Origin of the sequence: Levilactobacillus koreensis JCM 16448, from assembly GCF_001435525.1 — a bacterium.
Lineage (GTDB): Bacteria > Bacillota > Bacilli > Lactobacillales > Lactobacillaceae > Levilactobacillus > Levilactobacillus koreensis.
In genome coordinates this window covers 1-50,318 of record NZ_AZDP01000110.1, presented here as the reverse complement: position 1 = coordinate 50,318, position 50,318 = coordinate 1, and the positions used below count along the sequence as shown (strand labels likewise).

Annotated in this window: 41 protein-coding genes; 6 read left to right on the top strand and 35 right to left on the bottom strand. The window is 51.7% G+C overall.

The features are described from left to right. Positions 1–260: 260 nt before the first annotated feature. The 27 genes from FC99_RS10225 to trpS all read right to left on the bottom strand — a co-directional run bounded on the left by FC99_RS10225 (position 261) and on the right by trpS (position 32,716). Complete coding sequence (locus FC99_RS10225; RefSeq protein WP_048732640.1) at positions 261–623, bottom strand: DUF3899 domain-containing protein; 363 nt, start codon at positions 621–623, stop codon at positions 261–263. 339 nt (positions 624–962) lie between these two features. Further along, a complete protein-coding gene (locus FC99_RS10220) occupies positions 963–1,943 on the bottom strand; it encodes a ribose-phosphate diphosphokinase (protein WP_048732642.1) in 981 nt (326 codons plus the stop codon). 83 nt (positions 1,944–2,026) lie between these two features. Next, positions 2,027–3,406, bottom strand: a complete 1,380-nt coding sequence (gene glmU, locus FC99_RS10215) for a bifunctional UDP-N-acetylglucosamine diphosphorylase/glucosamine-1-phosphate N-acetyltransferase GlmU (RefSeq protein WP_048732644.1) — start codon at positions 3,404–3,406, stop codon at positions 2,027–2,029. 20 nt (positions 3,407–3,426) lie between these two features. After that, positions 3,427–4,257: a pur operon repressor gene (gene purR / locus FC99_RS10210; protein ID WP_082153175.1), complete on the bottom strand. Its 831-nt coding sequence runs from the start codon at positions 4,255–4,257 to the stop codon at positions 3,427–3,429. Positions 4,258–5,029: 772 nt separating this feature from the next. After that, positions 5,030–5,827, bottom strand: a complete 798-nt coding sequence (locus tag FC99_RS10205; RefSeq protein WP_048732646.1) for a metal ABC transporter permease — start codon at positions 5,825–5,827, stop codon at positions 5,030–5,032. Then, a complete protein-coding gene (locus FC99_RS10200) occupies positions 5,820–6,518 on the bottom strand; it encodes a metal ABC transporter ATP-binding protein (RefSeq protein WP_048732647.1) in 699 nt (232 codons plus the stop codon). The genes FC99_RS10205 and FC99_RS10200 overlap by 8 nt, the downstream gene beginning before the upstream one ends. Before the next feature lie 2 nt (positions 6,519–6,520). After that, positions 6,521–7,417 carry a metal ABC transporter solute-binding protein, Zn/Mn family gene (locus FC99_RS10195; RefSeq protein WP_048732649.1) on the bottom strand — a complete coding sequence of 299 codons (897 nt, stop codon included), beginning with the start codon at positions 7,415–7,417 and terminating at the stop codon, positions 6,521–6,523. A gap of 184 nt (positions 7,418–7,601) precedes the next feature. Further along, positions 7,602–8,537, bottom strand: a complete 936-nt coding sequence (locus FC99_RS10190) for an alpha/beta hydrolase (RefSeq protein ID WP_048732651.1) — start codon at positions 8,535–8,537, stop codon at positions 7,602–7,604. Between the two features lie 290 nt (positions 8,538–8,827). After that, entirely contained in the window at positions 8,828–9,004 is a 177-nt protein-coding gene (locus FC99_RS10185; RefSeq protein WP_156166887.1) for a hypothetical protein, read from the bottom strand. A gap of 181 nt (positions 9,005–9,185) precedes the next feature. Beyond that, on the bottom strand, positions 9,186–10,109 hold the full coding sequence (locus FC99_RS10180) for an ROK family protein (RefSeq protein WP_235805909.1): 924 nt from the start codon (positions 10,107–10,109) through the stop codon (positions 9,186–9,188). Further along, a complete protein-coding gene (locus FC99_RS10175) occupies positions 10,090–11,562 on the bottom strand; it encodes a 6-phospho-beta-glucosidase (RefSeq protein ID WP_048732654.1) in 1,473 nt (490 codons plus the stop codon). Before FC99_RS10175 ends, FC99_RS10180 begins: the two co-directional genes overlap by 20 nt. 968 nt (positions 11,563–12,530) lie before the next feature. Further along, positions 12,531–13,688: an ROK family transcriptional regulator gene (locus tag FC99_RS10170; RefSeq protein ID WP_048732655.1), complete on the bottom strand. Its 1,158-nt coding sequence runs from the start codon at positions 13,686–13,688 to the stop codon at positions 12,531–12,533. A 22-nt stretch (positions 13,689–13,710) separates the two neighbouring features. Continuing rightward, the gene (locus FC99_RS10165) at positions 13,711–15,126 is read right to left on the bottom strand and encodes an MFS transporter (RefSeq protein WP_056986545.1); all 1,416 of its coding nucleotides are present in this window, start codon (positions 15,124–15,126) and stop codon (positions 13,711–13,713) included. A gap of 1,015 nt (positions 15,127–16,141) precedes the next feature. Further along, positions 16,142–16,723, bottom strand: a complete 582-nt coding sequence (locus tag FC99_RS10160; protein WP_048732659.1) for a uracil-DNA glycosylase family protein — start codon at positions 16,721–16,723, stop codon at positions 16,142–16,144. Positions 16,724–16,748: 25 nt separating this feature from the next. Further along, positions 16,749–17,603: a 4-(cytidine 5'-diphospho)-2-C-methyl-D-erythritol kinase gene (ispE, locus tag FC99_RS10155; RefSeq protein ID WP_048732660.1), complete on the bottom strand. Its 855-nt coding sequence runs from the start codon at positions 17,601–17,603 to the stop codon at positions 16,749–16,751. Between the two features lie 1,087 nt (positions 17,604–18,690). Further along, the gene (locus FC99_RS10145) at positions 18,691–18,927 is read right to left on the bottom strand and encodes a Veg family protein (protein WP_011667243.1); all 237 of its coding nucleotides are present in this window, start codon (positions 18,925–18,927) and stop codon (positions 18,691–18,693) included. Positions 18,928–19,026: 99 nt separating this feature from the next. Continuing rightward, positions 19,027–19,917: a 16S rRNA (adenine(1518)-N(6)/adenine(1519)-N(6))-dimethyltransferase RsmA gene (gene rsmA / locus FC99_RS10140; RefSeq protein WP_048732665.1), complete on the bottom strand. Its 891-nt coding sequence runs from the start codon at positions 19,915–19,917 to the stop codon at positions 19,027–19,029. Then, on the bottom strand, positions 19,910–20,479 hold the full coding sequence (gene rnmV / locus FC99_RS10135; protein WP_048732667.1) for a ribonuclease M5: 570 nt from the start codon (positions 20,477–20,479) through the stop codon (positions 19,910–19,912). The genes rsmA and rnmV overlap by 8 nt, the downstream gene beginning before the upstream one ends. Then, positions 20,466–21,245, bottom strand: a complete 780-nt coding sequence (locus FC99_RS10130; protein ID WP_048732669.1) for a TatD family hydrolase — start codon at positions 21,243–21,245, stop codon at positions 20,466–20,468. The genes rnmV and FC99_RS10130 overlap by 14 nt, the downstream gene beginning before the upstream one ends. A gap of 734 nt (positions 21,246–21,979) precedes the next feature. Further along, positions 21,980–24,016, bottom strand: coding sequence for a methionine--tRNA ligase (gene metG, locus FC99_RS10125; RefSeq protein WP_048732670.1), 2,037 nt, complete (start codon positions 24,014–24,016; stop codon positions 21,980–21,982). Between the two features lie 589 nt (positions 24,017–24,605). After that, complete coding sequence (locus FC99_RS10115) at positions 24,606–25,451, bottom strand: DUF72 domain-containing protein (protein ID WP_048732673.1); 846 nt, start codon at positions 25,449–25,451, stop codon at positions 24,606–24,608. A gap of 838 nt (positions 25,452–26,289) precedes the next feature. Next, positions 26,290–26,616 carry a hypothetical protein gene (locus FC99_RS10110; RefSeq protein ID WP_048732675.1) on the bottom strand — a complete coding sequence of 109 codons (327 nt, stop codon included), beginning with the start codon at positions 26,614–26,616 and terminating at the stop codon, positions 26,290–26,292. A 5-nt stretch (positions 26,617–26,621) separates the two neighbouring features. After that, on the bottom strand, positions 26,622–27,326 hold the full coding sequence (locus FC99_RS10105; protein ID WP_048732677.1) for an NAD-dependent protein deacylase: 705 nt from the start codon (positions 27,324–27,326) through the stop codon (positions 26,622–26,624). Positions 27,327–27,347: 21 nt separating this feature from the next. Further along, complete coding sequence (locus FC99_RS10100) at positions 27,348–28,313, bottom strand: hypothetical protein (protein ID WP_048732680.1); 966 nt, start codon at positions 28,311–28,313, stop codon at positions 27,348–27,350. Between the two features lie 14 nt (positions 28,314–28,327). Beyond that, positions 28,328–29,584 carry a hydroxymethylglutaryl-CoA reductase, degradative gene (locus FC99_RS10095; RefSeq protein WP_048732683.1) on the bottom strand — a complete coding sequence of 419 codons (1,257 nt, stop codon included), beginning with the start codon at positions 29,582–29,584 and terminating at the stop codon, positions 28,328–28,330. Between the two features lie 1,171 nt (positions 29,585–30,755). Then, the gene (locus tag FC99_RS10090; RefSeq protein ID WP_048732686.1) at positions 30,756–31,676 is read right to left on the bottom strand and encodes a Ppx/GppA family phosphatase; all 921 of its coding nucleotides are present in this window, start codon (positions 31,674–31,676) and stop codon (positions 30,756–30,758) included. Between the two features lie 20 nt (positions 31,677–31,696). After that, entirely contained in the window at positions 31,697–32,716 is a 1,020-nt protein-coding gene (gene trpS / locus FC99_RS10085; protein ID WP_048732688.1) for a tryptophan--tRNA ligase, read from the bottom strand. A gap of 869 nt (positions 32,717–33,585) precedes the next feature. Here trpS and helD point away from each other — a divergent pair. Then, positions 33,586–35,892, top strand: coding sequence for an RNA polymerase recycling motor HelD (helD, locus tag FC99_RS10080; protein ID WP_048732690.1), 2,307 nt, complete (start codon positions 33,586–33,588; stop codon positions 35,890–35,892). Between the two features lie 337 nt (positions 35,893–36,229). Here helD and FC99_RS10075 read toward each other — a convergent pair whose 3' ends face one another. Then, on the bottom strand, positions 36,230–36,757 hold the full coding sequence (locus tag FC99_RS10075; RefSeq protein ID WP_048732693.1) for a GNAT family N-acetyltransferase: 528 nt from the start codon (positions 36,755–36,757) through the stop codon (positions 36,230–36,232). 95 nt (positions 36,758–36,852) lie between these two features. After that, on the bottom strand, positions 36,853–37,314 hold the full coding sequence (locus FC99_RS10070; RefSeq protein WP_048732694.1) for a hypothetical protein: 462 nt from the start codon (positions 37,312–37,314) through the stop codon (positions 36,853–36,855). 176 nt (positions 37,315–37,490) lie between these two features. Here FC99_RS10070 and FC99_RS10065 point away from each other — a divergent pair, with 176 nt between their 5' ends. Further along, positions 37,491–37,808 (top strand): hypothetical protein, encoded by a 318-nt coding sequence (locus tag FC99_RS10065; protein WP_048732696.1) that lies wholly within the window; start codon positions 37,491–37,493, stop codon positions 37,806–37,808. 144 nt (positions 37,809–37,952) lie between these two features. On the opposite strand, the gene FC99_RS10060 is transcribed toward FC99_RS10065, so the two are convergent. From FC99_RS10060 to FC99_RS10035, 6 genes are all read right to left on the bottom strand, one after another. Continuing rightward, positions 37,953–40,118 carry an amidase family protein gene (locus FC99_RS10060; protein WP_082153176.1) on the bottom strand — a complete coding sequence of 722 codons (2,166 nt, stop codon included), beginning with the start codon at positions 40,116–40,118 and terminating at the stop codon, positions 37,953–37,955. Between the two features lie 457 nt (positions 40,119–40,575). Continuing rightward, positions 40,576–42,207 carry an ATP-binding cassette domain-containing protein gene (locus FC99_RS10055; protein WP_156166888.1) on the bottom strand — a complete coding sequence of 544 codons (1,632 nt, stop codon included), beginning with the start codon at positions 42,205–42,207 and terminating at the stop codon, positions 40,576–40,578. Positions 42,208–42,361: 154 nt separating this feature from the next. Beyond that, the gene (locus tag FC99_RS10050; protein ID WP_048732699.1) at positions 42,362–43,534 is read right to left on the bottom strand and encodes a cation:proton antiporter; all 1,173 of its coding nucleotides are present in this window, start codon (positions 43,532–43,534) and stop codon (positions 42,362–42,364) included. 373 nt (positions 43,535–43,907) lie between these two features. Next, a complete protein-coding gene (locus FC99_RS10045) occupies positions 43,908–44,105 on the bottom strand; it encodes a hypothetical protein (RefSeq protein ID WP_048732701.1) in 198 nt (65 codons plus the stop codon). Positions 44,106–44,595: 490 nt separating this feature from the next. Beyond that, entirely contained in the window at positions 44,596–45,930 is a 1,335-nt protein-coding gene (locus FC99_RS10040) for a dihydrolipoyl dehydrogenase family protein (RefSeq protein WP_048732703.1), read from the bottom strand. A gap of 99 nt (positions 45,931–46,029) precedes the next feature. Beyond that, complete coding sequence (locus FC99_RS10035; RefSeq protein WP_048732705.1) at positions 46,030–47,370, bottom strand: MFS transporter; 1,341 nt, start codon at positions 47,368–47,370, stop codon at positions 46,030–46,032. A gap of 105 nt (positions 47,371–47,475) precedes the next feature. Here FC99_RS10035 and FC99_RS10030 point away from each other — a divergent pair, with 105 nt between their 5' ends. From FC99_RS10030 to FC99_RS10015, 4 genes are all read left to right on the top strand, one after another. Further along, complete coding sequence (locus tag FC99_RS10030; RefSeq protein WP_048732707.1) at positions 47,476–48,363, top strand: helix-turn-helix domain-containing protein; 888 nt, start codon at positions 47,476–47,478, stop codon at positions 48,361–48,363. Between the two features lie 237 nt (positions 48,364–48,600). After that, positions 48,601–49,047 (top strand): DUF3290 domain-containing protein, encoded by a 447-nt coding sequence (locus FC99_RS10025; RefSeq protein WP_048732708.1) that lies wholly within the window; start codon positions 48,601–48,603, stop codon positions 49,045–49,047. A 5-nt stretch (positions 49,048–49,052) separates the two neighbouring features. Then, a complete protein-coding gene (locus tag FC99_RS10020) occupies positions 49,053–49,691 on the top strand; it encodes a DUF421 domain-containing protein (protein ID WP_048732709.1) in 639 nt (212 codons plus the stop codon). Between the two features lie 68 nt (positions 49,692–49,759). Then, positions 49,760–50,308, top strand: a complete 549-nt coding sequence (locus FC99_RS10015; RefSeq protein WP_048732711.1) for an NUDIX hydrolase — start codon at positions 49,760–49,762, stop codon at positions 50,306–50,308. Positions 50,309–50,318: the final 10 nt, after the last annotated feature.

Here is a 50,318-nt window from a genome sequence, read left to right as displayed (position 1 = left end):
AGGCTTGAGATGTAGGAACAGTCAAAACATTCTAGTCCTTTTATGAATGAATTGGGATATAGTTAATTCCGGAAAGTACATCCAAATATTTTTTGGTTATCAATTTTTTCAATCTCAATTGATACTTAACATCTTACATGAGCTATTGTAATAGTAACAGCAACTCTCCCCACAATCGTTTTACGGTCCATTCCGGTTAAGCCAGTTAACAAAAAAGGATACCCCCCACTTCGCCAGCGGAAAATATCCTCAAGTCAGTTTTAAAGTGTGAACACAATTCCCAAAACCAGATAGCACACCCCAGAAATCAACCCAAATCGAGCCGGTGCATTAACCACGATTGGCGCGTTTTTGGCACTCGCCACGTGATGGACTTCGACCTTTTCCCCCGGCATGAGATCTTCCTTATCTGCCCGGTTGTGTCGCCGGAAGAGGTGCCGCCACCCCGTAAATAAATGTCCTTTTAACAGAACACAGATGGCACCAAACACAATGAGGGCCAGACCGACTAAAAATAAAATATTGCCGATCACCATCAGCGGCTGTCCCAGCAGCTTCATCACCAAAGCCACCAGTAATCCTGCCGCTACGGTTCCCGTTGCCCATCTCTGCCAACTATTCATCCAATCACTCCTAATACTCACTAAGAAAAAATTCGCCCATTACACTTGGCTCTACTCATGCTATATCTATACAGACTTTAATCGCCAATAACCTACTACACAGTAATAGTCAGCTACTTTCTCGATAGCAATATTGACCATCTACTCATTAACCACAATCGCATCAATGGCCGGATTAATTAACCAATTATACGACATCGGTAGGATATTTCAACGTTTCTCACAGCCGCCGAAATTTCTGACGGCCACAGCGCAATCAGCTCATCCTAACCTTCCTTCGTAATTAGGGTAAGAAAAAACTTGAGCCAACGCAAAGCGCTACTCAAGTTTTTGTCATTTTTATTGTTCGTGACTCCGGAAACGGTTCTTAAACAATGGGCTGACTGGCCGGTTTTCGTTGATTCGCTTGATGGCTTGACCAATCAGCGGACCAACCGAAATTTGTTCGATCTTGTCAATTTGCTTGTCGGCCGTTAATTGAATTGAATCCGTCACAACTAATTTCTTAATTGGAGAATTCTTGATCCGTTCAATTGCCGGACCGGACAGAACTGGGTGGGTACAGCTAGCGTAGACTTCCTTGGCGCCGGCTTCCATCAAAGCCTTGGACCCCAAGGTAATCGTCCCAGCGGTATCAATCATATCATCGATCATGATGCAACGTTTACCCTTGACATCCCCGATGATGTTCATGATTTCCGCCACGTTCGCCCGTGGTCGCCGCTTGTCGATAATGGCAATTGGGGCCTTGAGGAATTCGGCCAACGCCCGGGCCCGCGTCACACCACCATGGTCAGGTGAAACGACGACCGCGTCTTCGGCTAAGCCGTTGCTTAAGAAGTAGTCCGCCAGTAACGGTGCGCCCATCAAATGGTCGACCGGTACATCGAAGAATCCTTGAATCTGCGCAGCATGTAAGTCCAACGCCACGACCCGCGTTACGCCGGCCGTTTGGAGCATGTTTGCGACTAATTTAGCCGTAATTGGTTCCCGTGACCGGGCTTTACGATCTTGACGCGCGTAGCCATAGTACGGAATGACCACGTTAATGGTGGCCGCACTTGCCCGCCGTAAAGCATCGATCATGATCAGCAGTTCCATCAAGTTATCGTTGACGGGCGCTGAAGTTGACTGAATCACATAGACGTGACTGCCCCGGACACTTTGTTCAATGTTGATCCGGATTTCGCCGTCACTAAAACGGTCCACCGAAGTCTTCCCTAATTCGACACCAACCTCGTTAGCAATCTTTTGCGCCAACGGTTTGTTGGAGTTTAACGCAAAAATCTTTAATTTAGGGTCAAAATATTGCGTAGCCATAATTTCCTCCAATAGCAACTAGTCTGCCTGAATTTACTACAACAATTTTATGCTATCGGGCCCGGAAACACAAGACCTTCAGCTTAATCTTCACCACGATATGGTAGTTTCTGATAGTAATTAGGCTTGTTCGTTTGCCGTTGCCGAGCAATTGCCATGTCGTATTTGTTGACAGCGTCGGTAATTGTTGACCCCGCCGCGATGAAACTGTGGTCAGCCACATCCAAGGGAGCGACCAAGTTTGAGTTTGAACCGATAAAGGCATCGTCGCCCACAACCGTCTCGTGCTTGTTCTTGCCGTCGTAGTTGACGAAGACAACCCCACAACCGACGTTGATATTCTTGCCGAGCTTAGCGTTACCCACGTAGGTCAAGTGGCCAACCTTCGTGCCTTCACCGATTGTCGCCTTCTTCACTTCGACAAAGTTGCCGAGGTGCACCTTAGGCCCGATGTGTGATTCTGGACGCAAATGGCTGTTGGGACCAATGTTGCTGCCAGTGGCCATGTCGGAGTCTTCTAGCAGAGAAGACGTGACGGTCACGTGATCGGCCAACTTGGCGTTCCGCAATTCGGAGTGCGCGCCAATGTAGCAATCTTCACCGATGACCGTGTCGCCCTTTAACAGAACGCCGGGTTCGATGATGGTGTCGGCACCGATCTTGACGCCGGCATCGATGTAAGTCGTTTCCGGATCAATCAACGTGACCCCATCTTGCATGTGCTGACGGTTGATTCGTTCGCACATGATCTTCGTGGCGGCGGATAAGGCCACCCGGTCGTTAACCCCCATGGATTCATCGAAATTAGCCATTTGGTAAGCCGCTACGATGTCCCCTTGGCGCTTCAAAATTTCAATGACGTCGGTCAGGTAGTATTCGCCCTGCGCGTTGTCGTTGGACGTTTCGTGAAGGGCCTTAAACAACTTCTGGTTGTCAAAGACGTAAACACCAGTGTTGATTTCGTGAATTTCTTGTTCTTCGGAGTTAGCGTCCTTTTGTTCAACGATTTTTTCAACGATACCGATATTGTTGCGGACGATGCGGCCATAGCCGGTTGGGTCCGGGGCAATCGAGGTTAAGATCGTTGCGGCGGCGTGCTTGGCTTCGTGATAGGCAAAGAGGTCTTCGAACGTTTCGGCACGGAACAATGGCGTGTCCCCACTAACGATTAAAGTCGTTCCTTGTTCATCCTTTAAGATGGGTTCCGTCTGTAAAACGGCGTGGCCCGTCCCCAGTTGCTTGGCTTGCAGGGCGTATTGTGTCCGGTCACCAAGTGTGGTCTTCACGTCGTCGGCACCGTAGCCCACGACCGTCACGATCTTATCCATGCTGGTTTGCTCAACCTGCGTCAACACATGGTCGACCATGGCCTTGCCACAAACCTGATGCAATACTTTGTACAACTTTGACTTCATCCGGGTGCCCTTGCCGGCTGCGAGGATAATGGTATTTCTAGTCGTCATTTCCAAATATACTCCTAGCTTTATTTAGTTTCGTCACCAAAGATCTGCGTGAGGTAGTTCCCCGGTGTCACACGAATCTGTTCATCCGCCGTCTGAATCTTCAGTAACGACGTGTACTTGCTAACGGTCCGTTGACCGGCAAAATCACCTTCAGCGAACACCGCCACACCAGCCAATTGCGAATCAAACTCGTCGACTAATGAGCGCAGGCCCCCAACGGTCCCGCCGCCCTTCATGTAATCATCGACGATCAGGACCCGTGAATTAGGCTTCACACTGCGCTTCGACAGGGCCATGCGTTCAATACGCTTGGTCGAGCCAGAGACGTAGTTCACACTCACGGTCGAGCCTTCGGTGATCTGTGAATCGTGACGAACGATGACAAATGGCACATTTAGGTAGTTGGCCACGCTTTGAGCCAACGGAATTCCCTTGGTTGCCACGGTCACGACCACGTCGACATTTTGGTTCAGATACTGGGTCGCCAGAATCCGCCCGATTTGCCGTAAAGCGGCTGGTCGGCCAAGGATATCTGACATGTACACGTAGCCCCCTGGGAGGTAACGGTCGGCTTCAGATAATTCTGAAATCATTTCACTGACGAATTGTTCGGCTTCTTCCCGTAAAATATACGGAATGAACCGCGCACCGCCAGCAGCACCAGGAACCGTCTCCAGAAGACCGGTTCCCCGAGCTTGGAAGGTTCGCTTCAAGATGGTCAGGTCTTCACTGATGGAAGACTTGGCCGACTCATATCTAGCTGCAAAAAAGGTCAATGACACCAATTGATGCGGCCGTTCCAATAAATACCGGGTCATGTCCACTAACCGGTCACTTCTTCTGACTTTCAACTTCTTCACCTCAACTATTTCTTTAGAGTTAATTGTAAAGCTAATTTTAGCATAATTGTTCGGGTTTTTCGTGATATTTTCGTGAGAAATGGAAAAACTCACGGAACTTGATTTTCTGAAAGCGGATGAAACCCGTTAACACCGGCTATCACCTTGGTTTATTACAATTTTGGGGATGTGAGGGGATTGGCCCACTGCCAGCGACTAGAAACGCCTGCCACCTCGGCGGACTGTGACCGTTTCGCCTCCTACCAGTGCCCGCACCCTTCACACTTCAATCCAACCTTACTCCGGTCTGTCACGTCAGTTCAAGCAATGACCATCGAAAATCAATATTTACTGGTTTCCCCTACAGTGCTTTCAATTTTCCACGCAACCCGCGTAAACGTGAATTCCGAACGGTCGTGAGCGAGAGTTTTCGGCGCATAGAAAACTCCCAGCTCATGAGATGCACTTTGAGCTGGGAGTTATTAGATTATTTTTAAATTGGTCGGACTATATGATTATGCTGACAAGCTCTGAGCATCAACTAAACAATGCTAAACGCTTAGCAACCTTACCAGCAATCACCATTGCTGCCATAGATTCACCGTGTAAGCCGAGAGGCCGGCAAATATGGGCTCAGGCGCGTCGTTCTGCTTGGTCGGCGTTTCATGCCGGCTTAACAGAAAACCAATCTTGAAGACTCGGCACTTGCGAGGCTTCAAGTTGCGTTCGCACCGTTCCAGCCCATATCTGTCGGCCGGTAAGGCGAAGACCTCGTCCATGTTGCCTATTCAGCCGTTTGAAGTTTCTGCCAGCCGAGGGCGATGAAGTAGAAGATGGCTTCAATGGCCGCGATGAAGAAGGAGACCGGATAGTTCGTCACGTAACTCAGCGTTAACCCGCTCCAAACCCCAATCAAGGCTAGCACGATGGCCAAAACCATCATACCGCCGACCGTGTGGGCAAAGTATTTCGCCGTCGCTGCGGGTAACGTCAAGAGGATGAAGATCAGTAATGACCCCACGATTTGCGCCGCTACACTCACACTCAACGCCAACAGGACTAAGAAGGTCACGGATAACGTGTTGGTCCACAGCCCTTTGACCCGTGCCCCGGTGTGATCAAACGAATCGAATTTCAAGAACCGATAGATCACGAACACGACTAGCAATACCAGCAAGGACAGCCACAGCATCTGTTGCACATCACCGGCACTGATACCGATGACACTCCCAAACAGGATGCTGGTGGCATAGCTTGCATTCTTATTGGCCAATGACAGGAATAGAATCCCCATCCCAATAAAGAGTGCGGAAATGGCACTGGTAGCCGCTTCTCGGCGTTCACTGCGGGCACTTAGCTGGCCCACGATGACCGAACTGACGACCGTAAACAGGAGCATCCCGTTCAACGGTGCCCATCCGGCAAAGACCCCAAAGGCCGCACCGGAAAATCCAATTTCGGAGAGTGTATGCGTCAAGAAGGACATATTTCTGGCAATCACGAAGACACCCATGATGCCACAGATAATGGCAATGATGGTTCCGGCCGCGAAGGCGTTGCGCATAAATTCATAACTAAACATTTTCGCCCTCCCAAACCTTTTCCTGCGTGAGACCACTGATGGGTCCCTGTTCCGCGCCATTTGGCGTCAACATCAAATACTGCGAGCTGTATTTACGAGCCATCGGAATATCATGCGTCACAAATAACACGGTCAAGTGTAGCGACTCATTCAGCTCGATAACGAGATCCAAAAGTTCCGTCTTGGTCACGGGGTCCAAACTGGCCGTCGATTCATCGAGAATCAACAGGTTCGGCGCTTCCACCAACGCTTGGGCGAGGTAGGCCTTCTGCTTTTCCCCACCAGATGCCTGCCCGATCGGTCGATTGGCAATGGCTTCCAGTCCGGTCCGCTGCAAAATCGTCTGGACCTTTTCCCGTTCCTTCCGCGATAACCACGGCCACTTCCAGCCGGTCAGATTCAACCCGACAAAGTCCCGAATGGTTAGGGGATAGTCCGCGTCAATATTCCGAAATTGTGGCACGTAGCCGATCTTGACCTCATTGGTAGCAGGTAGGTAAGCGACTTGACCGTGGGTGGGCCGCAACTGATGCAACACGGTCCGCATCAATGTCGTCTTCCCGACCCCGTTCTTACCGACGATACTCCAGAATTCGCCCTGCCGAATCGTCAGGTTGAGGTCGCTAAAGACTGGATGATTCGGGAAGGTGACCCCGAGATGTTCCAATTTTAAAATGGGTGCTGCCGTCATAGTTACTTCTCCTTCTGCTGGATCCGTTGGACTTGTTCATACTGCTTCAACATCCACGTCCGGTAGTCTTGGTTGGCCGGCATAGTCTCGGTCACCTTGACGACGGGAATGCCGTATTTTTTGGCCAAACGAACCATATTCGTCACGTTTTTACTGGTATTTTGCGTATTCTCCACAAAAAATGCCACGCGGTGATGCTTTAGTTGGGACTGTAATTGGGTAATATCAGCCGGCGTCGGGTCACTATCCTCTTCAATCGACTGGGCAAAGTGCCCGTCGCTGATGCGGTAGCCCATCGCCGTCAGGGCCAGATCAAAAACCGGCTCACTGACGGCTACCCGTTGCCCGCGACCATTTTTGGCCAATTGTTTGGCTAAGCGTGGCAAGGCCGTCAGCTGCTTTTCATAAGCTGCGCCTCGCTCGCGATAGGCCTTGGCGTGGGCCGGGTCAAGCTTACTGAACTGAGTCACCAAGTGGCGGGTAACTTTGATCATCACATTCGGGTCCGACCACAGATGGGGATTGTCCCCGGTCTGCTTGCCCATTAGCTTACCGATATTAAGCGTCTTGGTCCCGGAGTCCCGATTGGCCTGAACAACGCGGTCCATCCAGCTGTCATACCCCAGCCCGTTTTCAATCACGACATCGGCCGTCGCCACCTGTTTGGCCGTCTTGACGTCTGGCTCGTAGCTCTCGGCGTCGATGCTAGGACTATTGATGACCGTGGTCACCGTCCCCTGCTGGCCTAAAATGGTCCGCGCCGCTTCACCATAAAAGTCTAGCGTGGCGACCACATTGATCTTACCGGACCGGTTCGGCGTCGTTGTCTGACACCCGGCCAGTATTAAAATTGCCGCTAAACTCATGATTAACGTTAAAACCCGTGACCATTTCCGCATGTTCTTCCACCTTTTATGTAAATGATAATGATTACCATTTAGTATTCTACCAGAAATTGAAAGCTTGTCAACAAGTCTCAAATCTGTCCAGACGAAAAAAGTGAGAACCCACGTGGGGCCCTTACCTTTTAGGCAAATCTTTCAATTCTTTTAAGTTCGAAGTTGGTTATTCGTCAACCATAACTCAGTCTTCCACGTAAGGCTTTAAGAAGCCCGCGACCATCTGATCGTAACGTTCGGGATCTAGCTTCCGGGTCTCGATATGACCTGCGACCGGATCGCGATACTTTTGCTTGGGCCCAGCCGCCGCTTGATAGAGAATGTTGAGATTGGTGACTGGCACCGTCTCATCATTAGCACCTTGAATCAGGAGTAATGGCAAATGCGTCTTCCGCAATTGCGCGGCAATGTCACCGTCCGCCAAACGGTAGCCGGCTAAGCGGGAATACTGATCGGCAATTGGCAGTGTTGGGGTCGCTGGCACATGGTACTTGTGATGCAAGCGGAACCGGGCTTCGGCCATGACGGAGGCATATCCGGAATCAGCAATTATGGCTTTTACGTTGCTAGGAAGCTCTTCTCCAGCAGTCGCCATCACCGTCGCAGCCCCCATGGAAATTCCGAGCAGAACAATCTGACTGTCCTCACCACATCTATTGATGACCTGCTGGATCCAGCCCTGATAGTCAATGCGGTCCGGCCAGCCATAACCGATGGTACAGCCCTCGCTCTCACCATGTGCCCGGGCATCTGGCATTAAGACATCGTAGCCCCAGTCGTGAAAGGTCCGCGCCCAAGGAATCATTTGCTCACGGGCATGGCCCAAGCCGTGCGCTAAAATGACGACCTTCGTCGTTGGGTGGTCGGCAGCTAGAAAACTTGACCGTAAGATGAGACCGTCTAAGCTCGTCTGGGTCCACTCGGCTGGATGTTGCCGCAGATACCAAGCATTATCCGCCGGCGCATTTTCCGCAATTGCCCGGAGCTTTGATTTCCGCCGTCCCCGTGAGAAGGACTTCGTGATTGCCTGATAGACAACCGCTGACCCACCTAAAACGCCAACTGCACTAGCCACGGTCGCAACCGCCGCACCAGTGACCCACTTTTGCCAAGTCTTCATCTGCACTACCCCATTTCGTTTTTGTTTGCTACCTTAACTGTACCCAAATTCTGCGGGGAGTGCCACTATTTACGTCGAGTTTACCGCGTCATTTAACTGGTTGCGTTACATTATGTCTTATCCTTATTTCCTGGGGAATAACTTGGAGCCGGATTAGTTTGAATTTTCAGCAAGTGTATCCTAATTTCAGAAAAAAACATCTTAATCGTACCATGACGTTCATCTCATTTCTGATTGATTATTGCCATTATAGGTTAACTTGCTAACCCTAACGACGCTTAACCATCAGTTCATTCTGCATCCGTCCGAGCCACCTGTTCAGTTGATGCCGACGAACATTGCCGGTGTGCTTTTTCCGTCTGACCATATAGCAGCTGAAGTAACTCCAACTGCGTTCGCTTCGTTTTCAATGCCGCGTTCAACTCAGCTGCTAGTCCCGTATCTAGGCGTTGTTGTTCTCTTTCCACGACCCTCACCTCTGGTAACAGAATGCCGGAATCCAACTCGGAATACAACCGAAGCGCCTTATAAATTTCGTTATACAAATATTGCTGTAAAAGGGCTATCCATCACGTTCATCTTCTGTCCAAAAAGGACCTCACCAGCCAACATTCAGCCAGTAAGGTCCTCAAAACAGTCACAGCTTAATTACCGTACTTCCATCCGCACAGCCCCTGCTGCCGGTTCATCCCCGTTCTCCACGTAGAATTGCCGGACAGCACCAATTAGATTGGCGTCATTCAAGAAACGACAGGCCCGCACGTCGGCCGTCAACGCAGCCTTGTGTTGGTGCATCAGGTGTTGAATCCGCTGTTGCAGGTCGGCCACGAATCCCGGTCGCGCCGAGATGCCGCCGCCAATCAACAGGCGTTGCGGATTCAGGCTGACGTAGAGGTTGAACGTCCCAATGCTCAGCCAATTCAGCATCTCACCCACACACTGCTGGGCAATGGTGTCGCCGTTATTGGCGAGGTCAAACACGTCCTGTGCCGTAAACGCCGTGGACAACTCTTTCAGTCGTTGGTAGCGCGCCGCCATTTTGACCGGACTTGCCAGCTGACTAAACGTCTCGCCGGCTGGGTTCATGACCATGTAGCCGAATTCGCCGGTGAAATTATCCTGACCGGCCATCAGCTGCCCGTTAATCGTCATGGCACCGCCAATGCCCGTTCCAATAATCATATAGATGGCATCGTCGACGTCCTTGGCATTGCCCCACCAAGCCTCAGCTAATGCCGCACAGTTGGCGTCGTTTTGAATGCTGACGGGGACGCCTAGTGCCGTGCGCAACGTGGCCTTGATGGGAAATTCGTTCAGATAATCCACGGCACTGGTCCCGGAGATTTTCCCCACGACCGTGTCGACACCCCCGGGCAGGCTAACTGCGACGCCCGCGAACGGCAAGGCCAGCTCACGTTTGACCGCAATCAGCTTATCCAACAGTTCCGGCCACGTTTTCGGCGTATTGAACCGGTTTTTGTGCGTCAAATTTTCTGCCGCCCAGACGCCATACTTTACGGTTGTCCCGCCAATATCAATGGCGAGGATCGGTTCAGGCTTTTGCGTCATCATGCTCACCATCCAATGAAAGGTCCTCGCCGTTGGTAGCGATCACGCGCTGGTACCAGTAGAAGGAATCCTTCCGGTAACGCGCTAAACTACCGCTACCATCGTCGTTGCGGTCAACGTAAATGAACCCGTAGCGCTTCGACAGCTGACCGGTGCTGGCGGACACAATATCAATGGCACTCCACGGTGTGTAGCCCATGACCGGCACGCCGTCTTCCTCCATGGCCAACTTCATTTGGACAATGTGGTCACGCAGGTAGTCGATCCGGTATTGGTCGTGGACTTCATGGTCGGCGGTCAATTTGTCGATGGCCCCGATCCCGTTTTCCACGATAAATAGTGGTAAGTGGTAACGGTCATTCATCCAGTTCAGCCCGTAACGTAGGCCTTCTGGGTCGACTTGCCACCCCCAGTCGGATTGCGGTACGTATTTATTCGTGACCAGGTCGCGGCTCTCGTTGTAGGAGAACTGCTTGTCTTCGTGGTCGCTGGCCTGCGTCGCAAAAGACATGTAGTAGCTGAAGCCCAGGTAGTCGACGGTCCCGCGCTTCAGGTTGGCCAGGTCGGCCTTGGTGATGTCCAAGTCGTACCCCTTAGCGTCAAAATACTGCGTCAACCAGGTCGGATAAGTCCCCTCACACTGGACGTCGGAGAACCAGAACCGGGCTTGCATGGCCCGTTGCGCCTTCAACACGTCACTCGGCTTGTCGGTTGCTGGATAAACCGGCGAGAAGGCCACCATAGCCCCCACTTGGAAATCAGGATTGATCTGGTGAGCGATCTGAACAGCCAGCGAACTAGCCACGACCTCGTAGTGACCGGCTTGATACATGACTTCTTCGGCGTTTTCACCCGGCTTCACCTGAATTCCGGAGTTGGTAAACAACGTGAAGGCCCGATCGTAGTTACTCTGGTTGTTAATCTCGTTAAACGTTAACCAGTACTTGACCTTGTCTTGGTAGCGTTCGAAGACGGCCTTGGCAAAACGCGTAAAGAAGGTAATCGTCTTACGGCTACGGAATCCACCATATTTCGTCACCAAGTGGTAAGGCATTTCAAAGTGGGAGAGCGTGACCACGGGTTCGATGTTGTACTTCAGGCATTCATCGAATAAGCGGTCGTAAAACTTCAGTCCCTCTTCGTTGGGCTCAATCTCATCACCCTGCGGAAAGATTCGTGACCAGGCAATCGACGTCCGAAAGCTCTTAAAGCCCATTTCGGCAAAGAGCTTCACGTCTGCTGGGTATTGGTGGTAGAAATCCACGGCGTCATGGTTCGGGTAAAATTCGCCCGCCTGCACGCCGTCCGTGATTTTCCGCTCGTCGTGACTCCCCGCGGCGGTCATGACATCGGCAACACTAAGGCCTTTGCCACCAACGTTGTAGGCGCCTTCAACTTGGTGCGCAGCAACGGCACCGCCCCATAAAAAGTTCTTCGGTAATCCATGTTTAGTCAATTCAATTTCCTCCTAAAAATAATCCGATTAAATTTTTCGCCTGCGGCTGCCAGGCGCCACGCTATGGGGACCGCCTATAGCCAAAGAGCGGTCTGTAGGCTCGGCCTGAAGCCTCACAAAACGAGTCTTCAAGCCGTCCCGTGCTGTAAGTCGACATAAAACGTCGACCAACACCACTGTCACAGCGTTCTGTCTGGCCTCCTCCGGCTTAAACTTGTTCATTGTTTAGCAGACTTCACCTGTTAACCTACACTCATAGTTATCAGATATGACGGTAACTTTATTTCTAACATTTGTGACGTCTGTCGCCTTCTGGCTATGTTCGTCATAAATGTTCAACTGAAATTACACGCTAAACCATCTAACATTTCCAATTACGCTACAAGATTGTCGCCAATTCGCCGACCGGCAACCATTATTTATCAGCCGAAACCATCTCAAGCCGGAGAGTTTCAGGCAGAGCGCTGTGTCGGTGGTGTTAGCTAGCGTCCTTCGCTAGGTTACACCACGAGACGGTTCGAAGACTCGCTTTTCGAGGCTTCAAACCGAGACCGAAGACCGCCCTTTGACTTCAGTCGGTCCCAACAGCGTGGCGCCTGTTACTCGCAGGCAATCTGATGATATCAGCATAACGCCTACAAGAAGTCCCCACAGATTAATAAACAATCAATTAACAGTAAAGTGATTGATGAGTCTCTAGCCGGAGGATGGCAGGTTCGGAGCCTGTGTCGGGGTGTTTGGTCGGGTTCTTTCCGGCCTTACACCCGGGCCGTCCTTGAGACATCGCGATTTTGGCGGGGGCTCAAGGCGCCTCTGAAGACCGCTTTTTGGCTTCAGAGGTTTGCCCCACAGACGGAGTACCTGCCAGCCGCAGGCGATCCAGACTCCGCAATCCCATTTCCTGATAAAAATACGATACCGGCCGACCCAATTGCGAGCCATCCTGTATCGTATTTTCGTGAAGCCTGTTAGTGATGAAAGATCAGTCGCGTTCCGTTCATGTTCAGCACCCGGTGAATGGCAAGGGACGCCCCACCCAATAAGGTGGCATACTTCACGTCCTTTGACATGACTAGGGGTGGCACCAACGGCATGAACCCCAATTTCATCTGAATATTCTTTAAAATTTCGGGCAACCGGTCAATGAGTGGTGAGTTGAAGAACACCATCTGCGGATCATACGCAGAAATCAGGTTACTCGTGACCAAAGCCAGGTAGTAACAGAAATCTTCGAGCAGGCCCATAATCGCTTCGTCCTCGGCTTGATAGTCGCTGACTAATTGATTCAGGTCATAGTCTTTGGCCTTCTTCAGCACCCGCGCCTTTTCTAGCAAAGCGGTCTGTGACCACTCCGCATCGAAACTGGCGAGCTTCGAGAGCGGCCGGTGATGATCACGCGACTCCTGGATGATGGTCTGCCCGATTTCTCCGGCCTGACCGTAATTACCCGTATAGAGCTGCGTGTTGAGGATAATCCCCGCACCAACACCCTCATGAATGCTGACAGACACAATGTGCTCGAGTTCCTGCTTACTAAAGTCTTGTTCGAAGACCGCCGACAGGTTCGCTTCATTTTCCATCACAATGGGCACCTGGTACCGGTCGTGGAAATAACCGACAATATCAAAGTCTGCATAATCCACGAACGGTGACGTGATGACCTTGTTATGGTAAACGACCCCGAAGATGGCGATGGAGATTGCCTGCAACCCGTTGACCACATCAAACTGTGGCAACTGATTGATCAGCCCTTCCATTTTAGCCACGACATCTTCAACCGACTGATTATCAATGGGACTTGTGCTATACGCTAATGCTCGGCCATCCATCTGGGTGACTAGCAATTCCACGACGTCGCCAGAAATACTGAAGTTGATCACATAGCCATAAGTCGCGTTGAATGCCGCTAACTCCGGCCGGCGACCACCAGTACTGGTCCCCCGTGCCTCGCCAAGACTGGTCACTAATTTCCGGTCGATGAAGGACCCGATAATATCGGAGACCGTCACCTTATTTAATCCCAAAAGTTTTGAGACCGCATTTCTAGAAATCGGACCATGATTGACGATGGCTTGAAGCACTGAACGCTCGTTGTGAATCCGCATAACGTCCTTATTAATAATCATCCGCGTCACTCACTTTTTCCGATTAGTCTTTGTTGGAGTCATCAGCGTCTTCAGCATTTTCACGTGCATGCTTTTCAGCCAAGTCGCCTTGCATCTGCTTTTCGATGCCGTCAACGTGGTAGAACATCAGCGCGATACCTGAAAGCGCAAAGCCCAACAGTGGAACCCAAATGTAGTTCAATTCGATACCGTGTAAGGCACCTGCAGATTGTGTATGGTTGGCAACGTAACCAGTCCCAGTCAAAATCCAACCGGTGATCACACCACCAATCCCCATCCCTAATTTAGCACTAAAACTAGAGAAGGAGGTCACGATTCCTTCGGCACGGACACCGTTCTTCCATTCACCGTAATCAACGGCGTCGGCAAGCATAACGGCGATCAAGCCAGAAACGAACCCAGTACCCATGTACCCAACGACAGTCGCAAAGATAATCATTGGAACACTGAGGTTATTAGCACCTAAGCTCAAGAGTAATTGACCAACAACGGCCAAGATCATCCCACCGAGCATGGTGTTCCGCTTACCTAACCACTTAGAGGTAGCTGGCGTTAAGACAACGGCAACCAAGGAGACGATTTGTAAACTCAGAACAAATGAAGCTAACGTTGCATCGTGCATGTTGTACTTGAAGAAGTAAACAGTAACTTGTGAACGCGTTTGCATCCCCATCCAGTAAATGAAGTTGATGAAGATGATGATTGCCCATGGCCAGTTACGCTTCAAAGCTTTCAAAGATTCCTTAATTGGAATAGATTGACGAGAGCTCTTAGTTTGTACCCGTTCATGCGTGTACTTGAAGACAAAGTAGAAAATAATAACAACGATAACGGCAACGATCAAAGCCCAGATGAACCAGCCACGTGCGCTAGTCGTTGAACCGTGACCGAAGAAGGCAACCATGGTCAACGTGATACCAGTAATAATAGTGGCACCGGCAGTTCCCATGAATTGACGAATGGTCGACAACGTAACCCGTTCTTGTGGGTTACTAGTCAATGATGGCAAAATAGAAGTAATTGGAATGTTAACGGCTGAATACAGCACATCGACCCCAATATAAGTAATGTAAGCCCAAACTAACTTACCCGTTAAACTCATGCTTGGCGTGGTGAAGACCAGCACACAGAACACGGCAAACGGAATTGAGAACCATAACCAGTACGGCCGACTCTTCCCCCACTTAGTATGTGTGTGGTCAATCATGATACCCCAGAATGGACCATCAAAGGCATCCACGACCCGGGCAGCCAGGAACAGTGTCCCAACGGCAGCAGCACTGAGACCAAAAGTATCAGTGTAGAAAATCATTAAGTACGTCCCAACCATTTGGAAGGACAAGTTGCAAGCGAAATCGCTAAAACTATAAGCGATTCGTTCATTCCAAGGAACCATATTTTTCGTGGTTACCTCAGATTTGGCAGCGTTTTCACTCATATGAAGCACCTCTTAGAAGTAAGTGTATGACGGTGATAAAAAATTCAATTTCCAATGCAAATCATACTGTAACCGCTTCCAATTGTCAATAGCTATTTTTGAACAATCTACCTATATCAAGCGTTAACTGAAAATTCATAGAAATATTTATATGAAAGCGTTGACAATTAATAGTCACTCGGCTACACTGTTGGTGACGATTAAAAAATTCAATTTCCGAAACTTCTTGTCACAGTTGTTGTTTGTTAGAACTACCGAATCGACGCGGCCATGAAGCCCCGTCTCAGTTGTTTTATGCTCGGTTTCGCTCCGAGTAGTGTTGGCGTCCAGCCCACGTCGACCAAATCAAAGCGAGTTGGTTGTTTACATATTTATTTTTTGACTTTAATTTGGGGTCCACCAGTGAGATTGGTCGCTGGTGGACCCCTTTTTTGGTGGGTCGAGATTGATTTAGAGTGTCCGCCTGCGGCTGCCAGGGATTACGCCTGCTGTGGGGAACGCCTCCAGTCAAAGAGCGGACTTCCAGCTCGCCTCAAAGCCACGAAGAACACGTGTCTCCGAGGTCGTCCCACGATGTAAGCCGAGAAAGTACCTCGACTAACATCGTCGACACGGCTGGCTTCATCCCTGGCCTCCTCCGGCTACGATTGAGCATTCTGGCAACAAGTGGTTGGCGCGTGCTAACTACTTCTCTAGCCGATAACCATGACAATCGGCTTGCTCTTCAACATTTTTTGCGGTGAACGAGTCTTTGACCCTAAACTTCTTACTACAACCGGCACTTAGCGCGGCTCATCGGCCAAAACTCCAACCATCTTTACACATCTACTAACCAAACCAAGCCACCGATTATTAACAGCTAAGGAAAGTTCAGTTACCGAAGTGACTATTTGAAGCGATTTACGACAGGAATTGACTAAAAAAGCGGTCTCCTCGGCCCCACTTGCTCGTGAGGAACGGGTAGATCGCTCTTTTCTAATTATTGCATTAAACAAAGTAACTTTGCTAAGTTCGCTTAGCCCATGATCTCATGAACCCGCTGCTGGAGCTCCGGGACCACTGACTCGACGAACCACGGGTGCTGGTGTTGCCAACCATAATTTAACGGCGATGGATGAACCAACGGAAAATATTCTGGTAAGTAATCCGCGTAGTGCTCGACCGTCGCTGTTAACGTCTTTTCGTGATGGGTCAGGTAGGCCTTCTGTGCGTACTGGCCGATCAATAACGTCAACTTGATGTTGGGCATCAGCTCAAGTAACGGCGCGTGCCATTTTTCGGCGAAGCCTTTCCGCGGTGGCAGGTCCCCACCGTGCTCGTGCTTACCAGGATAATAGAAGTCCAACGGTAACACGGCCAGCTTGCCTGAGTGATAAAATTGATCCTTGGTCACGCCCATCCAGTCTCTGAGCCGATTTCCACTGGCATCATCCCAAAACGTCATGGACGCCTGGGCCTGTCGACTGGGCGCCTGACTGACCAATAGAATCTCCGCATCCGCCGCCACGTGATACAGCGGTAAAATACCCTGTGCTGTAAAATCAGCGTTTTGCGGATCATCCTGAATTGCTTGAAAAATATCGTCTGCTTTCGTCATCACTGCCATCCTCACTTGACCCATTTTACGGTAACGGCCGTACCAAATAAACTTCCCGGCAGAAGCCTTTCATCCCATTAAAGACCCGTTGGGCGCGTGACTGTTTGCCACACAACCCGAAGACGGTCGGACCGGTCCCGCTCATCTGGGCGGCATCGGCACCAAACTTCATCATCTGTTGTTTCAACTGAGTAATTTCCGGATATCGGTGGGACGTCAACGGCTCCAGCGCATTGCCCATGACCGCACACATCGCCTCGATATCCTGATTTCGAACCGCGCGCAATAAGGCGTCGATATCGGGATGTTCCAGCTGATCATAGCGAATCTGCTGTAAAATGCTGGGCGTGGAAACGCTGACCTTAGGCTTAGCCAAAACGACCCAGGCCGCCGGCAACTTGGATAACGGGGTAATCCGTTCCCCTCTGCCGCGAACGTGGGCCGTACGACCATACACGCAGTACGGCACGTCCGAGTCAATCTGTAACCCCAATTCTGCCAACTCTTGCCAGCTCAAATTGAGTTGCCACAACTGATTAAGTCCCCGCAGAACCGCCGCGGCGTCGGATGATCCACCGCCGAGACCGGCTGCTACCGGAATATTTTTCTTGATGCGGATATTAACGCCCTCATCAACGTGATATTTGGTTTGGAGTAAATGTGCCGCCTGAAAGGCCAGATTTCGCTGGTCATTGGGCAAAAAACCACTATCCGAGGCTACCCGGATGCGCTTGTGCTTGGTTAGTGTTTGAATTTCGACATAGTCCGCCAAGTCCACGGACGTCATGACCATGTTCCACTCCTCCGCCCCATCCTGGTGGTGATAGGGGGTGTCGAGCCCGAGGTTTATCTTGGCAGGCGCCTTTTCAATCAGTTGCATGAGCTCACCTTAATTCTAAATAGGCCACCGCCTACCGTTCTCGTGAATCTGATTAAGCCTATTATACTATGCTTCCTGCCAAAAGAAAAAGGGTTCTCCAAGCGCATTGCATTCTTTACGGAAATATATGGTTAGAGCCGGATTGGGCCTGGCTAGTCGCACTGGATTCCACCTACTGTGGCGGAAACAATCTAGCCAAAGAACAGGCTTCTGGCTACAACCCTCCTCCAGCTTAAATTGAGTTTTATCGTAACTAAAGGTTGAAAGTTCCAAAATACCAGCCATACCTGCTCTAGAAACAATCGTGAATCTAAAACTAGGCAACCTGGTGGGTCCTTCGCCTTACCGGCCGGCAGATATGGGCTGGAACGGTGCGAACGCAACTTGAAGCCTCGAAAGAACCGAGTCTTCAAGATTGGTTTTCTGCTAAGCCAGCAGAAACGCCGACCAAGCAGAACGACGCGCCTGAGCCCATATCTGCCGACCTCTCGGCTTACACAGTGTGCGTAGACGACGAAGATAATGACTGTAGCAGTCACTATCGATTGGCCCGAAATCACTAGTCTCAAGGTTTTCGACTGTTGTCGTGGTAACGCACAGTCAAGCCGGAGGAGGACAGGGATGCAGCCAGCCGTGGAGGTGGTGTTAGCTGGCGATTCTGAAGCCAGCTTACAGCACGGGCGACTTTGGAGACACGCGTTCTTCGTGGCTTCAAAGCGAGCGAGAAGACTGGTGATTTTCCAGTCTGAAGCGTCCCCACAGCAGGCGGAATTCCTGTCAGCCGGAGTGCGGCAATTTCACACTATCTTAATGGTGCAAATCCTTGCCAATACTGGGGCGAGACAGGTATTTTATCTTTCAACCTTTAGTTATCGTAAAAGGATGACAAGTGATGCTCCTTTTAGACCAGTGGCTTGACTGATAATGTCTCAACACATTTACATTGCTGTCTAGCCATAACGTTTTGACAGTCATCATCCATCACTACCATAAAAACTCCATATCTGGCGGCCGGTAAGGCGAATGACACCATCAGTGTTGCAAAAGAATTTGGGCAAAATAAAAAGGCCTTGATCGGCCCAATTATCTATTCATCAAAGTCTACTTCGATGTTTTTGGTTAAAATATCGGTGTAACTGTATGAAACCCGTTCAAACGAGTTTTCGTCTTGGTCTAGATCCACTACGAAAACGGCTGGATAGGTTTCCCGAAGAATTCCATGCCGCTCTGTCGTCTTCTTACGCCCGGCCTGTGCAATCACCATCAACTTTTCGCCGATGCGATCGTCCAGTTTGTTCTTAATGTTCGCTAAACTTGTTGGCATGCACTTCACCTCTGTGAAACAATTATAACATCGTTTCACAAAAAACGCAAATTATACCACAACAGGCCTCAAACCGCAAGAATCCACAATTGGTAAGGGTTACATAAGTCCTTCATTGTGAAAAGCGTTGGTTAATTCGATGAAATTTATCAGGGTTAGCCGCTCTGGTCGCAGCTGACGCGAAATTCCCGTCTGATTTAAAACGGATTCAATTCGTTCACGAACTTCCGGTTGTTTTCCGAAAATCCCCTGTAAATTGTTCCACAGTGATTTCCGTCGGTGAGCGAAGCAGCCCTTAACAAACTTGAAGAGGGCTTGGTCTTCGTACGGTTTAACCGGCAACGGGTCGCGCCGAGTCAAGCGAATAATTGCCGAGTCAACGTTCGGTTGTGGAATAAATGCCGTCCGGGGCACCGCAAACGCCACTTCGACGTGGGCCCGGTATTGCATGACCACCGACAATGACCCGTACGCCTTGGTGCCGGGTTCGGCCACTAGTCGATCCGCCACTTCGGCCTGCATCATAACCACGATCGTATCGAAGTCCACCTGACTCTGGAGCACCCCCATCAAGATTGGCGTCGTGATGTAGTAAGGCAAGTTCGCAATTAATTTCAGCGGATGGCCGGGTTCAAAATCGTGCTTGACCACTTCCGGCAAGTTTGCCTTTAAAATATCCTGGTTAATGACCGTGACGTTGTCGTAATCCATCAGCGTCTCGTCCAAGACTGGCAAGAGGTTTTCGTCGATTTCAAACGCTACCACGTGATGAGCCCGCTTGGCGATCTGTTCGGTCAAGGCACCGATGCCGGGGCCAATTTCAATGACGTTATCGTGTTCGGTCACATCGCCGGCCGCCACAATGTTGCGTAGAATATTTAGGTCGGACAAGAAGTTCTGACCCAAGCTCTTCTTCGCCACCAAGTGGTACCGGTTAAGAATTGCTTTAGTCCGGGCTGGTGAGCCAATTTCTGGTACGCTGTTATTCATTTGCATTCTCCTTTGCTCGAATCTGTCCCAGCGCTGCGGCAAAATCTGCCGGCTGGATGCCGAACATCCGTAAGCGCTTCTCGAGCTGTTTGCCGTTGACGTAACCGATCTGCAAGAGTTCACCGAGCTGTTCCCGCCGTGCCTTGGCACCGGCCCCACCGATCAGCCCAGCGGCCATTAGGTCTTCGTGGGTGATCAACGTTGGTGCGGCCGTGGTCTCCGTATACACGTGGTCTAGTGCCGCGCGAATGGCTTCAGGACTGGCGTGTTCGACACCCAGTGACCCACCGGCTTTGTCCGGCCGCCCCTCCGCTTTGGGCAAGAAGGCATGCTTGGCGTTGGGAACGGCTTCGGCCACAATTTTACGAATCTTTTCACCGGAGAAATCGGGGTCGGTAAAGATGATGATGCCCCGTTGGTCGGCTAACTTTTCAATTAAGGCCAGCGTATCGTCATCAATGGCGGAACCGCGCGTCTCAATGGTGTCGGCGTTGACCGCCCGGTTGATCTGCTTGGTATCGTCCTTGCCCTCGACCACGAGGACCTCTTTAATCTTCTTCATTTATTTTGTAAAACTCCTCTGCGTTTTTAAACGTGGCAGCAGCGATCTCTTCCGGCGTCGTTTCCCGTTCCTTGGCAATCGCCTCAACGGTGTAACGCGTAAATCCGGGTTCGTTCTGCTCGCCACGGTGCGGTTCCGGCGTCAGGTATGGCGCATCGGTCTCGACCATCATGACGTCCAGTGGCGTAGCGCGCACGGAATCGTGGACTTCATGGGCGTTCTTAAAACTAGCGACTCCGGAATAGGAAATGTGCATCCCCAGGTCCAAGAACTTCTTGAGCCATTCTGGATCGCCGTTAAAACTGTGCATGACCCCACCGATTTCACTGATACCGGCCTCTTTGATGATGCGGTAAGTATCTTCGAAGGCATCACGATTGTGGACAGCGATGGGCTTGCCAACTTCTTTAGCGATTGCAATCTGCCGGGCAAACACCTTGCGTTGCACGTCCTGCGGTGACGAATCCCAATGATAGTCCAGTCCAATTTCACCCAAGGCCACGACCCGGTCATCGGCCAGTTGTTCTTCCAATAGCTTCTCAGCGGCGGCATCGTAATTCTTAGAGTCCTCTGGATGCCAGCCGACCGCCGCGTAGAGTTGCGGATACTGATGAGCCAGCTTGATAGCGTCGGCGTTCAACTGCGTGTTGGAGCCAATGTTAGTCATCTTGACGACACCCAAGTCGGCCGCCCGCTTCAGGTAGCCGGGCACGTCGTTAATAAACTCTTCGCTGTTCAAATGCGTATGCGAATCAAATATCTTCATCGAATTCCTCCTTGCTTTTGATTTTGACTTCTTTAATTTTAAATTAGTTAAGTTGACTAAACTTTGTCGCACTGCGGTGGCCAGGGATTCCGCCTGCTGTGGGGACGCTTCAGCCTGGAAGACCACCAGGCTTCTCGCTCGCTTTTAAGCCGCAAAATTCGTGCGTCTTAAAAGTCGCCCATCTTATTGGCTAGCTATGCCAGCCAATAAGATTACCACGGCTGGCTACATCCCTGGCCGCCTCCGGCTTAGATTGAACTCTGCCATAGCAAACTTTAAGTTCAACGTATTCCGCAACAAGGACCATAACACGCCAACACACATAATCCATTGTTGCCACAGAACCACCGCGTCAGCCGAGAGGTCGGCAAGGCGAAACCACCATCCTGACGAGTACCAAGTACCATGCTGTCCGCAACAAGGACTATAGCATGCCCACACACAGAATCCATTGCTGCCATAGAACCACCACGTTAGCCGAGAGGTCGGCAAATATGGGCTCAGGCGCGTCGTTCTACTTAGTTGGCGTTTCTTGCCAGCTTAGTAGAAAACCAAGCTTGAAGACTCGGCACTTGCGAGGCTTCAAGTTGTGTTCGCACCGTTCCAGCCCATATTTGCCGGCCGGTAAGGCGAATCAACCATCTATCTGTTTCCAAGGCCGCATAGCCAACAAAACGTGGGTTGGCGTCTTATCGACCCGCCGCCCACGTTTTGGTTATGATTTATCTTATTTGCTAGCTAACGTCTGACCCATTGACCATGGTACTTGGCAGCGTCAGGAGTTGAACCTTGCCGTCATGTTCGGCAGAGAGCAACATCCCTTGGCTGACTTGGCCGCGCATCTTCCGTGGCTTCAAGTTGGCCACGATAACGACCTTCTTGCCCACAAGTTCTTGTGGTTCTGGATACCATTGGGCGATTCCGGACAGAATCTGCCGCGTCCCTTGGTCACCCGCGTCCAGTTGAAATTTAAGGAGCTTGTCAGCCCCCTCAACGTGGTCGACAGCCTTAACTTCGGCCACGCGGAGTTCGATCTTTTCAAATTTATCGAAGCGAATCTCCGGCTTGTTCAGTGTCAAGTCGCCAGCATCGTCTGCCTGAGCAGCTTCTTGTTGGGCTTGCGCCTTGGCAGCCATGGCCGCACGACCCTTAGTCTTTTCGGACTTGGTCATCTGACCCTGAATAAAGTCGACTTCTTCTTGAACATCGATCCGTGGGAAAATTGGTGTTCCTTTGGCAACGACCTGCTTGTCAGCTGGCAAGTCGGCGAGCTTCAAGTCCGTCATGGTCAACGTCGCTGGATCTAAGCCCAATTGGGTAAAGATTTCCTTAGGCGCGTGAGTCATCACTGGACTGATCAGTGCAGCGATCACCCGCAAACTAGCGGCCAGGTGTGCCATCACGGCAGCCAATTCGGCAGACTTACTGTCGTCCTTGGCTAAGTTCCAAGGTTCAGTCTCGTCGATGTACTTGTTACTCCGCGAAACCAGTTTCCAAATTTCGGATAAGGCGTCGGCGAAGTGCATCTGGTCCATCAAGTCATGGTAGTTGGCAATGACGGACTCAGCAGCGGCTTCGAGCTCGCCGTCAAATTCGGTCACGCCGGCCGTGTAGACCGGCAGCTTGCCATCTTCGTACTTGTTGATCATGGCAACGGTCCGGTTCAACAGGTTCCCCAGGTCGTTAGCCAAGTCGTAGTTCAAACGGTCCACGAAGTCTTCGGGCGTAAATGTCCCGTCGTTTCCGTAAGGCATTGCGCGCATCAGGTAGTACCGTAGCGCATCGAGGCCGTAACGGTCGACCAACGTTTCGGGGTAAATGACGTTTCCCTTGGACTTGGACATCTTGCCGTCCTTCATCAGTAACCAGCCGTGAGCAAACAATTCATCGGGTGCTTCAACACCTAACGCGTGCAACACGATTGGCCAGTAGATGGAATGGAACCGAACGATTTCCTTACCCACCATTTGAACGTTAGCGGGCCAGAACTTCTTGAAGAGACTCTCGTCGTCACTCGTGTAGCCTAAAGCCGTGATATAGTTGAGTAAAGCGTCGATCCACACGTAGACCACGTGCTTCGGATTACTCTTGACCGGCACGCCCCAAGTAAAGGTCGTCCGGGAAACGGCAAGGTCTTCCAGACCAGGCTTGATGAAGTTGTTGATCATTTCCGTCATCCGTGATTCTGGTTGGATGAAGTGGGGATGGCTGTGATAGAAGTCCAGCAACCAGTCGGCGTACTTGCTCATCTTGAAGAAGTACGACTGCTCCTTGACCAACGAAACCTCGTGGCCGGATGGTGCCTTCCCACCGATAACCTTACCGTTGTCGTCACGGTAGACTTCGGCGAGTTGCGTTTCCGTAAAGTATTCCTCGTCGTCTTCGGAGTACCAGCCTTCGTACTCACCCAGGTAAATGTCCCCCTGCTTCAGTAAGCGTTCGAAGACCTCCTGAACGGCGGCAACGTGTTCCTTGTCGGTCGTCCGGATAAATTTATCGTTGGAAATTTCCAGCGTCTTCCAAAGTTGCTTGATGCCCGTAGCCATGCCATCCACGTATTCTTGGGGCGTTTGGCCTTGAGATTGGGCCTTATCTTCAATTTTTAAACCGTGTTCGTCGGTCCCCGTCAAGAAGAACACGTCGTAACCGTTGCTCCGCTTGTAACGGGCAACCACGTCACACGCAATCGTCGTGTAAGAATTCCCGATGTGTAACCGCCCAGATGGGTAGTAGATCGGCGTTGTAATGTAAAAAGTTGGTTTGTCTGCCATAAAAGAAAAGCCTTCCCTCGCTCTAAATTATTCCGTTGTTTTCGGGTTAAAATTCAATGTAAATTCTAATTAAGTATAGCATAAACCCCGGTTCAGCCATAGCGCTTTACCGGGGTTTTATCTGTTAATTTTAGGGGGTCAATCCTCGAAATGAATAGATAAAACTCATGTAAATTGACCGCACTACGGTTGCCAGGGATTCCACCTGCTGTGGGAACGCTCCAGCCAAAGAACGGGCTTCCGACTCGATTTGAAGCCACGAAAAACCGTGTCTCCAAAGTCGCCCGTGCTGTAAGCTGGTCAGATCACCAGCTAACACCACCTCCACGGCTGGCTCCATCCCTGGCCTCCTCCGGCTCTGATTTTACTTAACCATAACAGTTGCTCAAAGCCTTACGCGTTCTGCACAGTATGACTAGCTGACACTTGAATGTTGGTGGAACCTAAACTATAACGTTAGCTATCTTAATCACCGCTTGCAGCAAAAACACGCCATAGGTCCGGTGAAAAAATACCGGAGACACTAAAAAAGGCACCAACAACAATTCTCCTGATGGAAAATCCGTTGGTCCCTCCAACTTTATCTCACTTAAAACAAATCCAACTGCTGCGGCGCCAAATTCTCCCAGTGCAAACCTAAAATTGCCTGCAGTCGCTGAGCATTCGGGGCGGCATCCCGGCCAGAGTTGTTATTGAAGATGACGCAGACATTTTTCGCCTGTTGGTCTAATCGCTTGGTCAGTGCCGCAAAACCCTGTAACTCTTCTTCCGAATAGCGATACAGCGTCCGTGTCTTGCGCCAGTTAGCGCCCTGATTGAACCAGCCCTGCGCGTTGCGGCCGTGCAAGCGTACCACCGCCAATTCTGGCGTCGTCACCGTATCGACCAACGGAATCCCATCGTTTAAATTATGCGGTTCGTCGGTCGTCACGTTGGTCAGTTTTAGTGATTTCAAATAGGCCAGCACATCCGCCGTCATTCCCGGCGTCGCAAACCAGCTTGGGCTCCGAAATTCAACGGCCACCGGCAGATTTTCCATCTGTACACGTACGTCGCGCAAGTATTCAATATTGGCCGTCGTCCGGTTGAAAAACGGTGGGAATTGAAACAGGACCGTGAGCAATTTACCACTGACCACTAAGGGCTGAATGGCTTCCTTAAACTGCTCAAATGCCGTTGCCAACGTCGTTGCGTCGGCTGGTTCCTTACGGTCATGCTTGGTCATGACCTGATTAGCCTTCAAAATATACTGAAACCCATCTGGTACGGCCGCCGCCCATTTTCCAATCGTGGTCTGTCGCGGAATCCCGTAGAACGGCGTATCCAACTCGACCACTGGGAAATGGCCCGCATATTCGGTTAAGGTCACTGGACGGTCCTCGCCGCCAATCAGCGCTGGATGTTCGGTCCAAGTGGTCAATCCAATACTAATCATCCGCAAAGTCCCTCCTCTAAAATAGGTGTTATCGTCTCCAGCAGATAGAAACTCCACCCCGTGGGGCAGACCTGGAGCCTGAGGTACGGTCTCCAGGGCGAGGTCGTGCCTCATAGGATGAGTCACAACGCTCGTCCCGTGCTCTAAGTCCGGCAAAACCGGCCGAACCAAGACCACCGACACGGGGTTCCGTTCCTATCTGCCTCCGACTAAACTACTGTAGCCTAAAACTACTGACTACATTATTGTTTTCCTCAACAAAATTGTCGACATTCAGATTGACTTCACAGCCATCCCGCTAACTACAATGTCCAACCATGGAACCAATCAAACCAATTTCAAACGCCTTTAAACGTCGCCACAGTCGCAGGCTGGCAGATACACGCAGCCCCGTGTCGATTCTCTTAGTCTGAGTGTTTTTCTCAGGCTTAAAGAATCGGCTGCACTTGAAGACTCGCTCTTCGGAGGCTTCAAGTCGCCCTGGAGACCGCTTTTTGGCTCCAGGTCTGCCTCACTGAACGGGAGCGTTCCTGCCAGCCGGAGACGGATGCCACTCCCTTTTTCTCATACTTTCTGATGCTACCGATCACCAACAATTATCGGCAAACTGTAGCAAGCCAAATTAACTCGACTATCAAAAGTAGCCAGAAAGCATCCACCAAAGCCGAGAGGTCGGCAGATATGGGCTCAGGCGCGTCGTTCTACTTAGTCAGTGGGTGAACTTCCCCACTGGCTTAGTAGAAAGCCAAGCTTGAAGACTCGGAACTTTCGAGGCTTCAAGTTGTGCTCACACCGTTCCAGCCCATATCTGCCGGCCGGTAAGGCGGACAGACCGCCACTATTTAAACCGTTCGAATTGCTTGATCAGTTCGGCTTCGGGGGTGGTCAGGCGGCCGCTGAGCTGACTGATCAAGCGCTTACCCGCCAGCCGGTCGTTGTAGCGAATCCCAGTGACACACAGGTCGATCAAGGCAAAGAGCGCCGTGACCAGAATCGCCTGTTGCCGGGTAAACGTCGCACTGAACAGCGTCACCAGCTGGCCGTTGAATGCCACCTGCAAAATACCGTAGATGACCAGTGTATCCGGAATCAGTTGGAGAAAGCTGAGCCAGCGTAATCGCCGGACCAACTGCTTAAGTTGGTGGATCACTTCTTGATGGCTCATACGCGTTACCCCCGGACCTGGAGTTCGTCGAAGAAATCAGTCGCGTCGGCCTGGACCATGTCGTAGTCAAAGCCCAAATCCAATTTTTCTTGGTTCACCACGACCACCTTGGCCGCACTGTTCCGGTAGTCCAGCAAACCAGCAAACGGATAAACCCGCATCGACGTGCCGACAATGACTACTAGGTCTGCCTGATTCATGGCCGCTACGGACCGTTGAATATTCATTTCGTTTAGCCCCTCATCGTAGAGCACCACGTCTGGCCGTAGCCAACCGCCGTCCACCGCATGATGCGGGTCTTTCAGGTAGTCCTGCCACGCTACCTTAGCACCACAGATCTGGCAGTGAACTTTGTACATGTTGCCGTGAAATTCCACCAAGTGCTTGGTGTGAGCCACGTTGTAAAGGTTATCGATATTTTGCGTAATGACCATCGCACGGTCCTGTTGCGTCAGGGCCGCTTGCTTCTCGTGAATGACGTTGGGTTTGGCATCCGGGTAGTAAAGGTTCTGCCTAACGTAATCGTAAAAAACGTCCGGTTCCTGAACTAAACAGGTGTGACTCAGATAATACTCGGCGTTGCGGTGGCCGGTGTACAGGCCATTTTTCGACCGGTAATCCGGAATTCCAGAAGGCGTCGAGACGCCCGCACCAGTTAAAAATACAATGTGCTTTGCCTCGTCAAAGGTTGCTTGTAAGCTCGCTTCCATACCCAATCATCCTTTCTAAAATTAACGCAAGATGTACGGCATCTTCAACTGCTTGAAGAGGTCTTCCACCGTCATATCATAAATCTTAGTGTAGTAATCCGGCGTGTCGTCCTTCGGCGCTGGTGATGGCAAAACGAAAGCGTTCTGTTGATCAGACCGGTTAAACCCGACGTAGCCGCGCCGTTGGGTCGTTTTTTCGTGCATGTCTGAATGGTACAGTTCGAAGATCTGCTTAACGTTCAAACTCAGTTGGCGCTTGGACAGCACACTGGTCAACGTTGTAAATTCCGTGTTGTGGAGTGCTGGTAAATGCCAGGCTTCCAGTTGAGCATCGAAGGCCTTGAACAATTTGACCACGTTACGCCGTAAGGTAAATGGCGAATCCACGGGTTTTTCGGTGATGATGTCGTACAGCTTCCGCGCGGCGGCAAAACTAATGGGGTAGTCGCGCTTGAACTGAGCGATGACCTTGTCGTTGTCGAGGCCAAAAAAGACCAGAGCATCCAATAGCGTCAGCGTCCGCAGCGTCATTTCATCATCGACTGGGGTTGGTTCCGGCTTGATCGTCGCCGTGACCCCATTTAAGTATAGTCCCTCAATCTCGTCAGTGATCAGCCCATGCTTACGTTGTTCGCTGACGACCACAATGTGGCTCACAATGTCGTAGAGTTCGGTGCCCATGATCATCAACTGTTCGTCAAGTTGAGGTTGGCCAGTCGTCAATGAGAAGAAGACTTGGGGGAAGCCGGACAGAATCATCAGTAAATGAACCAGTTCGTGAGAGGCCGTGTAGTTAGGTGCCGTCAAATCGGCAACCTGAATGTTGATGTCCTTACCCACTTGAATCTGTTGGGCTTGGTCGTGGCGGACGAAACCGGCCTGGAGTTCACCAATGAATTGAACTTCAACCTTGCCGGGATAGAGCGCGTTAACTTGGTTTAAGAGGCCTTGGACCTCATCGTTTAATTGCACATCTTTTGCTTGCATAATTTTAAGTTCACCTATTTCTTTAAATTTGCTTGACGAACAGCACGCAGGGCCGCCGTTGCTTGGGCCGTGGTCGGCTGCTTAAATTGTGCCAATCGCTGTGTCACGGCCGGTAATTCCGTGGGAGTCGCCCCCACGGACAGCGCCAGTGACTTACGTTGCAACGACATGTGGCCGCGTTGAATTCCATCGGTCACCAGTGCGCGCAGGGCCGCCACATTTTGCGCTAACCCCACGGCGGCTGTGATACCCATGAGGTCGCGGGCGTTATCGACCTGGGCGAGCTGCTGGTTTATCTTGACTAGCGGCAATACCTTGGTCGCCCCGCCAACAAAGCCGAGTGCTAGTGGGATGGTCAGCTCACCGTGGAGAATCCCGGCGCTGACCCACCAGCGGCTGAGGCCTTGATAGCTGCCATTGCGGCTAGCGTAGGCGTGCACGCCACTTTCGACGGCCCGCCAGTCGTTCCCCATCGCGAGCACCACGGCGTCAATGCCGTTCATGATGCCCTTGTTGTGAGTCACGGCACGATACGGGTCGACCTGCGCATAGTCACTGGCTTCGGCGATGCGCTGAGCCACGCCGGCACCGGCAATCGTCTTGGTCTTTAGTTGATCGACTGGCACGGCACAACTCGCCGTAACCAGACTATGGGTGGCGTAATTGCTAAGAATGCTCATCAAAATATCCACGTCGAGGGACGCCTTGATTTTAGCAGCCACGGCCTCGGTTAGCGTATTGACTAGATTGGCTCCCATCGCCTCACCTACGTCGATAAACAGGTCTAAAGAGACCCAATCAGGCGGTAAAATGCGGACACGGAGGGACCGCGCGCCCCCACCATGCGTGAGTAACGTGGGATGTGCGGCGTCGGCCACCTGCAGGAGTTCCTGCTCATGACTGGCCAGCCACACCTGCAAGCGCTGTGGGTCCTGAACGTGACTAAACACGATCTGCCCCATCAACTCCCGCCGAGTAATCGTAGTGGTGATGCCGGTGTCGCCGGTCAACAACCGCCCACCGTTACTGGCAGCGGCAATCACTGACGGCTCCTCGGTCACCATGGGCACAACAACGTCGCGCCCATTGACGCGTAGGTTGACGGCCACACCCTCGGGTAAACCGTAAGTCGTTAAATAGTTTTCAATTAAATCCTCATCGGTGGCCTGCCGGTGCTGCGCCAGCAATGCCAACTGCGCCACCGTCAAGTGGCTGGCACGGGCAAGCTGGTCGCGCCGTACCCCATAAGGTAACCGGTAAAAAGCCGTCATTGGCCATCGACTCCTCTCGTTTACTGAAATGTTGTGTGTGTCGCCTGCGGCTGCCAGGGATTCCGCCTGCTGTGGGGACGCTTCAGCCTGGAAGAACACCAGGCTTCTCGCTCGCTTTTAAGCCACGAGAAACACGTGTCTTAAAAGTCGCCCATAGAGGTAGCTTACAGCTACCTCTATTTCCACAGCTGGCTCCATCCCTGGCCTCCTCCGGCTTGGCAACATTTGCTCTAAAACAATGTGACTGGTTTCGTCGACTCGCTGTATAGGTTTCCCGACTAGTGAGTCTGACGATGAATCGTCCAGATTGTACATCGGTATTCCATCAATATAGTAAGGATCATCCCTGTTACTAACGAGACTTCTAGCAATCAACACACCACTAGGTAGCGAAAGGCCACTGGAAAACCTAGCCAACAGTAACCAATGTTGCCGGAGCCAGAGGAGGCCAGACAGAATGCTATGTCGGTGCTGTTAGCTAGCGTTTTCCGCTAGGTTGCAGCACGGGACGGCTTGAAGACTCGTCTTGTGAGGCTTCAAGCCGAGACCGAAGACCGCTTCCCAGGCTTCGGTCGGTCTCCACAGCATGGGCGTCTGGCAGCCACAGGCGAACCCCACGGTCACTAAACCAATCCCCCAACCAACAATCACTAGGTAGCGAAAGGCCACTGGAAAACCTAGCCAACAGTAACCAGTGTTGCCGGAGCCGGAGGAGGCCAGACAGAATGCTGTGTCGGTGCTGTTAGCTAGCGTTTTTTGCTAGGTTACAGCACGGGACGGCTTGAAGACTCGTCTTGCGAGGCTTCAAACCGAGACCGAAGACCGCTTCACAGGCTTCGGTCGGTCCCCACAGTATGACGTCTGGCAGCCGCAGGCGAAACCCCACAGTTACTAAACCAGTCCCCAACCAACACACACATCACCAGGTAGCGAAAGGCCACCGGAAGACCTAGTCACTGGTAACCGGTGTTGCCGGAGCCGGAGGAGGCTAGGTACGGAATCCGTGTCGGTGGTGTTAGCTAGCGTTTTCTGCTAGGTTACACCACGGGACGGCTTGGAGACTCGCACTTCGAGGCTCCAAGGCGCCTCTGAAGACCGCTTTCCAGGCTTCAGAGGTTGCCCCACGGATGGAGTACCTAGCATCCGCAGGCGACTAACGGCAACACCAAGGTTACCGTTGACTCAGGTATTCCGAGATGATGCCTTCGCGGACGCCGCTTTCGGAGAAGATGACCCTATCCGAGTCCAGCATCTGTAACAACGTCACCAGCGGCAACATCCCGCCAATAATAATATCCGCACGCTCCGGCTCCAGACCAGAGATCCGCCGCCGTTCAGCCAATGGTACTTCCAACAACCGTTCAAAGGTCTTCATGACTTGGCCAGTCGTCAGTCGGTAACCGTGGATATTTTCCACGTGCAGAATTTTCTGTTGTTGCCGGTTCATTCGGGCCAACGTCCGGTTCGCGCCCCCTAATAAGACCAGCGGGAGGTGCTTCGCATCATTTAGCCACCAGATATCCTGGAGCCGTTCGCGCAGAAAGACTTGGGCGGAGAAGAGATCAACGGCCGTGACCTGGTCGTCGAGATGAAACTGTTCGGACAGATTGACCGCACCAAATGGCACACTGATCAGGTTAGCGTCACGACTATTTTTCACGTGGACCAGTTCACAACTAGCCCCACCGGTATCCAAAAGGAGACAGTCCTTAATTTTCAACCGGTTGACGGCCCCTAGGTAGTCGTAGTAGGCTTCCTGGTCGCCCGACAGGACCTCGAGCTGAATGTCGGTCGCTTCGGCCACGCGCTGCAAAAAATCATCGCGGTTGCGGGCTTGACGCACCGCCGCCGTCGCAATCCCCCGGACGATAAGATGGGGAAGTTGTTCATAATAGGGCCGAAACGACTTTAAGGCCGCAATCGTGCGGTCCATCGCATTCGGTTGGAGAATCTTTTCGGGCCCCATGCCCTCTGATAGACGACTGTCGACCTTGACCCGGTTAACTTCCCGGTAGGTGCCGTCGTCATGCAGCTCGTTGACGGCCATGCGGACCGAATTTGACCCCAAATCAACAATGGCTAAATTTTGCATTGTCTATCCCCCATTTCGACTTAGCCGAAGTAATCCACACCAATTGCGTGGCGTACTTCGTGTAAGGTTTGCGTAGCCACTTGGTTCGCACGTTCGCTCCCCTGCTTCAAGATGTCATAAACGGCACCCTCGTCGGCAGCGAATTGTTCGCGGCGTTCGCGAATCGGTTGTAATTTGGCTTGTAAGACCTCATTCAAGTATCGCTTGATCTTAACATCTCCAAGGCCACCATGTTGGTATTGTGCCTTCAAGTCGGCGACGTGTTCCTTGTCTTCAGCGAAAATGTCGAGGTACGTGAAGACCGTGTTGCCCTCGATGTGACCAGGATCTTCTATGTGGATGTGTTCGGGGTCGGTGTACATGGACATGACCTTCTTTTGGATCGTGTCTTCGCTGTCACCGAGGTAGATGGCGTTGTCCAGGGACTTACTCATCTTGGCGTTACCATCCAACCCAGGAATCCGGCCTTGACCCTTTGGTGGGAAGTAGCCTTCGGGTTCTACCAGAATTTCTTGGCCGTAAACATTGTTGAAGGTCCGCACGATTTCACGGGTTTGTTCCAACATTGGCTCTTGATCTTCACCAACGGGAACCGTGTCGGCCTTGAACGCCGTGATGTCGGCAGCTTGGCTAACTGGGTAAATGAAGAAACCAGCTGGGACACTTTCGCCAAAGGCCTTCTGCTTGATTTCGGCCTTGACCGTTGGGTTGCGGTTCAACCGCGAAACACTGACCAAGTTCAAGTAAGCCATGGTCAATTCGCTCAGAGCTGGAATCTGAGATTGAACGAGAATCGTTGACTTGGCAGGATCGATGCCCACGGCTAAGTAGTCTAAAGCGACCTGTAACAGGCTGTGGCGAATCTTTTCGGGGTCCCGGGCATTGTCGGTCAGCGCTTGCGTGTCTGCAATCATGATGTACGTGTCGTAGTCACCGGTGTTCTGCAAAGCGACCCGGTTCTTCAATGAGCCAACGTAGTGTCCAATGTGCAACTTACCCGTTGGTCGGTCCCCAGTTAAAATAACGTGTTTTTTACTCAATATTTTTCATCCTTTCTGAAAAAGCGCCCCATTGGCCAATGCCAATAGGACGCTTATGCGCGGTACCACCTAAATTGTGACCATTTTAGCCACCACTTTTGTCGTTAACGGAGACGCCGCGATAAAATTAGTTATCGGTTAAATGAAACTAACTCGACCCATTTCGACCATAAAACCGTTTCAGCACTGCCGGTTTTTCTCTGCTATTGGCCTACTTTTTTCGAGTCCCTATTCCTTTATATTAGCGGTTTTTGCGTCCGATGTAAACTGTCAGCCCCCAGAAGATTTATTTCGGTCAAAAGCGGTAGGATTGATTGACACTGCCCCCGAATATGACTAAACTTGTTAAGCAATTTAGGACTTGAAGTGACTGCAAAATTGCTGGGGCTGGTCGCACTCCGGCTGCCAGGGATTGGATTCCGCCTGCTCAGACTGATTCTCACCATATCAAGCGATGTAAATGTGGCATTTCTATAAGCAGTATGTCATATTGCCATAGCATTTGAGTCTTAATCTGTCAGGCTAATCAAAACGTGTCGATACCAGATGGATGCTGGCCGCTATGCGTCAACGAAAACTCCCGTGGCAGCACTCACAATTGACCGGCACCACACCAACGGTCAAATTTACACACTACCCAAGCCGGAGGATGCCAGACAGAGCGCTGTGTCGGTGATGTTAGCTAGTGTCCTTCGCTAGGTTACATCACGGGACGAGTTGAAGACTCGCTTTTCGAGGCTTCAACTCGAGACCGAAGACCGCCCCACAGGCTTCGGTCGGTCCCCACAGCGTGGCGTCTGGCAACCGCAGGTGAACCATCAACGCACCATTTGAACTTAAACAGAATTTGAAAAAAGGAGGCGGTCAATTTGACCACCAGCGAACAAGCAGAGGAACAACAGCGTGTGGACCAAGTGGCCGACCAGATTGGCGAGCGGATCGACAAGACCGTCGCCGACTACACGGCCGCCCACAAAGAACTGCGCAACGTGTTAAAGAACTATAGTGAAAACACCTCGGTCAACTGGTTTGAAGTCGATGACCGAATCGAAACCAGTGCCGAGCTGCAACAACAACGGGCCTTGGTTTCTCGGCTGACTGAAAACCAAAACATCATCGAGGGCCAATTAGATACCTATAAGGAACTCCAAAAGTCCCCTTACTTCGGCCGCATCGACATTCAAGACCCCGGTGAATCTCAACCGGAATCCCTCTACATTGGGACCGCCTCATTCGTTGACGAGGACCAGAATTTCCTGGTCTACGACTGGCGTGCGCCCGTTTCCAGTATTTATTACAACGGGGTGCTCGGCGAAGTTGCCTACAGCACGCCCGCTGGCGACCAAGAAACCAACCTCTTAAAGAAACGCCAATTTTTGATTCAAGACGGCCAAATTGAAAGCATGTTTGACACCAATGAGACCGTCGGCGATAAAATGCTGCAACACGCTCTGGGTGAGCAAAATGACGCGACCATGCAAAACATCGTGTCGACCATTCAGCGCGAACAAAACGACATTATTCGCGACACCAAAAGTGACTTGCTAGTCGTCCAGGGGGTCGCGGGCTCCGGCAAGACGTCCGCCATTTTACAGCGGATCGCCTTTCTGCTCTATCACAGTCGGCGTGACCTGGAAGCCGACCAAATCGTCCTCTTCTCGCCCAACCGATTGTTCAGCCACTACATCAGTGACGTTCTCCCCAGCTTAGGGGAACGAAACATGCGGCAGGTCACGTTGGCCGAATTTTTAACGCAGCGGTTCCAAGGCCTCAACGTGCAAACGCAATTCGAACGCTACGAAGAAGACCAGCAAACGCCCGTCAACTTACCGCTCCGTAACTTTCGTGAGAGTGCCGCAATGATGACAGCCGTCAATGACTATTGTCACCAGGTCTCGCCAGCCGAGCTACAGTTCACGGACATTCGGTTCAAGGGTCGCGTCTTCTTTGATAAGGAAGAAATTCGCGACATCTATAGCCAGTTTCCAGCCGCCACGGCACCGGCCGACCGCTTTCTTCGGACAAAAAATGAATTGGAAAAACGGCTCAAGCACCGGATTCACGAGGAAGCCAAGGCTGACTGGGTGCGCGACACCATCGATCAACTCAGTGACGAAGATTACCACAACCTGTTAGGCGAAAAGCATCTGGGCAAGTTTGAACAGCTCGACGATGAGATCGACTTCATCGCCCGTCAAATCGTCCGGCGCCGACTGCGGCAAGTCGACGATGCCATTTACAACGGCTACTTTCTGGACGCCTACTCGCAATACACCGCCTTTCTCAAGCAGTGTCCCCTGCCCGACGACGTGTCGGCCACCGATTGGCAAACCGTCATCGACGCTTACCAACACGACATTGAATACCATAAGCTCGCGTTGACCGACGCCGCACCCCTGCTGTACCTGCGCGACATTCTCGCAGGTGGCGGGGCGAACCACCGGATGCAACACCTCTTCGTCGACGAAATGCAGGACTACTCGATGGCCCAGTTGATCTACCTGCAACACGCCTTTCCGCGGGCCAAACTGACCCTTCTCGGCGACAGTGAACAAGCCCTCTTCAAGGCGGTAGAATCACCGGAATCCATTCTGAAAAAGTTGGATGCCGCGTTAAACGTCAAACGGTCCCGGCTGATCACGTTGCGGCGCTCCTATCGTTCCACGTTGCCCATCACCACGTTTGCCAAGGCCCTTCTGCCCGATGGTGATCAAATTGAGGCCTTCAATCGGCCGGGTGACCTGCCTAAGGTGGTCATTCGCTACGACAACGAGTCGGCCTTTAAGGCGCTCGCCCACGAATTGCGGCTGGAGCTCGCCACCAACGGAACCGTGGCGATTCTCACTAAGAGTACAGCCGAAGCCAAGTACGTCTACCAGGAGCTCCACGCCGAGTTCGATTTGACCCGACTGACCGACACCGACCGTTCCCTGCCTAAGGGCATCGTGGTTTTGCCGATCTATCTGGCCAAGGGGTTGGAATTCGACAGCGTCATTGCCTACAACGTTTCCGCCGAAAACTATCCGGACGACCAATTGACCGGGACACTCTACACGATTGCGTCGCGGGCCATGCACCACTTGACCTTGTTGAGCATCGGGGCGGCTTCCCCACTGATTGCATCGGACAAGATTCCCCAGGCCGATTTAACGATCGAACACGAATTCCAGAATTAAAGCATACCTCCGCCTGCGGCTGCCAGAACTACGCCTGCTATGGGGTCGGTTCCAACCTAAAGACCAGGTTTCCACCTCGACTTGAAGCCACACAACCCACGTGTCTCCAAGGTCGACCCGCGAAGTAAGTCGGGAAAGAACCCCGACAAACATCGCCGACACAGCTGGCTTCGTTCTGGCCTCCTCCGGCTCTGATTGTATTTTAAAAGAGCCAAGATAACTCCATAACAATAATAGCGTCGATGCCCTCTGACAAATTAACAGATAGACATCGACGCTATTTTTTTGAGCTTATACGGAAAGCCCATGTATTGCAAGCCTCAACAATTTCTTCTCATCATCCCCGCCACTCCTCGCGCAAGCAGCCATACTTGACGGAATCCCAGTACTTGTCTTGCCAATAACGAACTTGACGAATGCGGCCCTCCTCCTGCCAGCCAATGCTTTCGGCCAGGTGGCACATGCGGGTGTTGCCCGACCAAGTCGTCAGTCCAAGATGGGGCAGCGTCGTTTGGGACCAGACCTGAGCGATCCATTGGGTCAGTGCGTCCTTGCCAATACCTTGTTGCCAATTATCTTGGCGGTAAATGACGATGCCCACTTCCAGCCACCGCCGCAGGTCGCCGTCCGCGTAATGGTAAGACACGCTACCGACCATTTCCGTGTCGACCCAGATGACCCGTTGGTTTGGTTGATCGATGAATTTCGTTGGGGCAATCTTCGTTAGAAACTGCTCACGACTCGGCAGTTGGTCGTGAAAGTACGGCCCATTCCACTGCGTCCAGGCGGCAGCTTCATCCCCATAAGCTAGTTGCCAAAATGCCGGTGCATCGGCCATGGTCAACGGTTTTAGTGTGACCTTCATTCGTCATCATCTCCTATTTTTACTCAGTATAGCAGGGAACACCTTCCGTGAATGCAAAAAGGACCTACACTGGTCGTAAGTCCTTTCTAACACTATTATTCCAATCCCTTAGGCGTCTTCATCGTCGCGAATTTTGCGTGGCGGTCGTAATTCCGATAGCCTTTGTAAAAATGCAGGTGGTTCTTCGTCAATTTCAACTTGTAGCTCAAGCGCTGTCCGTCGAACTGAACCTGACTGTCCTTGGGCGAATACTGAATACCGGATAGCCGATAAACGTGGTGGCCCAACGATTGGTATTTCAGTTTTTTCAAGCCGTAACCGGGCAACCGGTAGTAGTGATGACTGGCTTCATCCAGCGCAAACAGGTTGCCCGTGCTAATTGACTTGCCGTATGTGATGTACGCCTTGTTATCCCCATGGCCGTTATAGATCCACGTGCGTCGCAAGGCTTTGGGTGTTCCCCGATGCCAGGTTGCGGCCTGTGCTGACGTCAGACTAGTCGCACCTAGCCCCAACGTAATCGCCGCTAAGCTCAGTAAAAAAATTGGTTTCTTCAAATCATTTTCCTCCCCAGGAAATGCTGTGTTCTTCTTGCTCCCCTAAAGTTACGCGACTTGGCCGCAGAAATCAAGACGAACTGGTAACTCCTGTCAAATTAGGAATGACCGGTTTTAATTCCGCTATTTTCCTCGAGCCTTTCGTGCTATGCTGAAACTACCTGGGGAGGTCGCTTATGCAAATAACGAAACGCAAGTTAATCATTGAGGGGAGTCTCAATGTGCTTTTATTGCTGTTACCCATCATCTTATTCATTGCGGGCGGTTTCGGGATGGCCGAACACGATTCATCCCATCCCGACGTCCTAGTTCTCGGTGGGAGCCTACTGATGGGCGGGCTAAGTCTGGTCATGCTGGCCATCTACGCTTTTAGTTGGCGGCAACACGGCTGGCGGCAATTGTCGGTTCTGCGCCGTAGCTTGATTGTTTTTTACGGCATCTGGCTGATCATCGGTCTCTGGACTTGGCTAATGTTTCTCGGTATCATCTCTTAACGACTATCAAGGCCCCAAGATTGGCTAAAAATACCAATCTTGGGGCCTTTTTCATACTTAGTGTCTATTGTAAATTCTGCACATAAGGCTTCGCGGCCTGCTCATCAAACGAGTAAGCGTTGCAGTGCGACCAGCTAACACAACTTATTTTTTACTTTGAATCACGAACTGCTTATTAGCTGTGATGAACTGGCCGTTGGTGAGCTCTAGCCGGGGGATTTGACCGTGGAAGCGAATGGCCTTGATTTTCAAGACTTGCCCCTTCTTGATCAAACGAACCCGTTGACTGGACTTAAAGGTCATTTGCTTATAACTGTAGATACCGTGTTGCCCGATGACCCGGACACGCTTAGGGTTCTGCAGGTAGTAGAGTGACGCCACAAACTTCGCATTGGCCGTAATGTAACCGCCCTTAACGCGGTAACGTTGCGCGCCGTTCTTGGCAAAGGCCACACCAAGCGTCCTAAACGTTCGGCTATGGGTCCGCGACCTAGCCGTGTAATGGTGAACACGCTGGGTCAGATTGACATCCTTATACAGATTCAACGCACCCTTGGCGTAAACGACCTTTGGCGCCTGCGCCACGACTGGTGTCACCGGTTTCGTTGGCTTGGACTCTGAGGTTGCTGGTTTCGACTCACTCGATGCTGACGTCTCGGGTGTTGCTGGCGCCGTTGGGGTCCCGGTCTCATTGCCAGTCGTGTTCCCATTTGTCAACTGACTATCCAAGAACTTCAACTGGTGCTTACTTTCGAAGAGATTCCCCATCGCTAACAACAGGCGGTCCTGGTTCTTGGCGGCTTCCAGCTGAATCCCTAATGGCATCCGGCTGGCGCTCACGTACGTTGGCAAACTGATTGCCGGTTCGCCGGTCACGTTGGCCAATTGGGTAAACGGTGTCTTGCTAAGCCCATGCAGCCAAGCATCGTAAATCAACTGCATCTGATCTTTGCTATCCAATGACGCAATATTGCGCATCTTCTCAACGTACTCTGGCAAATAGGCCGGATCGGCATTACTTGGCGCCGTAGTGGCCGTCGTCGGCGTGAGGTACAGCCCGTACTTCTGGTGGAAGTCCGCCATCTGTTGCTTAGCCGTTGCGACCACACTAGCATAGCTGGCGCGGTCCGGGGCGGTCAGTTTTTGGCTGGCTTTAAATAGGGCATAAGTCATGATACTACCATCATCGGGCAAGAGGTCACGTTTGTAAGCAGCTCTGGCAAAAGAGTTAGCGGAAAATCCGCTGGACGTTGCGCCCTTGTAGTAGGCCTGCATTAAGGCCTTGCCATCGACCGGACTGTCGACCTGCTTGACGTTGAAGCCCTGACTCTTCAGGAAGGACACGGCCTGAGTGACCGCATTCACAGCATCCTGACTGACCGGCGTGCCCACGGGCGACTTGGTCGAGTAGGCGATGGTCACCGACTTCAGGTCCGTTGGGGCGGCTTCGGCCGTGACTTTACCGCTCAGCATATTGTCAAATAACGTCTGGGTGTCCGCCATGCTCTTGGTCTCGGCGAAACTTGCCATGGTGCTGGTGGCACTATCCCCCTTGATCATCCCCGCGGATGGTTTCAGGCCGATCACACCGGACCAGGACGCTGGAATTCGCAACGACCCACCGGCATCGTTCCCGGTAGCAAGAGGAACCATATCGTCGGCGACACTTGCCGCCGCACCACCGGAAGAGCCACCAGGATTATCGGCGGTGTTCCATGGATTGCTGGCCGCGCCATAGAGCTTAGAGGTCGTGATGTTGGTCAGTCCCAATTCGGGATAGTTCGTTTGCCCAATGACGACGAAGCCGAGACTCTGTAGCTGGGCCACGAACGGTCTAGTATACGATGCGATGCGCGTGCTAGAGTATGGCAGACCCTGCGTCGCGGACTCGCCCTTCAACTCCTGCGCCAAACCTTTAATCAAAATGGGCACGCCATAGAACGGCTGGCCGGTATCCTTCATGGCCGCCGCCTCGTCCAGCGCCTTATCCTCGCGCATGGTGATCACGGCGTTCAGTTGCGGATTATCCTGCTTGACCTTGGTCATCGCCAGCTGAATCAGCTGTTGGCTGGTGACCTTGCCGTCCCGCACCATCTGCGCGAGCTGAGTCGCTGTGGCGTGTTCGTACTGCGACAGCGTTAACGGCTTGGCCGTGGCTGTCGTCGTGATGGTGGCAGGACTACTGGTACTATGTACACTGGTTTCACTGGCGCTCACACCGGTAATGGCGCCGCCCACGATGGTTGCGGCCACCACAGCTGCTAACACCGCTTTAGTCCTTAACCAATGACTAAACTTGATTTGCTTCATCCAAATTTCCTCCAACCTTTTCCAACCTAATTTGCATTTTGCAACTGGCCTAGTAACTGTCGCCTTCTTCTCAAACAGCATAGTAACCACACTATTACTGTTGTTCACTAGTCGTCAGCCACTTATCCCTCGCAAAACACAACCTCACATCCCATAGTACAGGATTTTAGCGTGGATGAAAACGCTTATTTCTCGGTTTCAATAACCATATAGTTATCAGAATTATACGTAATCTATTTAACTAGCCACTTGTATCCCGCAAGTAGTCGACCACCCCCCTCATTCAAAACTATCTCAACCCTTGGACTAGTGATGACAACAGCGTTTACGTATTCATTTATGGTTTTCATTATTTCAAACTTATTTTCAAAGGCCAATTTTTCTGTCGATATAAAAAAATCGGTGACATTTCCATCTCGCCTTTATCAGGTTAGTTGGTGATGCCACCGATTATGGTCTATTTCCCATTAAGCTCTGCAAACTGAATCGTCTCATCAAACAACGCTTGAGTCTCCGCATGCGGCGTATGACTAATCATAATCAGCGTCAGTGCCGGGTTCTCCAGCAAGTCACGCTCAATCTTCACGGCATTAGCGGTGTCGACCGCCGATGTCCCTTCGTCCAGCAGGATCACGCCCACATGCCGGAGCAGGCCTCGGGCTAACGCCAACCGTTGGAGCTGACCCCCGGACAAGTCGCTGCCACCAGCCCCGACGTTTTGGTCCAGAAAGGCTTCAGCGCGTTCTCGGTCCGGACACAATTTGGTGGCCAACAAAACCGCCACGAGCTCGTCATCACTATAGCTATCGGCCAGTTGTAAGTTTTCCCGCACCGTAGTCGTCAACGCTTGCGGTCGTTGGTCTAAATACAGCAACTGCTGTCCCAACTGATTCGCCGAGTAGTCCCTGAGTGATTTGCCTGCCAGCCGAATCTCACCGGTATAGTTGGTCAGATAGCCGGTCAGCACCTTCAGAAAGGTCGATTTGCCACCGCCACTTTCGCCCAAGATCAGATACTTCTTGCCCTGCTCAAAGTTGTAGTTCACGTGCCGTAAAATGAGCTGGTCGGCGTGGTAGCCAAAACTCAAGTCGCGGACCCGAATCATGTCTGGCACTATGGCGGTTGTGGCAACCGCCATCTCTGTCGGTTCGGCCGTTGCTGGGAACTTCTCGCGTTCCAGCTCAAATTTTTCAAAGATGGGTGCCACGCCCCGAATCATTCCCAGATAGGTACTCATGTTGCCGAGGTTGTTGAAAATATTCCCTGACAGGCTGCTCACGGCACTCAGCGTCCCAATCGAGACCAATTTCATCATGGCTAGGATTCCCGTCAACCCCATCAGCATGACCTGAGAAATAACGTTGCCCAGGAATCCCACGACCTGCACACTACTCTGTGCGCGCCGTTGATTGACGTAGGACTGTTTAAGCGCTTGGGATGCCGAAACGATGCCCTGTTTCAGCAACCGCAACGCCTGAAACGCGTAAAGCAGATTGAACACGCCCATCACGTCCTGCGTCCGGTTGACGAAGGCCTCATTTTGATGGGTCAGCTGTGTGTTGGCCCGCATGATGCGCTTATCGAAAACCTTGGGTGCCATGATGATCAGCCCGGCTAAAATCAGTGCCGATAACGCCAAGCTCCAATGGTAGGCAATCAGTGTGAACAACGCAAAGACCGTTCCAAAGATGCCTTCAACGACAGTGAAAAAGTTCTGGAGTCCCTGCACGTTGATGGTCTGGATATCGTTGTTGACCCAGGACTCATAGACCCCCGTCCCCCGTGAATTGTAGGATTCGTAGTCCTTATCAATTAAAATATCGGCCAAATCTTGCCGAATGGAAATGTCGATGTTCTGAATGACCTTTTCCTGATAGATGGACGCCCCGTAATTCAGGGCGGCAATCACCATCCAATCCAGCATCAGTAGACCGACCGCCAGTAAGAAGGGATTTAATTGACTTTTGATCAGCGCGTTCAACAGATTGGCGCTGAGGACTGACCCTAAGACCGTCAATGCCTCAATCACCATTAACAGAAACATCACGATTCCTACTTCGCCGCGATGCTGAAAAATATATTTGCGCACGCTTGTCGCCACACTTTCTCATTTCAAATACCACAACGATTATAGTATTCTCATTTAAATGATTATACTCTAACTTTTTTGTAATAAGATTCAATGGAAGGCCCTTACAAAAAGAAGGTTCGCCAAATTAGCGAACCTTCTCTCAACTTCAATGTTATTCAGCAGCCGTTTGGGGCATGGCCTTCAACGCCTGTTTCAACACCAACGGCGCAATGATGGTGGCCAAGACGATGACTAAAATCATGGCGGAATAGTCCGCCCCACCGAGCAGACCAGCTTGATGACCAATTTGCGCGGTAATCAGTCCCATCTCGCCCCGGGCAATCATCCCGGTACCGATGACGGTGCTACTCTTCAGGTCAAAGCCGCTCAACCGCGCGCCCAGACCACAGCCCAGCAATTTCGCCAGGCAGGCCAGCACCGTTAAGCCCACGATGATGCCGAGGTTGTCCGCCAAGTGGTCCAGCGTCATGTTCAGCCCGACACTCACGAAGAAAACGGGAATAAAGATGGCATTTCCCAACGGCTCCACGTGGTCGGCCAAGACCGCTCTGTACGGCGTGTGCGCCACGGCAATGCCGGCGAAGAAGGCGCCAATTGCCCCGCTCAGCCCGACAATGTCCGCCAGCCACGCCATGCTCAGGCAGATAACCATCGACATGATGGTCACGCTGGACGCCATGACTAGCCGTTCGCTCAAATGCATCAGGTACGGTGCGATCCATTTGACCACGATGTAGGTTCCGCCAAAAAACGCAACCTGCTCGAGTAAAACCAGGCCCAGTGCCGGTTGACTGCCCGCTGCCTGAATTCCTTGGCTCGCCAGCAAACTGATCATCAGCGACAACAGGATGACCCCCATGATGTCGTCGGCCACCGCGGCGCCCAGAATCGTCGCGCCCTCACGCGTGGAGAGCGCATGGTACTCCTTCAAGACGGCCACGGAAATGGAGACCGACGTTGCCGAGAAGATGACGCCGATAAACAGCGCCTCGAGCGGCGTGAACCCCCACCACCAAGAGGCCAGTCCCATCATGACAATGGGGAAAATCACCCCGGAAGTCGCCACCACAATGGCCGGTTTGAGGTACTTCATTAAGAGTTGTAAATTACTTTCGAGCCCGCCCAAGAACATCAGGATCACGACCCCAATGTCGGCGAACAGACTGACGAGACTGTTGAGTTGAACCCAATTGAGCAGGGCCGGCCCAATGATAATGCCGATCAGCAGCTCACCGATCACGGCCGGAACGCCCAGCCGGTTGGCAAAGTTCCCCGCCAGCGTCGTCAGTACTAAAATTAAACAGAGTGTTCCCAAAAAAGCCACGCGGACTCCTCCTTTAAAAAATATTAATAGGCCCATGATACGCCAAATTCCGGAAACAATCACTAGTGGGTTTGGGGAAGTACCGACTGCGGCTGCCAGGAATTCTTGCCGGCTTAGCAGAAAACCAATCTTGAAGGCTCGGTTCTTTCGAGGCTTCAAGTTGTGTTCGCCCCGATCCAGCCCATATCTGCCGGCCGGTAAGGCGAAGGGCCCACCAGGTTGCCTAGTTTTAGTCTCACTGTTGTTGCTAGAGCAGGCATGACTGGTATTTTGGAACTTTCAACCTTTAATTTATCAATTAAAAAGGCGACTAGTCCACTGCCCCCAGTGTCCTAGTCACTACAGAACTCAGCCAATTTCAATCAACTCTTACCTAGTCCGCATCCTTCGCTTGAATTAGTGCGCGGAGCATGGCGATCAATCCCCAAACGATGGCGATAATATTAATCGTGAAATCCCCCAAGTCCTCATGCGGGTAGACCATCAGCCACTTTGCCGCGGGTAAAAACAGAAAAAGTCCCAGCCAAAATGAAAACGTGCCGTAGAAATGCTTGCAGAATTTGATCCCCATAACGCTCCCCCCATTCGCGGTGTCCGCCAGTTCAGCTACAACTTAACACGTGTATGTAAAGAGTCCGTGTACAAGAATCATTTTCAAGCGGATTGAACGGGCGACTTAACAATCTCGGTCGTGGTAAAAATTGAAGTGCCCCCATAATTCCCTTAACAACGAAAAAGTGTCTGACCACCATCAATAAAGCGATGGTGGCAGACACTTTTCAAAAAAAGATTAAGACACTAGCTTTATTGATTGGTTTGCTTGGACCACTACCAACACACGGTCTAAACACTTCAACTCCAATGGACCACAGTCGTAGGCAGACAGGGACGGAACCCCGTGTGGGTGCTCTTAGTCCGGCCGAACTTGCCGGGCTTAGAGCACTGGCCGAGCTTTGAAACTCGTGCTTTGAGGTTCAAAGTCGCCCTGAGGACCGCTTCTCAGGCCCCAGGTCTGCCCCACCGGGTGGAGTTCCTGTCTGCCGAAGACGACCTCACCATTCCTAATTGAAGTAAGTGAGGTCTGAGGCCAGGGTTGGGTAGGCCATGATGGTGGCGTTAATATCGTCCATACCAAGCTGGTTACTAATGACGAAGTCCAGGTAATTGATCACCTGTTCCGCCTCACTGCTCAGCACTGCCGCCCCAACGATCTTATTGGTTGCCTTGTCGACGACCACCTTGATACGGGCGTGGGGGTCCTGAATCCGTTGGTAGCTGTACCAATGCGTCAAATCCAAGTCGTTGATCTTGTACTTTTCTGGTTGCGCTTCCGCTTGAACGGTTGGGACGCCTAGCTGAGCCAATTGGGTCTTACCATAGACCACCGCTGGAATCACTGGATATTGAATGGCCGGTGAATCGCAGGTCGTCAACGTTTCCGTCAGGTAGCGGCCTTCAAATCCGGCTACCGGCGTCAGCTTGGGTTGTGGCCGGTCGACCACGTCCCCCACCGCAAAGATATGGTGATTTGAGGACTGTAGACGCCCGTTGACCGTAATGCCATGGGTGGTCGTTGCCACGTCGACGCGGTCCAAGTGCAGGTCCGCCAAGACTGGTGTCCGACCAGCCGTCGCAAAGACTAAGCCCGTCGTCCACGTCTCGCCGGTTGCCGTGGTCACTTGATACTGGTCATCGGCCGGGGCAACGGCTGTGATGTCCGTATCCAATTTGACATCCACGCCATTTTCCCGTAGCCGGTCAAGCAGATCACCGACCAAGTCCTGGTCAAACGCCCGCAGTGGCCGCGCATTGTGGTGGACCAGGTGGACACGACTGCCCGCAGCGTTAGCGATTGCCGCTAATTCAACACCCACGAAGCCGGCTCCCATCAAAGTAATGTCTTGCGGAAGTTTGTCGAGATCAAGGAACTCATTGCTGGTCCGAAGCCACTCTTGCCCATCGATCTTGGGTAAACGCGGTTCTTGGCCAGTCGCAATGATCCAATTGGCTGCATTCAGTTGCTCATCCCCAACGATCAGCGTGCCATCGGCATTAAAGCTCGCGGTGCCATGAAAGTTAGCGATACCGGCCGCTTCAAGCCCACCTTGCGTGCCACTTGGAATCTTTTGCGTGTAAGCTCGCTTAGCGGCCATCAGTGCCGACCAATCGATTTGGGGAACTCCTGTCAAGCCATGGCCCTGCAATGCCTCACTGTGGCCCTGAGCCTCTACAGCGGCCATCAGAATCTTCTTGGGATCACAACCACGGTTTGGACACGTTCCGCCCCAGAGGTCCTTTTCGACCACGGCCACGTTCATCCCCCGCGCGTGGAGACCGTAAGCAGCCGCTAAACCGCCGGGACCCCCACCGATAATGCCGATATCAAACTCTTGCATACATTGACCCTTCCTTTCCGTGTGAAATGGGTAGCGTACATCAATTCGCAATCATCCATTCACTGAGTACGCCTTTGATTCTAGCACGGAAAGGCCAAATCAATCGTCAATTTGTTTGCCAGTTGCCAATTTTTGCTGCACCCGCAGGAGGTTAAAGCCGATGTAGACCAACACGACAAGGCCAGTCATGGCGTAGACGGGCCCAGACGAAATGTGCTGGAAGAGGAGGCTGTAAACCGCGGTACCCACGGGAACAGCCAGCTGCATCAGCGTGCCAAACGTCGAGCCGACCCGACCAAGCAGCTCAGTTGGGACGGTCATTTGCATGTAGACGGACATTGGCGTGTTGACGAAGGCTAGCGTCAATCCGACCAGCAGGGCCCAGATGACTAAAATCAGGACCAATTGGTTGTCGGGTAAGGTACTCATGAACAGGATTCCCAGGGCGAAGATTGCCCCGCCAACCACCAGCGACAAGCGCAGAATCGTCAGCAGAACGCGTTTGAACGTTGGTAGCATCGACAAAATGAGATTACCGATTAAAATACCGGCGGCAAATCCACTCATGACCACACTCAGGCTCGCATTACTCATGTGCCGAGTCTGGACGATGGCGTACGGTAAGCCCACATCGACCGAGCTGAACAGAAAGTTCAAGAAGACCCCAATGACGACCACGGAACGAAGCGTAAAGCGATTCCAAATGTATTGAAGGCCAACCTTGAATAATTGCCACTGGGTCTGGGCCGGTTGCGAGTCGGTTCCTGCAGTTGCCGATTGCGGCGCCTGAGCTGGTTGATCCGTTTGCTCAGCATCAACTACCAGACTGGTGGTTGCCGATTCGGCGGCCTTCAGCGGGTGGAACCGCATGGACAACGTAATCAGCCAGACAATAATTTCGGCGGCAATTTCAACCCGAACGATTCCGTCAAAGCCGATCATGCCGTACAACGCGGCAGCCAACACCGGTGAGATCAATTGAATACCGGCAGTTGCGGCCTGCTCGATGGTCGCCAACGTCTTGATATGGTTATCATTGACCAGTTCGTGAATTGACGCGGTGAAGCCGGTATTGGTGACCTTGTCGCAACAAGCAATAAACGTTAAGACCAAGATGGCAAGTAACATTTGATTGGCGACCCGGTCGGCTAACAGGGCGTAGACAATGTATGCGCCAATATCCAAGGCTTTACTGGTTAAAATCAGTGGTTTGTGGTGCCCACGGTCGATTAGGTTGCCCACGGGCATCATCAATAAAAGCCCCACAATGGGGTAGATGATCGCTCCCAGCCCAAAGCTCAATGCCGAATGAGTGGTGTGTAAAAGCATGAGACCTAAGGCAAAGCCAAAGGTGTCACCGCCTAAGGTACTAATGATATCGCTGCTGGCTGCCCGAACGATTTGAATCACGGACTGCCGATTGGTAATTTGAACTTCCATGACGGTTCCCCCTCTAAGTTATTAATCTAATTCTAATTGATTTCTCATCAAAAGTTCCGTATAATATGGGGCAAATTTGCCACATCACTTAGGGGGCTATTTTCCATGGAAGAACTCGGCACGACTATCAAACAAATCCGCCAGGCAAAGGGGCTGACGCAAAAAGAAGTCTATTCAGGCATCGTCTCCCGGTCGTTTGCGACTCGCCTAGAAAGCGGCGATCATGACATCACGGCGACGAAACTCTTCGATATTTTAGAGCGGCTGGGTGTCTCCGCAGATGAATTTCGCTTCATTCAAAATGACTACCGCCCCGACGACGGCGAGATTCTCCGTAGTCAGGTCATGGCGGCGTACGACCAGCAAAACTTTCCTCAACTTAGTCACTTGGCACAACGTTACGGTCAGAGTAAGAATCCCGCTGAGCGGCGGATGGCTACGATTGCGGCGGTCCTCCTGACGGCCTATAGTCACCGCCACGCCACGTTGACCCCCGATATGGAGCGGCTGTGGCAACAGATTATGTACACGAAGTCCTGGACGCTTCAGGAAATTCGGATGGGACCAATTTTGATGGCGTTGATTGGGTTCAAGAATGCCGCCGTCCCGGAAACGATTCGGAAGATGCACCAAAGCTGTAACCGTTACGTGTCCGAGCTGACTGACCCCTTTCACGTGATGGACCTGCGACTATCGTTTGACCTCGTGGCCCTGCAAGTGCTCCTCGGTCAAGGCGACTATGACCAGGCGCGGGATTTCAAGGCCGAAATGATGAGCGGGCATCTGGAACAGCTGACTAGTGAGGGCAATCTGACGCTTCAGCTGTGTCTATGCATCTGGACCTGGTTCTTTGGCAACCCATCGACCGCGGACAAGCAGGCAAGCTTGCTTCGTCAGATAAAGGTGGCACCGATTGACCCGGGGATCCGTGCCATACTAGCCTCATGGCAGCAACAAGCGAAAAGGTATCATCTTGCGTTGGAGAAAAAATAAATTCAGGCGCGACGTTACGCTAAGTCGGCAGTAATTTTCTCGTCGGTCTAGCAGAAAACCAAGCTTAAAGCCTCGGGCCTTTTGCGGCTTCAAGCTTGCGGCTACACCGTCTCAGTCTAGATTCGGTAATCAGTCAGACGCTGATTGCCACCACATCTTGCCAGCAATCGTTGTGTAAACAGTTCACACGACGATTGTGATAAAATAAACCTCAGAAACTATTTTAGGGGGCAGTCGATGACTTTCTATACTTATGGTTACCTGACACAACATCACAATACCTGGCAGTACGCGCGAATTGGCTTAATCATCGCCCTACTGATCATCTTTATCGGATTATTTGTTTACTATCTGCGGCACCGCTGGAACGTGAAGTATAAAGACCTCAGTATTATTAGTGGCACGTTGCTCCTGCTAACCCTGGGATTTCAAATTAACAGCTTGGTCTCATTGCGCTCGGCCACGGAACAGACCGGCGAAATTACGGCAACCGTGAAACAGGTCGCTAAGCAACTTGCCGTTAAGCCGGCCGACTTAGCGGTCAACGCCACCACGACCAACAATAACCTTCTTTTCAAGACGCCTAAAGGTTACTACCGTCTGGACTATAACTCGGATGGGTCAGCTTACGTCTTGGAGAAAGTTAATTTACATCACCCGAAAGTCACGCTTACAAAGGAGTAGCAGATATGTTTGTCTATTCAGATGTCGCCATTAAATTGCTCGTCGGTTTTATTTTTATGACCTTGCTGATCAACTTCTCCGGCAAGGGAAATCTCGCCCCCACCTCGGCCATCGATCAGGTCCAGAACTACGTCTTAGGGGGCATTGTCGGCGGAGTTATCTACAACTCGGCCGTCACTCTAATTCAATTTGTCATCGTCCTCTTGATCTGGTCGCTGCTAATTCTAGTGACCCGTTACTTGAAGATTCACGTGCGGACGATCGGTAAGTTTATCGACGGTGGACCCATCACGGTCATCCGTAACGGTGAGCTGTTGGTGCACAACTGCCTTAAAGCCAACCTTTCGGCTAAAGAGATCGATTTCAAACTACGAACTGCCGGCGTTTATCAAATCAACGAGGTCAAGCGGGCCATCGTCGAACAGAATGGAAGTCTAACCGTTCTGCGTCAAGGCGAGGGCTCCATTCGCTACCCAGTGGTCGTCGACGGGCAAATCGACTACGACGTGCTAGAGCTCATGGACCATGACGAGGACTGGCTACTTGCCCAACTCAAACAACACGGCGTGGCCAACATTCGCGACGTTTACATGGCAAAATACGAAAATCATCAGTTTGAGATCACCCGCTATGACGCGGCGTAAAATGGTTTCCTCCCACAACTACTCACTGCAAAAGTGATACACTAAATTCAAGAAAGGTGGTGGCCATAATGGCTGCAGATCGGTTAACGGAACATTGGGATATTTATAATCGGCAATTACAGGTGGTGGGCCACCGCCAACGGAAGGAAACGTTGCATCCAGGCGAGTACCACCTGGTGGTCAACGCGTTCATTTTTCACCCAGATGGTCAGGTCCTCCTTCAGCAACGAACGGCGGACAAGCTGAACTTCCCTAGTTGTTGGGATTGCTCGGTTGGTGGGTCCGTCCTCGCTGGCGAGACGATTGAAACTGGGATGCACCGCGAAATGCACGAGGAGTTGGGACTGGACCTGCCAGTAACCGCGGCGAATAATTATTGGTTACGTCCCTACAGTCACTGGATCGAAGCGTGGTTCGCGTTTGAAACGACCACCCCACTAGACAACCTCACCCTCCAACGATCGGAGGTTCAGCGGGCCGCCTTCTTTTCCCCAACCGTGGCCCATAGTCATCTGAAACAAATTGGCTTTAATGCCTACTCGCTAGAACTTCGCCGTGCGTGGGAACACCTCAATAAAAACCACCCGTTGAACGGGTGGTTTTCTCGAGGGCTATAAGCCCTGGGTA

What these genes read in the sequence shown, in the direction of transcription:
- FC99_RS10225 (WP_048732640.1), bottom strand. Translation starts at nt 623, where the DNA reads ATGAATAGTTGGCAGAGATGGGCAACGGGAACCGTAGCGGCAGGATTA.
- FC99_RS10220 (WP_048732642.1), bottom strand. Translation starts at nt 1,943, where the DNA reads ATGGCTACGCAATATTTTGACCCTAAATTAAAGATTTTTGCGTTAAAC.
- glmU (WP_048732644.1), bottom strand. Translation starts at nt 3,406, where the DNA reads ATGACGACTAGAAATACCATTATCCTCGCAGCCGGCAAGGGCACCCGG.
- FC99_RS10205 (WP_048732646.1), bottom strand. Translation starts at nt 5,827, where the DNA reads ATGTTTAGTTATGAATTTATGCGCAACGCCTTCGCGGCCGGAACCATC.
- FC99_RS10200 (WP_048732647.1), bottom strand. Translation starts at nt 6,518, where the DNA reads ATGACGGCAGCACCCATTTTAAAATTGGAACATCTCGGGGTCACCTTC.
- FC99_RS10195 (WP_048732649.1), bottom strand. Translation starts at nt 7,417, where the DNA reads ATGCGGAAATGGTCACGGGTTTTAACGTTAATCATGAGTTTAGCGGCA.
- FC99_RS10190 (WP_048732651.1), bottom strand. Translation starts at nt 8,537, where the DNA reads ATGAAGACTTGGCAAAAGTGGGTCACTGGTGCGGCGGTTGCGACCGTG.
- FC99_RS10180 (WP_235805909.1), bottom strand. Translation starts at nt 10,109, where the DNA reads ATGATGACGCAAAAGCCTGAACCGATCCTCGCCATTGATATTGGCGGG.
- FC99_RS10170 (WP_048732655.1), bottom strand. Translation starts at nt 13,688, where the DNA reads ATGATTATTAATAAGGACGTTATGCGGATTCACAACGAGCGTTCAGTG.
- FC99_RS10165 (WP_056986545.1), bottom strand. Translation starts at nt 15,126, where the DNA reads ATGAGTGAAAACGCTGCCAAATCTGAGGTAACCACGAAAAATATGGTT.
- FC99_RS10160 (WP_048732659.1), bottom strand. Translation starts at nt 16,723, where the DNA reads ATGACGAAAGCAGACGATATTTTTCAAGCAATTCAGGATGATCCGCAA.
- ispE (WP_048732660.1), bottom strand. Translation starts at nt 17,603, where the DNA reads ATGCAACTGATTGAAAAGGCGCCTGCCAAGATAAACCTCGGGCTCGAC.
- FC99_RS10145 (WP_011667243.1), bottom strand. Translation starts at nt 18,927, where the DNA reads ATGCCAACAAGTTTAGCGAACATTAAGAACAAACTGGACGATCGCATC.
- rsmA (WP_048732665.1), bottom strand. Translation starts at nt 19,917, where the DNA reads ATGAATAACAGCGTACCAGAAATTGGCTCACCAGCCCGGACTAAAGCA.
- rnmV (WP_048732667.1), bottom strand. Translation starts at nt 20,479, where the DNA reads ATGAAGAAGATTAAAGAGGTCCTCGTGGTCGAGGGCAAGGACGATACC.
- FC99_RS10130 (WP_048732669.1), bottom strand. Translation starts at nt 21,245, where the DNA reads ATGAAGATATTTGATTCGCATACGCATTTGAACAGCGAAGAGTTTATT.
- metG (WP_048732670.1), bottom strand. Translation starts at nt 24,016, where the DNA reads ATGGCAGACAAACCAACTTTTTACATTACAACGCCGATCTACTACCCA.
- FC99_RS10115 (WP_048732673.1), bottom strand. Translation starts at nt 25,451, where the DNA reads ATGATTAGTATTGGATTGACCACTTGGACCGAACATCCAGCGCTGATT.
- FC99_RS10110 (WP_048732675.1), bottom strand. Translation starts at nt 26,616, where the DNA reads ATGAGCCATCAAGAAGTGATCCACCAACTTAAGCAGTTGGTCCGGCGA.
- FC99_RS10105 (WP_048732677.1), bottom strand. Translation starts at nt 27,326, where the DNA reads ATGGAAGCGAGCTTACAAGCAACCTTTGACGAGGCAAAGCACATTGTA.
- FC99_RS10100 (WP_048732680.1), bottom strand. Translation starts at nt 28,313, where the DNA reads ATGCAAGCAAAAGATGTGCAATTAAACGATGAGGTCCAAGGCCTCTTA.
- FC99_RS10095 (WP_048732683.1), bottom strand. Translation starts at nt 29,584, where the DNA reads ATGACGGCTTTTTACCGGTTACCTTATGGGGTACGGCGCGACCAGCTT.
- FC99_RS10090 (WP_048732686.1), bottom strand. Translation starts at nt 31,676, where the DNA reads ATGCAAAATTTAGCCATTGTTGATTTGGGGTCAAATTCGGTCCGCATG.
- FC99_RS10075 (WP_048732693.1), bottom strand. Translation starts at nt 36,757, where the DNA reads ATGAAGGTCACACTAAAACCGTTGACCATGGCCGATGCACCGGCATTT.
- FC99_RS10065 (WP_048732696.1), top strand. Translation starts at nt 37,491, where the DNA reads ATGCAAATAACGAAACGCAAGTTAATCATTGAGGGGAGTCTCAATGTG.
- FC99_RS10060 (WP_082153176.1), bottom strand. Translation starts at nt 40,118, where the DNA reads ATGAAGCAAATCAAGTTTAGTCATTGGTTAAGGACTAAAGCGGTGTTA.
- FC99_RS10045 (WP_048732701.1), bottom strand. Translation starts at nt 44,105, where the DNA reads ATGGGGATCAAATTCTGCAAGCATTTCTACGGCACGTTTTCATTTTGG.
- FC99_RS10040 (WP_048732703.1), bottom strand. Translation starts at nt 45,930, where the DNA reads ATGCAAGAGTTTGATATCGGCATTATCGGTGGGGGTCCCGGCGGTTTA.
- FC99_RS10035 (WP_048732705.1), bottom strand. Translation starts at nt 47,370, where the DNA reads ATGGAAGTTCAAATTACCAATCGGCAGTCCGTGATTCAAATCGTTCGG.
- FC99_RS10030 (WP_048732707.1), top strand. Translation starts at nt 47,476, where the DNA reads ATGGAAGAACTCGGCACGACTATCAAACAAATCCGCCAGGCAAAGGGG.
- FC99_RS10025 (WP_048732708.1), top strand. Translation starts at nt 48,601, where the DNA reads ATGACTTTCTATACTTATGGTTACCTGACACAACATCACAATACCTGG.
- FC99_RS10020 (WP_048732709.1), top strand. Translation starts at nt 49,053, where the DNA reads ATGTTTGTCTATTCAGATGTCGCCATTAAATTGCTCGTCGGTTTTATT.
- FC99_RS10015 (WP_048732711.1), top strand. Translation starts at nt 49,760, where the DNA reads ATGGCTGCAGATCGGTTAACGGAACATTGGGATATTTATAATCGGCAA.